This window comes from Ectopseudomonas khazarica (assembly GCF_004521985.1).
GTDB classification, from domain to species: domain Bacteria; phylum Pseudomonadota; class Gammaproteobacteria; order Pseudomonadales; family Pseudomonadaceae; genus Aquipseudomonas; species Aquipseudomonas khazarica.
This window is the reverse complement of sequence record NZ_SBHZ01000025.1, coordinates 1-55,454: the sequence shown is the minus strand read 5'-3', so window position 1 is coordinate 55,454 and position 55,454 is coordinate 1. Positions and strand designations below refer to the sequence as shown.

Sequence of the window (55,454 nt, the reverse complement as noted above, 5' to 3'; positions counted from 1 at the left end):
CGGGTGATGGCCTGTGCCTGACGCACCATGTTGTCCAGCGGACGCAGCTGCGTGCGCAGCAGCCAGCCGCCGAGGATGGCACTGACCAGGCCGCAGAGCAGCAGCCAGAGCAGGCTGCCGATGGCACTGTCCCAGAGCCTGGCCAGGGCGAACTGCGGATGACTGAGCACCTCGACCCGCGCGGCCTGCTCCCAGCCGCGCATGATCAGCGCATCGCCACCCTCGGGTTGCAGGTTCACCAGATCGATGAACCAGCCCGGAACGTTCTCCGGCCGGGCGTCGTTGCTGCGTTCGACCACCACCTTGCCGTCGGCGATGTCGACCACGCGGATGCTGGCGAAATAACCGCTGTCGAAGATCGAACTGACCATCAGTTCGAGCATCGCCGGGTCGTCGACATGCGGTGCCATCGACAGCCCCAGGGCGGTGGCGGCGTCCTGGGCGTGCGAGCGCAGCTGGCTGAGCAGTTGCTCGCGCGAGGTCTCGACGCTGGCCACGAAGCTGCCGGTGAAGGCCACCACGAGGAACAGGCAGATGGCCAGGAACAGTTGCTTGAGTAGAGACATGTCTTTCCTCCTAGCCTTCGCCCACGGCGAAGCCCTCGGCACGCATTTTTTTCAGGACGTCCTGCCAGCGCGAGAGCTTCTTCGAGTCGCTCTTGCGGGCGTTCGAACCCGGCAGGTAGAGCCCTTCGGCGTTGAAGGCGTACACCGGGAGCAGGTCCTTGCGCTGAGACGCGGGACGGATATCGTTGATCAGGTTGTCGAGCACCAGCGGCTCGGCCGTCGGGCTGGCGTAGTAGGTCAGCACCATGTGCGCCTGGTTGTAGTTCAGGGCCTTGACGTAGGTGATGCGCAGCTTCTCGCTGGGAATGCCGAGTCGGCGCAGGGTGAAGTACTTGGCCAGGGAGTAGTCCTCGCAGTCTCCGGCACCCTTGACCAGCGCCTCGACCGGCGTGGCCCAGTAGTCGTTCTCGCGCCACAGCTTGATGTCGTCGACGAAGCGGAACTTGCGGTTGAAGAAGCGATTGACCTCGTTGAGCTTGTCGGCCTCGGTCAGCGCCGCGCTGCTCTTGAGCAACGCCTCCCAGTCGAGAATGCGTTCGCGCGCCGGTCCGAGGTTGCCGTAGCGGCTCTCGGCATTCTTGAGAATCAGCGCGAAATCCCAGTCCGCCAGCGACAGGCCGGCCAGCAACCCGCCGCCGATCGAGAGGATCAGCAGCCGCCACCGCCATCCCTGAACGCGTAGCCGTCGCATGGGGTCGGGTCTCTGGGTCTGATCGAGGAAGTCTAGGCGATGGGCTGGCAATCTGCCGGCCGCAAGACGCCGTCAGCGGGTGCGCAGGGTTTTCTGCTTGAGGATGTACAGGCTGACCAGTACGGCGCTGGTCAGCATGAAGGCGCGCGCCCAGGGCAGCGGCACCAGGTAGCAGGAGAGGGCGATGCTCGCCCACATCAGCAGCAGGGCATAGACCTTGCCCTTGAGCGGGATGCCCTGGCCTTCGAGGTAATCGCGAATCCAGGGCCCGAGGTGCCGATGGGTGACCAGCCAGATGTAGAAGCGTCGCGAGCTGCGCACGAAGCAGGCCGCGGCCAGGAGCAGGAACGGGGTGGTGGGCAGCACCGGCAGGAAGATGCCAATGACGCCCAGGGCCACGCTCAGCCAGCCGATGCCCAGCAACAGGTAACGGACGCTGCGATGGCGACTGGGCTGGATATCACGTGGCATGGGCGGAAACAGCCGGGTTGACCCCGGCCGTGGCCAATCAGTGGCGGGGCTTGAGCAGCGCCGGCTTTTCTTCCGGTGCCTGGCACAGCAGGAACAGGGCGGTGAGCAATTCCGGGATCTGGTCGATCATGCTGTCGACCAGGTCGCGGTCACGGGCGATCTCGGCGAATTCCTGCTGCTCGTCGAACAGTCCGGAGCCGACCATGATCGGCAGCAGCAGCTCGCTGACTTCGTCTTCGGCGTCCTCGAACCATACGGCTTCGCGCAGGAACACACCTTCCATGAAACCGATGCACCAGCCGCGCAGGTCGGAGTCGTCCGGCTCGTCGCCCAGGTCCAGGTCGCAAGGCAGCTCGGGTTCTTCCTCGCCAGCCAGCTGACGGGCGATATGCGCCTTGAGGTGAACCAGGGTGCTTTCGATCTCTTCGCGCTCGGCGTCGCTGCGGTAGTGCGGCGGCTCGGCGAACAGGGCGTCGATCCACTCGCGCTCGGGCACCTGGTCCGGGCAGATCGACAGGGCGGTGAGGTAGCCATGGGCGGCCACGTAGTCCAGCGCTTCTTCGTGCAGCTCGTCGGCATCGAGGAAGGCTTGCAGGCGGGACAGTTGCTCAGCGAAGGACATCGTGGGGCTACCTTGAAGGATTAAACGAGGCTGGATTCTAGTCTACACGGGGCCTTGCGGCCATAGCGGCAAGTCCGAGGGGGCAGAAAAAGAACGGCTTCGGACGGGGTGAGGAACCGTCACCGGCAAGAGTGCGGCATAATAGCCGGCTTCATTCGGAGGCCTTCATGCTCGACCACGCCCAGCGCATTCTCAAAGACGTTTTCGGCTACGACGCCTTTCGCGGCAATCAATCCGCGATCATCGAGCGCGTGGCCGGTGGCGGCGATGCCCTGGTGCTGATGCCCACGGGCGGCGGCAAGTCGCTGTGCTATCAGGTTCCCGCGCTGATGCGCGACGGCCTGGCCGTGGTGGTATCACCGTTGATCGCGCTGATGGACGACCAGGTCGCGACGCTGGATGAGCTGGGTGTGGCGGCCGTGGCGCTGAACTCCACGCTGAGCCCCGATGAGCAGCGCGAAATCGCCGATCGCATTCGCCGTGGCCAGATCAAGATGCTCTACCTGGCTCCGGAACGCCTGGTGCAGGCGCGGATGCTGAATTTCCTGCAGGGCCTCGACATCGCCCTGTTCGCCATCGACGAGGCGCACTGCGTGTCGCAGTGGGGGCATGATTTCCGCCCGGAGTACCTGCAGCTCGGCCAGCTCGCCGAACTGTTCCCGGCGGTGCCGCGCATCGCCCTGACCGCCACGGCGGACAAGCGTACCCGCGAGGAGATCGTCCAGCGCCTGCACCTGGAGCATGCCGAGCGCTTTCTCTCCAGCTTCGACCGGCCCAACATCTTCTATCGCATCCAGCCCAAGGATCAGCCACGCAAGCAGTTGCTGGGCTTTCTGGCGGCGCGCAAGGGCGATGCCGGCATCGTCTACTGCCTGTCGCGCAAGAAGGTCGAGGAGGTCGCCGATTTCCTCAGCAGTCAGGGCTTCCCGGCGCTGCCTTATCACGCGGGCTTGCCCAACGAGCTGCGGGCCTACCACCAGAAGCGCTTCCTCAATGAAGAAGGCCTGATCATGGTGGCCACCATCGCCTTCGGCATGGGCATCGACAAACCCAACGTGCGTTTCGTCTGCCACCTGGATCTGCCCAAGTCGCTGGAGGCCTATTACCAGGAAACCGGTCGTGCCGGGCGTGACGGCCTGCCTGCCGATGCCTGGATGGCCTACGGTCTGCAGGATGTGATCTTCCTCAAGCAGATGCTCAACAACTCCGAGGGCGACGAGCGCCACAAGCGCATCGAGCAGCACAAGCTCGACGCCATGCTGGCCCTCTGCGAGGAAACCCGCTGCCGGCGCCAGGCGCTGCTGGCCTATTTCGACGAGGTGCTGGAACAGCCCTGCGGGCATTGCGACAACTGCATCGACGGCGTCGAAACCTGGGACGCCACCGAGCCGGCGCGGCAGGCGCTGTCGGCCGTCTATCGCAGCGGCCAGCGCTACGGCGTCGGCCACCTGGTGGACATCCTGCTGGGGCGTGACAACGAGAAGATCCGCGCTTCCGGTCATCAGCACCTGGCGGTGTTCGGCGTGGGCAAGGGCTTCTCCGAGGTCGAGTGGCGCACCCTGTTCCGCCAGCTGGTCGCGCGTGGCCTGGCCGATGTCGACCTCGAGGGCTTCGGTGGTCTGCGCCTGGACGAGAGCTGCCGGCCGCTGCTGCGAGGCGAGGTTACCCTGCAACTGCGTCGCGAACCCAAGCCGGCGCAGGCGGTCAAGGCCTCCAGCAGTGCGGCCAGCCAGCTGGTGCAGGGGCACGAGCGGGAGATGTGGGAGGCCCTGCGCAGCCTGCGCCGCAAGCTGGCCGAGGAGCACAGCGTGCCGCCCTATGTGATCTTCCCCGACGCCACTCTGCTGGAGATGCTGCGCAGCCAGCCGGGTTCGCTGAGCGAGATGGCCGAAGTCAGCGGCGTGGGCGCGCGCAAGCTGGAGCGTTATGGTCAGGCCTTCCTCGAAGTGCTGGCTGGCAACGCCCAGGACGAGGCACCGGCGCCGGTCGCGGACCTGCGTCACGAGCTGGTCAGCCTGGCACGCGCCGGCATGACCCCGGCGCAGATCGCCGGCCAGCTCAATTGCAGCGAGAAGAATGTCTACAGCCTGCTCGCCGAAGCCATCGCGCAGCAGCAACTGAGTCTGGAGCAGGCGCTGGACCTGCCGGAAGAGCTGCTGGGCGAGATCCAGGAGAGTTTCCTCGACGGTGAGGGCGAATTGCCGGCGGTCAGTGAGATCGCGCCGCTGTTCGCCGGGCGGGTCGACGAGGCGGTGCTGTACTGCGTGCGCGCGGCCCTGCAGGCCGAGTTCGAACTCTAGCGCTTGGCTGTTTCTGGCGGCATCACGATGACGCGGCTAAGGTGTGGAGCAGGCCGCCTGACGACGAGGTAGCAGTGCCCAACTTTCACGCCTGGCTCGATGAAGTCCGCCCGAGCCCCTACGCAGACCAGCTGAGCCTGGGGTTTCGTGGTCTGCGCTTCGCGCGCGCGCTGGAGCGTGAATACCGCGCCCACCTGCTCGACGACAGCTTCGAACTCAAGCGTTTCGCGCTGAGTGTCGCCATGGTCATCTGGCTGGCACTGGCGGTGCTGGACCTGCTGGTGGTGCCCGCGTCGCACCTCGCCTGGGTGCTCGGCGTGAGGTTCGTGGTGCTGGTCATCCTGCTGGTCTGTGCCGCGCTGATCCTGCAGCGTCGCCACACCCATCTGCTGCTGCCGTTGAGCATGGCGTGCATCCTCACCCTGGGCGTGGGGGCCGCGCTGATCGTCGGTATCGTTCATCAGGTCGATCCCGGCTATCCCTACGAGGGACTGCTGCTGGTGAGCATGGCTGCCTATTTCTTGGTGGGATTGCGCCTGAGCGAGGCGCTCGCCTGTTCGCTGGTCGTGCTGACAGCCTACGTGGTGGCGGAACTGCTCGCCGGCTTGCCGGCGGCGAGGCTGATCAACAATGTGCTGTTCCTCGCGTTCGGCAATCTCACCGGCGCCGTCGGTTGCTACCTGCTGGAATACAAATCGCGCGAGCACTTTCTGGTCAGTCGCCTGATGCGTCTGCTCGCCTATCACGACAGCCTGACCGGCCTGCATAACCGGCGCAGCTTCAACCGCCAGTTCGAGCGCCTGTGGCGCCAGGCGCAACGTGACGGCAAGCCGCTGGCTCTGCTGCTGTGCGACATCGACCATTTCAAGGCCTACAACGACTGCTACGGCCACCAGGCCGGCGATGCGGCCCTGCAACGCGTGGGCATGCTCATCGAGCAGGCGGCACGGCGCCCGCTGGACATGGGCGTGCGCCTGGGTGGCGAGGAGTTCGCCTTGCTGCTGTTCGACATCGCTGCCGACGAGGCCCGGCAGCGTGCCGAGGCCCTGCGCCAGTCGCTGGAAGCGGCGGCCATCGCCCATCGCGGCTCCGACAGCGCCGAGGTGCTGACCATGTCCATCGGCGTCGCGTGCCTGACTCCGGGCGTCCAGGCCGAACTGGAGCAACTCTACGAGCAGGCGGACCGTGCGCTCTACGAGGCCAAGGCGTTCGGGCGCAATCAGGTCGCAGCCTGAGGCGGCGACCGTCTTATTCTGCAACGGAGCGGCGAAATCCGTGCTTGCTCTGCGCCTCGGGTTATGGCTAGCTGGCTAATAATTAGTTTTTTACCTTTGTATGAGTTCGCTTGCCCATGTCTTACCCCGATCAACATCGCTTTGCCATGCAAGTCGCCCAACTGTCACGCGCGTGGCGCTCGGAACTGGACCGCCGCCTGGTCGGCCTGGGACTGTCCCAGGCCCGCTGGCTGGTGCTGCTGCACCTGGCCCGCTTCACTGAGATGCCCACCCAGCGCGAGCTCGCGCAGAGCGTGGGCGTGGAGGGGCCAACCCTGGCGCGCCTGCTCGACAGCCTGGAAAGTCAGGAACTGGTGACCCGCGTGGCGGTACCCGAGGACCGCCGCGCCAAGAAGATCGCGCTGCAACCCAAGGCGCAGCCGCTGATCGAGAAGATCGAAGCGATTTCCACCCAACTGCGCCATGAGGTCTTCGCCGGTATCGACGAAGACGACCTGCGGCGCTGCCAGCAGGTCCACGCGCGGGTGCTGGCCAACCTGGTGAAATGAGACCTGGTTGGCATTTTCATGCCCGCTCGGTCAAGCGCTTTTTGTGCCTTACTTTTGACTGAAGTTGGTTGATGGCACTGTGCTTTCGTCGGCAAACTGACGCCCAATCCGCTACTTTGTGAATTAGTAGCCATAATGCAATTCAGGACGGTCTGGACAGGGACTCTGTTGATCGTCCTTTGCGTTTTTCGAGGGCGCCAGCCTCCCGGCCAAGGGAAGCCCGGACAGGAAGTCGAGGAGGCGGCGTTCGAGCCTGGATAACCCTGGAGGTCACATGGCTCGGGTGCGTCAGTTGATGTTGGGTTTGGCGTCGGGTTCCGCTCTCTATTCGGGAATGGCACCGGCGCTTGGGTTGGGTGATATCACGCTGCATTCGGCGTTGAATCAGCCGTTGGAGGCCGAGATCGAGTTGCTCGAGGTCGGCGACCTGGGTGCGCAGGACGTACGCGTCGGCCTGGCGCCTGCCGAGGTATTCAGTCGCTCGGGTGTCGAGCGCCTGTACTTTCTCAACGACCTGCGCTTCACACCGCTGTTGCGCGGTTCGCGCAGCGTGATCCGGGTGGTGTCCAGTCGCCCGGTCCGTGAACCCTATCTGAACTTCATCGTCGAGGTGGCACGGCCCAACGGCCAGTTGCTGCGTGAATACACCGTGCTGCTCGACCCGCCGGGTTCCTCCGCCTATTCCTCGGTGGCAGCCTCCACTGCGGCGCCCGTTGCCCAGGCGCCTCGCCAGGCCGCACCGGCATCGTCGATACGTAGCGTGACGCCGCCGGCTGCCGTGGCGGGGCATCGTCATCAGGTGGTGCGCGGCGACAGCCTGTGGTCGATCGCGGCGCGTCTGCGCGAGGAGGGCAGCGGGCTGTCTCAGCAGGCGCTGATGGAAGGCATTCTTGCCCTCAATCCGGGAGCCTTCATCGGCGGCGACCCAGGCCTGCTGCAGGCCGGTGCCGATTTGCTGCTGCCCGATGCCGCGCGCGCCGCTGCGGCCAGCGCGCCGACCGCGCCCGTGGCGGAGCAAGCACCGGAGCCCGTTGCCGAGAGCAGCCTCAGTGCCGAGGGGCCGGTGAGTGCGCCGCTGACCGCGCTGGAGCCGACGCCGGAGCAGGCGGACAGCCTGCAACTGCTGGCCGAGAAACAGCGCCAGGTCGATCTGGAACTGGCCAGCCAGGCCGCCGAGAACCTGCAACTGCAGCAGGGCCTGGCCGAGTTGCAGCTGCAGGTTCAGCAACTGCAGGACCAGCTGGCGGCGAAAGACGCGCAACTGGCCGAGCTCGCCGCCGAGCGCACGCCGCAAGCGCCTGTCGTGCAACCCGCAGCCGAGGTGCCGGCCGAGCCGCAGGCACCGGCGACGGAAACCGGTGGCTGGTTCTCCACGCTGCTCGCCGGTGGCGCAGGTCTGTTGCTGCTGCTCGGTGCGCTGTTCTGGGCCGCACGGCGTCGCGAGAAGGCCTCGCCGGTGGTGCAGGTTGCCGCCAAGGCGCAGCCTGTGACTCGCCCCAGGGTCGTCGAGGCGGTGCCTGTCGCCGCCGTGGCGCCGGCCGCCAGGGTAACGCCGGCCCCGCTCGTGCAGCGCCCGCAGGCACCGACCGATCCGCTGGAGGCGGCCAACGTCTACATCGCCTATGGCCGCCTCAGCGAGGCGCGCGGCGAGTTGAACAAGGCGCTGTTGCAGGAGCCGCAACGCAGCGACCTGCGCTTCCGCCTGCTGGAAGTCCTGGCGCAGCAGGGCGATGGCCAGGCCTTCGCCCGCGAAGAAGCGGTTCTGCGCGCCGAGGGCTTCGACGAGGCGCGTCTGGACGCCCTGCAAGCCAGGCATCCCAACCTGCGGACGGCGCAGCCCGAGCCGAGCGAGCCTGTCGTTCAGACAGCGGCGCCAGCACCGGACGAGCCGCTCACCGAGCCCGACTTTCAGCTCAACCTCGATGATCTGTCCCTGGATGCCGACTGGGACCTGGTCAGCCCGTTCTCGACCACCGTCCAGGCCAAGCCCAAGGCGGCCGCCGAGCCTGAGCTCGACGCGTCGTTCTCCAGCAACCTGCAGGAGCTGCCGGAGGTCTTCGAGCTGCCGCACGAGGATGAGCAACTGAGCGCGTTTGGCGAGATGGAGATGGTCCTGCTCGACGACGAGGAACAGCTGGACGACAACTTCCTCGATGCGTTCGCCGGCGATGCCGATGCCACCGCCGCGCTGCAGGGGGATTTCGACCACCTGGCCGGCAACCCCGCGCACATGGCCAAGCTCAATCAGGCCCTGGCGTACATCAAGCAGGGCGATGTCGCCACCGCGTGTGACATCCTCAACGAGGTGATCGATCAGGGCGATGACGAGCAGAAGCGGGCCGCTCGCCAGTTGCTGGCGGAAATCGCCTGAGCCCGTTCACCGTGCTGGCCGACCAGGCCGCGCTCATGCGCGGCCTGGTCGTTGCTGGCCTCAGAAACTCTTGCCGAGGTTGAGGTACAGCGCTTTCTCGCGCTCGTCGTTGAAGCCGTAGCTGAAGTTCAGCGGCCCCAGGGGCGTGTCCAGGCCGAGGAAGACACTGGCGGCGTTGATGTAGCCGCTGTCGAAGGCATTGTCGTTGTTCCAGGCGCGGCCCCGTTCCAGCGAGAAACCCAGGTAGAGCGGCAGGTCCAGTGGCAGCAGCGAACTCTGCGTCAGGCGACGGTAGTAGATCATGCGCGCCAGGGCCATGTTCTGCCCGCTCAGGGAGTCCTGGCGAAAGCCGGAGAGTTCCTGGGCACCACCGAGGATGAAGCCGGATGTCACCACCTCGGCTTCGTCCAGCGTGCGTCCGTAGCGACCCCCCAGGAGCCAGGTGTTGGGGCCATGGGTCAGCGCCTTGTTCAGCTCCAGCTGCCACTGCCTGTACTCGTCGTCCGAGCCCAGGCCCTTGTCGTACTGGCGCAACAGCAGGCCGATGTCTTCGCCCTTGATCGGGAAGTCGAGGTTGTCCAGGGTGTCGAAGGAGTACTTCAGTTCGTAGTAGCCCTCGCTGAAGCTGAAACTGGGCAGGTCACGCTCGCCCACGCGCACGTCGGCCTCGCCCCAGGCCTGGCCGATGCCGAAGCGGATCTCGCCGTTGTTGGCGATCTGTCGGCCGAGATTGAGGCCGTAGCCATAGCGCTCCAGGCGGTATTCGGCGATGGGGTCGTTATCCAGTATCGCCTCGACGTTCTGCGCCTCGCCGAACAGGTAGGGAGCGACGAAGTAGCGTGAGCCGGCGTCGAGCGGCTGGTAGAACTCGCTGTACAGCTCCTGGCGGTCACCCAGCTGCAGGCGGGTGAGCCATTCGGCGCCGAGGGTGTTGATGCCGTTGACACGGTAGCTGGCACCGATGTTGAAGGCGCTGTCGCCGCGCATGTCATCGGACAGGTTCAGCCCCAGGCGCAGGTAGTCGGTGCCGGTACGCCTGCCACGGGCATCGATCACCAGGGCGCTGCCGCGCTGGTCCAGCGCCTCCACGCGGTACTGCACGCGCTCGAAGTAGTCCAGGCCGTACAGCGTCCCCATGTCCTTCTGCAGACGCTCCACGTCGAGGGGTTCGCCCAGGGGCTGACGGATGTGGCTGCGGATGACCTCGTCGCCGACCTTGGAATCGTTCTCCACGTGGATTTCACGGATCACCGGGTTGCGCTGCTCGAGCGAGCGCGCCATGGCCAGTGCCGGGCTGCCGGCGCTGCTGGTGCGCAGGCGGGCGAGGCTTTCGGCCTTGATCTGCGTGGCGCGATAGCCGGCGAGGATCATCTGCTCGCCGCGATTGAAATCGGCGACCCCGAAGCCGGCCAGCGCCGGCTGGATCAGCACGTCGTCATCGACCAGGGTGGCCAGCTGTTCTTCGGAGTTCCTGCGCATCATCAGGTTGATCGACTGGTTCATCACATCGACCACGGTATGCAGTTCGTCGGCCGGCTTCAGCGGCATGCCGAGGTCGACCACGATGACATGGTCCACCCCCATCTGCCGCGCCACGTCGATCGGTACGTTGTTGAGCATGCCGCCATCGACCAGCAGGCGGCCGTCGACTTCCGTCGGCGCGAACACGGCAGGAATCGACATACTGGCGCGCATGACCTGCGGCAGGTGGCCGCTGCGCATGACCACCTGCTCGCCGCTGACCACGTCGGTGGCCACGGCCCGGTAGGGAATCGGCAGTTTGTCGAAGTCGCGGGTGGCGCTGCGGTGCACCAGCAGGCTTTCCAGCAGCAGCGCCAGGTTCTGCCCCTGGATCACGCCCAGCGGCAGGCCGAGGCTGCCGTCGTCGCGGAAGCTGAGCTTCTGCTTGATCAGGAAGTCGCGGTCATCCTGCTTGCGGCGAAAGGGGATGTCCTCGCGTGGCGGCGAATCGGACAGCGCCTGCTGCCAATCCAGCTCCAGGGCCAGGCGTTCCAGCTCCTCCACCGAATAGCCGGCGGCGTACAGCCCGCCAACGACGGCGCCCATGCTGGTGCCGGCGATGGCGTCGATGCGGATGCCTTGCTCCTCGAGCGCCTTGAGCACGCCGATGTGCGCCAGACCTCGAGCCGCGCCACCGGAGAGCACCAGGCCGACGCGTTCGGCAGCGTGGCTGGGCAGGCCGTGAAGGGCGAGAAGACAGAACAGCGAGCAGAGCAGGCGGCGCATGACAGATACCGGGTGAGACGTATTCGAGGGCCGCTATTATAGGCACCGTCCGTCCAGTCCCAGAGCCTCTCCATGTCCGATAACAAGCCAGAAGTCATCATCACCTACTGCACCCAGTGCCAATGGCTGCTGCGCGCCGCCTGGCTGGCCCAGGAGCTGCTCAGCACCTTCTCCGACGAGCTGGGACGAGTCAGCCTGGAGCCGGGCACGGGAGGGGTGTTCCGCATCCTGTGCGATGGCCAGCAGGTCTGGGAGCGCAAGGCCGACGGCGGTTTTCCCGAAGCCAAGGAGCTCAAGCGGCGGGTGCGCGACCTGATCGACCCGGCGCGTGACCTGGGCCACAACGACCGTCCCTGAGAGCCGTGTATCAGGAGTTTTACCCCCTCTTTACACAGGGCTTACCCCGCTGCCACGGCGTCGCGCGAATAATTTGCCTCGGGCCGATCAGGCCGTCACGTGAAGAGGTGAAACATGTCGCTGCAACGTTCAATGATCCTGGCCTTGATGACTCTGGCGCTGTCTACCCAGGCCCTGGCCGGTCCGCCCGGGCCTGGAGGTCCGGGTGGCCCTGGCGGGCCGGGCTGGGGCAGCGCGGGTCCCGGTCCGGCTGGTGGACATCGCCACGGCCTGCCGGACGGTGCCCGTGAACTGTGGATCGGCAGCGCGCTGTATTTCGTCGCCGCTGGTACCTATTACCTGTGGAACGCCAATGCTCAGCGCTACGTCGTGGTCACGCCGCCACCTGCGGTGCAGGGCAACAGCGTCGCCAGCTATGAAGTGATCGCCTACCCGGCCAACGGCCAGAGCACCGAGCTGCAGGGGCGTGATCGCTACGAGTGCCACAGCTGGGCGGTGGGGCAGAGCGGTTTCGACCCCGCCACGGCGACCCGCCCGGTGGGGGCCGACTCCACCGAGCGCTACCGTCGCGCCCTGGGTGCCTGCCTGACGGGGCGTGGCTACAGCGTCAACTGAGCGGCTGACGTCATCGGCGGGGTCGCTGCGCGCTGCAGCCTGATGCCGGCCGGCTCAGCGCGCCATCCGCGCCGAGACGAAGATGGCGCTGATGATCAGCAAGCCACCCGCGAGCATGCGCAGGGTGGGCTGTTCGCTGAACAGCCACCAGGCGAACAGAATCCCGTAGACCGGCTCCAGGGCGAAGATCACCGCCGTGGTACGTGCCTTGAGCACACGCAGGCTGGCGACGAACAGGCTGTGCGCCAGGCCCGTGCAGAAGATCCCCAGCATCGCCAGCCAGAGCCAGTCCAGCGGGCGCAGGCTGGGCACCAGTGGGGCCGCGAGGGGCATGAACACGACGAGCACGGTGACGTTCTGGTACAGGGCCGCCTGTATCGGGTCGAGGCCATGCGTGCTGGCCCGATTGAGCAGCGACAGCAGGGCGAACAGCAGGCCCGACAGGATGGCCCAGAGCAAGCCCACGGTGGCATCGCTGCCCAGGCTGAACTCGGGAGTCACCAGGATCAGCCCCAGGCACACCAGGGCGACCATGAGGAATTCGATGGGGCGTGTGCGCTCGCGGAACAGGGTGCCTTCGAGCAGTACGGTGAACGCCGGGAAGCTGGCGAAGCCCAGGGTGGCGATGGCTACGCCGGAGATTTTCACCGCCTCGAAGAAGGCCAGCCAGTGGGTGCCGAGCAGCAGGCCGCCGAGCACTAGCCGGGCCAGTTGGGGCCAGCTGGGGCGAGACGAGTCGGTGCGGCGCCAGAGCAGGGTCGCGAGGCCGAGGGCAAGCACGGCGAAGAAGGCGCGACCGCCGGCAATCATGTCCGGTGTGGTCGCTGCCAGTTTGCCGAAGATGCCCGACAGGCCGAACAGCAGGGCGCCCAGGTGAATCGCCAGCAGGGCGTTACGTTCCTTCATGCCAGACGCGCACCGTTGTCGAGCGGCTTGTCGAAGCCGGCGAGTACCACGCGGTTTTCGCTGTCGTAGACGCCCGTGACCAGCACTTCGGAGCGCACGCCGGCGATACGCTTGACGGCGAAGTTGCAGACGCACAGCACCTGGCGGCCGATCAGGCCGTCGCAGTCATAGTGCGCAGTGATCTGCGCGCTGGAGGTCCTGATGCCCAACTCGCCAAGATCCACTTCCAGCACGTAGGCGGGTTTCAGCGCTTTTTCGTTGGGACGGGCGCTGCGAATGGTGCCGACGCGCAGCTCCACTTTTTCGAAATCCTGCCATTCGATGGTTTGCATGGGGTACTCCTCGGTGATGCCGCGCAGTCTAGAGGGGCTGGCGATGGCTGTCTGTCGCGGGAGTGACGGCTTTTGTCGCGAGGCTCTCAGCCGTGGCGCAGGGCCTGGCGATCGCGCCGCAGTTGCCGTGGGGTCATGCCCAGGTGGCGGGACAGCGCGGCGGTGAATGCACTTTGCGAGGTGTAGCCGACGCGGGCGGCGATCTCGCCGACGGGCAGTTCGCTGTCGCGCAGCAGCTGTTCGGCCCGTTGCAGGCGCAACTGGCGAATGTGCTCCATGGGCGTGCGCCCGGTATCGGCGAGAAAGCGGGCATGGAAGCGGGCGACCGACAGGCCGGCCAGTCGGGCCAGGTCGGCAACCTGCAAGGGATGGGCGACATGCTGCTCGATATAGTGGTCGAGCGCCGACAGTGGCAAGCGTGCCGCTTCGCCGGCGGGCTGCTGGCACGCCAGGCTGCCGAGCAGCAGGGCGGCGCCCTGGCCGGCGATCACCGCATCGTTGATCGGGCCGTTGGCCAGCCAGTTGAGCAACTGGCCCTGGGCCGGGTCGAGCTGCAGGGCGCCGGGGCGTTCGAGCAGGCGCTGGATGTTGTCCGCGTGATGGCCGAGCTGCCGTGCGAGCCAGTCGTTGGCTGGCAGGTCCAGCACCAGGCACTGGCTGCCACGCGGGCTGCCGCAGGTATGGCGGGCCTCGGCCGGTACCACCGCCAGGTGATGACGCAGCACGCGGCTGCCCAGGCCCTCCACCTCGAACTGCAGCTCACCCGTCAGGCCGAACACCAGCTGGGCGTGGTCATGGCTGTGGCAGAGCACTTCATGGCTGTAGTGGCGCAGGGACAGGGCAGGGAGCATGGCGGTTCCTCGGTGAACGCAGGAGTGTAACGCCTTGGGGCGACGGCGTGCTGCGTCATCGAACGGTCTTTTGCCCGTCACAATCCTTTCACCGCCACGCCTCAAGCTCGTCTAAACCCAGCCGGAGGCAGCCCATGACCAGCGCCCAGCTCGCCAAGCCCACCCGCAAGCAACGTGTCCGCACCCTGTGGATCTCCGACGTGCATCTCGGCACTCGCGACTGTCAGGCCGAGCACCTGGCGGCCTTCCTCAAGCGCTATCACGCCGACCGCATCTACCTGGTGGGCGACATCATCGACGGCTGGAAGCTGCGCGGCGGTATCTACTGGCCGCAGGCGCACACCAACGTCATTCGCCGCCTGCTGACCATGAGCAAGCGGGGCACCGAGGTGATCTACGTCACCGGTAACCACGACGAGTTCCTGCGCCGTTACTCGAGCCTGCTGCTGGGCAACATTCAGCTGGTGGACGAGGCCGTGCATGTCACCGCCGATGGCCGCCAGCTGCTGGTCATCCATGGTGATCAGTTCGACGTGATCACCCGCTACCACCGCTGGCTGGCGTTTCTCGGCGACTCGGCCTACGAATTCACCCTGACCCTCAACCGCTGGCTGAACCACTGGCGCAGCCGCTGGGGTTACGGCTACTGGTCGCTGTCGGCGTACCTCAAGCACAAGGTCAAGACGGCGGTGAACTTCATCAGCGACTTCGAGGAAGCCATCGCACACGAGTGCGTCAAGCGTGGCCTGCAGGGCGTCGTCTGCGGTCATATCCACCACGCCGAGATCCGCCAGGTGAGTGGTGTCGAGTACATGAATTGCGGTGACTGGGTGGAGTCCTGCACGGCACTGATCGAGCACTGGGACGGGCAGATCGAGCTCTACCGCCTGGCCGAGGCGCAGGCGCGCGAAGCCAGCGACGCGCAGGCCGTGGCGCTCGAGACCAGTGCATGAGAATACTGATCGTCTCCGATGCCTGGGCGCCTCAGGTCAATGGCGTGGTCACCAGTCTGGCGGCGCTGATCAGAGAGCTGCGCGGCCTCGGTCATCAGGTCAAGCTGCTGTCGCCCGCCGACTTCCGCTCCGTGCCGTGCCCGACCTACCCGGAGATTCCGCTGGTGTGGAATCTCTGGCGGGTCGGCGCGCTGATTCGCGACTTTCGCCCCGACTGCGTGCACCTGGCGACCGAAGGGCCGCTGGGCTGGGCGGCGCGGCGCTGGCTGGTCAAGCGTGGTCTGGCCTTCTCCACGGCGATCCACACGCGCTTCCCCGAGTATGTCAGCACCCGCTGGCCCTGGATCGCGCCGCGCTGGGGCTATGCTCTGCTGCGCGCCTTCCATCGCCCGAGCCAGGCGGTGCTGGTGACCACCGAACGCCTGCGCGAAGAGTTCGCCGGGTGGGACCTGCAGCGCCTGCAACTGTGGCGCAAGGGCGTGGACACCGGCCTGTTCAGCCCGAACGGGACGCGCCAGCCGAAGGCGCAGCCGGTGTTTCTCTACGTGGGGCGTATCGCGCCGGAAAAGAACCTGCAGGCGTTTCTCGACCTGGCGCTGCCCGGCGAGAAGCGTGTGGTAGGCGATGGCCCGCAGCGTGAAGCGCTGCAGCTGCGCTACCCGCAGGTGAGCTTTCTCGGCTATCGCCGTGGCCAGGCGCTGGCCGAGGCTTATCAGGACGCCTCGGTGCTGGTCTTCCCTTCGCGCACCGATACCTATGGCCTGGTGATGCTGGAGGCACTGGCCTGTGGCACGCCGGTTGCCGCGTTCCCCGTCGCAGGGCCGCTGGACGTGTTGCAGCAGGGGCTCAGTGGTGTGATGGACGAGGACCTGGGAGCGGCCTGCCTGGCGGCCCTGGAACTGGATCGCGGGCGTTGCGCCGAGCTGGCGGCGGCACAGTCCTGGCGTGCCTCGGCGCTGGAGTTCCTGGCGCTGCAGCCGCTGATCGACGGTGAGCCGGTGGTGCTGGACGAGGCCCTGGCGGATACCGCGCTGTAGGCACTGTCCTGGCTACGCCGGAGGGTTCAGCTCAGAGAATGACCTTGTCGCGCAGCTTCTCGGCCGCCTGGTTGAGCGCCTGGATCACACGTTCCTTGTCGAAGTTCTGGATGCCGTTGGTGTCGAGGTACATGGAGAAGCCCGGCAGCTCGTGCTCGACGTAGCTGGAGGTGGCGCCCAGGTCGCGACGGAAATCCACCACCTGGTAGATCTGTACCGGACGGGTGAAGCCCTTGACCGTGATCTGGCCCTTGTCGCGGCACATGATCACGTCCTTGACCAGCGAGTAGGTCTCGTGGGAGATGAGGATCTCGCCGGATTCCGCCGCGCTTTCCAGGCGGCTGGCGAGGTTCACGTCGCGACCGATGATGGTGTAGTCCATGCGCGTGTCGGCGCCGAAGTTGCCTACCGTGCAGTAGCCGGTGTTGAGGCCCATGCGGATTTCCAGCGGCTTGGTGATGCCCTGGGCACGCCACTGCTGGCGCAGCACCTTCATGTGCTTGCGCATGGCGATGGCCATGGAAACCGCCGCTACCGCATCCTTCTTGGCGCCGTTGCTGCTGGGGTCGCCGAAGAACACCATGACGCAGTCGCCGATGAACTTGTCGATGGTGCCGCCGTACTTCAGGCAGATCTTCGACATCTCGTTGAGGTAGGTGTTGAGCAGGTCGGTCAGCGCTTCGGCTTCCAGCTCTTCGGAGAGCTCGGTGAAACCCTTGATGTCGGAGAAGAACACGGTGAGCTTCTTGCGCTGGGTCTCCAGGCGCACGGTCTTCTTGCCGGTGAAGATCGACTCCCACACCTGCGGGGACAGGTACTTGGCCAGGTTGCGGGCCAGGCGTGCGGCCTTTTCCTGCTCGCGCTTGATCTCGCTGCGCACCTGCGCCAGGCGCAACCCCTGCTGGTTGACGAAGTACGCCGTGATGCAGATGTAGAAGGTGGCGAAGAGAATGCTGACCAGGGCCACGGGAGTCGGCGTGCTGGTATTGGGGTGGATCTCCACCAGTGCCGCACACAGCGCCATGCCGCTGCCGGCGACCAGCAGCGCCAGCCCCAGATAGCGCATGCCGCCGATGACCAGGGCGCTGAAGCACAGGGTCAGCATGAACATCAGGCTGGGTACCGTGGAGAACCCCAGCAGCACGCAGGCCGCGCCGGCGTGGATGGCATCGAGGAACAGCAGGGTGAGGTCGGTCTGTTGCGGATAGTCGCGCTTGAAGCGGCGGCTGAGGTTGTGCGCCAGGTGCGGGTAGAGCAGCGCGTAGGGCACCATCCAGAGGACGTCGTAGGTGAAATGCCCGACGTAGGTTCCGGCGGCGATGGCCGCGGCCGTGGCGATATAGGCCAGCACGCGCGAATAGTATTCGCGCAACGGCGGCGTCGGCAGCCCGTTGGCACGGCTGAGGGTGACTGACTTCATCTGCTGGAACTGTCCCTGCTGGAATTCTGGCGTCTCTGCTGGACGCCTGGCTGGTCTGCAAGACCTGAGCCAGAGGCTCTACAGGGCAGGGATCATAACCAAGGGTACGGCGGCCAGCCAAGCATGACCGCCGAACGGTGGCGTAACAGTGGCCGGCGGTCAGGCGTTCGCGTCGTCCATGGCCGCCAGGTAGATGGAGTTCTTCGGCCTGGCGAAGACCCGCTGCAGCATGGGTTCGAAGTAGCTCAGGGGCAGGCTTTCGTAGTCCGGATCGAAGGCGGCGGCATCGTAGCGGGCGCAGAACTCGATGGTCGCCTGGTACTGCGGGTGGTCCTTGAACTGCTCGCGCAGGTGACGATCCATGCCCAGGTGATGGAAGAAGTAGTAGCCCTGGAAGATCCCGTGCTTCTCCACCATCCAGTGGTTCTCGGCGCTGACGAAGGGTTTGAGGATCGCCGCCGCGATATCCGGGTGGTTGTAGCTGCCGAGGGTATCGCCAATGTCGTGGAGCAGGGCGCAGACCACGTACTCCTCGTCACGCCCGTCGCGATGCGCGCGGGTGGCGGTCTGCAGCGAGTGGGTCAGGCGGTCGACGGGGAAGCCGCCGAAGTCGCCATCGAGCAGGCGCAGGTGGTCGAGAATGCGCGCAGGCAGCTGGGCGGCATAGGCGGCGAAATCCTGGGCGATGATGGCCCAGTCCTCGGCCTGGCCGTCTTCCATGTGGGTGAAGCGGGCTCGGCTATTCATGGTCGTTCTCGTTCTTGTTGTTCTGGATTGGCGCCGGGGTCAGAAGCGAATCCGCCCGGTGAAGGCGTCCTTCAGCATCACCCAGTCGCCCATCAGGCTGTAGAGCGGGTACTGGAAGGTGGCGGGGCGGTTCTTCTCGAAGACGAAGTGGCCGACCCAGGCGAAGCCATAGCCGGCCAGCGGCATGGCCAGCAGCCACAGCCATTGCTGGGTGGCCAGGGCGTAGGCGAGGATCGTCAGCACCAGCAGGCTGCCGACATAGTGCAGGCGACGGCACACCGGGTTGCTGTGTTCCTGCAGGTAGTAGGGGTAGAACGCGGCGAAGCTCTGGAAGCGTTCGGTGGTCTGGGCGGTCATGGCGCACCTCCTGTTATTGTCAGTGTCAGTCTAGAGCGGCTGTCTCCATGGGCCACTGACTTAAGGTGCCAGTCTAGTATCCTTGGGCCGCCAACTCTGACCTTGCTGGCCTGATCTACATAAGAACAAGACGATGAGTGAAAGAACCACATCTTCCAACTGGGCCTTGGCCATCGTGCAGGCACTGGAGCTGGGCGGTGTCGACTGTGCCGGGCTGTTCGCCGAACTGGGCATGGACTACGCCGCGCTGAACGACCCGGATGCGCGCTTTCCGCAAGATGGCATGACCCGCCTGTGGCAGCGCGCCGTGGCCCTGTCCGGCAACCCGGCGATCGGTCTGAACATGGCGCAGGTGGTGCGTCCTGCGTCCTTCCATGTGGTGGGTTACGCGCTGATGTCCAGCCGCAACCTGCGCGACGGCTTCACCCGCCTGGTGCGCTACCAGCGCATCATCGGCGAAGGGGCCGACCTGAATTTCCTGGCGCAGCCCGACGGTTACGCACTGACCCTGGCCATCCATGGCGACCGCCTGCCGCCGGCGCGGCAGAGCGCCGAGGCCTCGCTGGCCTACTGCCTGGCATTCTGTCGCTGGATGACCGGCAAGCTCATCCGCCCGCGTGAAATCCGCCTGCAAGGCCCGGCGCCTGCCGACCTGGCCCCCTATCAGCAGGTGTTCCAGGCGCCGCTGCGCTTCAATGCCGAGCACTACGGGCTGATCTTCGAGCGCGCCGACCTGGAGGCCCCGCTGCCCAGCGCCAACGAGGCCCTGGCGCAGTTGCACGACCGCTTTGCCGGGGAGTACCTGGCGCGCTTCTGCAGCAGCCGGGTGACCCATCAGGCGCGCCAGGTGCTGTGTCGCCTGTTGCCGCAGGGGGAGCCGCGACGCGAGGTGGTGGCGCAGGCGCTGCACCTGTCGCAGCGCACCTTGCAGCGACGGCTGCAGGAGGAGGGCACCAGCTACCAGCAGTTGCTCGACGACACTCGCCGCGAGCTGGCCGAGCAGTACCTGGGGCAGGTCGATCTGACGCTGCTGGAGGTCGCCTATCTGCTCGGCTTTGCCGACCCCAGCAACTTCTTCAGGGCGTTTCGCCGCTGGTTCGGCGAGACGCCGGGGGAATACCGCAGCCGGCGTGTGCCTGGCCAGTGAGAGAGGCGCGCTGCCGTCTCAGTGGCGCCAGAAAGCAGGGAACAGCAGCACCAGCACGGTGAGGATCTCCAGGCGCCCGAGGAGCATGCCCAGGGTCAGCAGCCACTTGGCCAGGTCGGGGATGCCGGCGTAGTTGCCTGCCGGGCCGACCATCTCGCCCATCCCCGGGCCCACCCCGGAGACCATGGCGGCGGCGCCGGTGAGCGAGGTGATCCAGTCCACTCCGCACATGGCCACGGCCAGCGCCAGCGTCGCGATGGTGATGGTGTAGAAGAAGGCGAAGGCGAGGATCGAGCGAACGATGTCCTCGTCCAGGCGGTGGCGGTTGTACTGCTGCTTGATCACCGCGCGCGGGTGGATCAGCTGCTTGAGGTTGGCCTTGAGCAGGATGTAGGCCACCTGGAAACGGAACACCTTGAGGCCGCCGGCGGTCGAGCCGGAGCAGCCGCCGACGAAGCCCAGGTAGAAAAAGATCATGCTGGCGAAGGGGCCCCACAGGTGGTAGTCGCCGACGGCGAAGCCGGTGGTGGTCATGATCGAGGTGATGTTCACCGCCACCAGGCGCAGGGCATCGAGCCAGTAGAGGTCGGTGGTCATCCATTTCCAGCAGGCCAGCACCAGCCAGCTGCCCAGCAGCAGGAGCAGGAAGCCGTGCACCTGGGCATCCCGCAGCAGGGGCCGGTAATTGCCGCGCATCGCCGTGACGTAGAGGACGAAGGGCAGGCTGCCGAGAATCATCACCAGCACCGCGACCCAGTGGATGGCGGGCTGCTGCCATTTGCCCAGCGACGAGTCGGAGGTGGAGAAGCCGCCGGTGGCGATGGCCGACATGGCGTGGTTGATCGAATCGAACAGGCCCATCCCGGCCAGCCAGAAGGCCAGTACGGCGATGGCGCTGAGGCCGACGTAGGCCAGCACCATGTATTTGGCGACCATGTGCGAGCGCGGCATGACCTTCTCCGAGCGGTCCGAGGACTCGGTCTGGAACAGGCGCATGCCACCGATGCGCAGCATCGGCAGGATCGCCACGGCCATGGCGATGAAGCCGATGCCGCCGAGCCAGTGCAGCAGCGAGCGCCAGATCAGCGTGCCCGGCGACATGTCGTCCAGGCCGCTGAAGACCGTCGCGCCGGTGGCGGTGATGCCGGACATGCTCTCGAAGTAGGCGTCGGTGATGCTCGCGCGCTCGGCGAAGATGAACGGCAAGGCGGCGAAGATCGACACCATCACCCAGCTCGAAACCGTCAGCATGTACATGTCGCGCGGGCGCAGCTGGGTCTGCTGCGGTCGGCCCTGGGCGATCATGACGATGCCGGTCAGGGCCGTGATCAGGCTGGACCAGAGGAAGGCATTGATGCCCTGTGGCTGTTCGAAGATCAGCAGGGTGATCACCGGCACCAGCATGCTCAGCGCCAGGGTGATGAGGAAAATGCCGTTGATGAAGGCGAGAATGCGCAGGCTGGACAGAGGCATCGATCAGTGTTTCCAGAAGCTGCGGGTGACCAGCACCAGGACGGTAAGGATTTCCAGGCGGCCCAGCAGCATGCCGATGGACAGCAGCCATTTGGCCGAGTCGGGCAGGCTGGCGAAGTTGCCGGCCGGGCCGATGATCGGGCCGAGGCCCGGCCCGACGTTGCACACCGCGGTGGCGGCGCCGGTCAGGGCGGTGACCCAGTCCAGGCCGGTCAGGGTCAGTGCCAGGGCGAGGACGCCGATGGTGATGGTGAAGAAGAAGGAGAAGGTGATCAGCGAGCGCACGATCTCCTCGTCCAGGTTGTGGTTGTTGTACTGCTGCTTGATCACCGCCCGTGGGTGCACCAGTTGCATCAGGTTGGCCTTGAGCAGCACGTAGGCGACCTGGAAGCGGAAGATCTTCAGGCCGCCGGAGGTCGAGCCGGAGCAGCCGCCCATGAAGGTCAGGTAGAAGAACAGCAGGACCGCGAAGCTGCCCCAGGTGGTGTAGTCGCCGAGGGCAAAGCCGGTGGTGGTGACCACCGAGGTGACGTTCACCGCGACGATGCGAATGGCGTCCAGCCAGGCGTATTCCGAGTTGATCCACAGCCAGGTGCCGAACACCAGCCAGGTCAGCAGCAGGAAACCGATGAAGCCGCGCACCTGATGATCCTTGAACAAGGCCTGGCGGTTGCCCCGGACGAAGGCGACGTAGAGCATGAAGGGCATGCCGCCGAGCAGCATCAGGACGACGGCCGTCCAGTGCACGGCCGGTTGTGGCCAGTTGGCCAGCGACGAGTCCGAGGTGGAGTAGCCACCGGTGGAAATCGAGGTCATGGCATGGTTGACCGCGTCGAACAGGTTCATGCCGGCAGCCCAGTAGGCCAGAATGCCCAGCAGGGTGAGGGCCACGTAAACCAGCAGCAGGTACTTGGCGGCCACGTGCGAGCGCGGCATCACCTTCTCGCCCCAGTCCGACGATTCGGTCTGGAACAGGCGCATGCCGCCCACGCGCAGCAGCGGCAGGATCGCCACTGCCATGCCGATGAAGCCGATGCCGCCGAGCCACTGCAGCATGGAGCGCCAGATGAGGATGCCCGGCGACAGGTGATCCAGCCCCGTCAGCACCGTGGAACCGGTGGTGGTGATACCCGACATGGTCTCGAAAACCGCGTCGGTGTAGCTGATGTGCGCGATCAGCATCATGGGCAGCGCGGCGAAGCTGCACACCACGCTCCAACTGCCCGTGGTGAGCAGGTACATGTCGCGTGGGCGCAGCTGGGCATTCTGCGGACGTCCGGGGATGACCAGCGCCAGGCCGGCAATCAGGGTGATCAGGCTGGACCAGAGGAAGGCGTTGAGGTCTTCGGGGTGCTCGAAGATCAGCAGGGTCAGCATGGGGATGGCCATGCTCACCGCCAGGGTAATCAGGAATATGCCGATGATGAATCCGATGATGCGCAGCGTCGGCAAGGCCATGTAGGGGGCTCTGGCGGTTGGAAATGCGCCATTCTACCCACCGACGGGCGGCTGTAAACCGCTGCAACCCGGCTGGGTGAAAACCAGGCGGGCGTGGCGCTGGCAGGCGAGAACGCGCTTTGCGGACAGTGTAAACGAGCCTCTCCAGCGTGCTCGCGCATGCGCCTCTCAGCGCCCGGGCAGGGCCGCTTGCAGCGCTTTTCTCGCGAGCCGTGGGAGGGGGCTTTACAAGCGCATGGCCGCGCATAGAATAGCCGTCCGTTGCCGGCGTCCGTCGGTTTCCGAGTCCTTCCCCAAAATGTCCGAAGCTAATCCCTGCCTCACGTGCGGCGCCTGCTGCGCGTTCTTTCGTGTGTCCTTCTTCTGGGGCGAATGCCAATCCGCTGGCGGCAGCGTCCCCGATGAACAGGTGATCCAGATCAGCCCTCACTATGTCGCGATGCGTGGCACCGAGAGCAAGCCGGCACGTTGTGTCCAGCTGCTCGGCGATGTCGGCGGCGGCGTGCGCTGCACCCTGTACGAGCAGCGTTCGAGCAGTTGCCGCGACTTCCAGGCCTCCTGGGAGAACGGCGTGCACAACCCGCGTTGTGACGAGGCCCGCAAGGCACATGGGCTGCCGCCGTTGACGCCACCGGTGAAACCGGTGATATCGCCCGACCGGGTCGCCTGACCGTCGCCTCCAGCAGCGCCGGTGCCGCATTGCTGGGCTTCAGGCCTCCGCCTGAGCTTGCAGCCTGTAGCGTGCAGCACCGAGAATGCGCGTTCTTCGTTTCAAGGAGGTGGCCGATGGAGGCTCTCGACGCTCTGCTCAACCGTGTTTCCGTTCCCCGTCTGGTCGACCCGGCGCCGGATGCGGCGCAGCGTGAGCTGCTGTTCCGCGCCGCCCTGCGTGCCCCTGATCACGGGCAACTGCGTCCGTGGCGCTTTCTCACCATCGAGGGCGAGGCGCGTGAGCGCATGGGCGAATTGTTCGCCGAGGCGCTGCAGGTGAAGGATTCCCAGGCGACGCCCGAGGCGCTGAGCAAGGCCCGTGGCATGCCGCTGCGTGCGCCGCTGCTGGTGGTGGTGATCGCACGGGTCCAGGCGCATCCCAAGGTTCCCGAGTCCGAGCAGGTGATCGCCGCCGGGTGTGCGGCGCACGGCATGCTGCTGGCCGCTCATGCCCAGGGTATCGGTGCCGTCTGGCGCACCGGCGACATGGCCTACGACGCGCATGTCGGCAAGGGCCTGGGCCTGGCGGCGGACGAGCAGATCATCGCCTATCTCTACCTCGGCACAGCGGAGCGCGAGCTGCGTCGCGCGCCGGAGCTGGCGCTCGAGGATTTCGTCAGCGCCTGGAACGGCTGAGCGCTGCGCTGATCAGCCCGCCTGCTGCTTGAGCGGCAGGCTGAGGGTGGCGATGAAGCCACCCTCCGGGTGATTGGCCAGCAGCAGCTCGCCACTGTGGCGCTGTGCCGCGCGGCGGGCGATGGCCAGCCCCAGGCCATGCCCGGCTGCGCTCTGAGCGGGCGCGCGAAAGAACGGCTTGCCCAGCTGCTGCAGGTGCGCCTCGGCAACGCCCGGGCCATGGTCGCGCACGCTCAGCAGCAGGCGCTGTTGCTGGCGCTGCACCCGGATCAGCACCGGCTGCTCGGGTGGATTGAAGCGCAGGGCATTGCGCAGCAGGTTGTCGAGCGCACGTTCGAGCATGTCCGGCCAGCCCATGAGCTGAATGCCCGGCTCCAGGTCGATCTGCAGTCGCTGTTCGGGAGCGGTCAGGCGCGCGTCCTCCTGCAGCTTGTCGAGCAGGGCGGCGAGGTCGACCGGCTGCGCTGCACCGGTGTCGGCATCCAGGCGGGCGAGGGCCAGGATCTCACTGATCAGCGCTTCCAGGCGATCGCATTCCTGGCTGAGGCGCGGCCACAGCTTGTCCCGTTCCGTAGGGCTGGCCCGTTCCGCCAGGGCCAGGGCGATGCGCAGGCGGGCCAGGGGCGAGCGCAGCTCGTGGGAAACGTCGCGCAATAACTGGCGCTGGCTGCCGATCAGTCCTTGCAGGCGTTCGCCCATGCGGTTGAAGTCCTTGGCCAGCAGGCCCAGTTCGTCGCGGCGCGTGGCCAGACGCGCCAGGCTGTTCTGCTGGTAGGCGGTCTGCCCCAGGTCGTGCACGGCGCCGCGCAGGCGGTCCAGCGGGCGGGTAATCGACAGCGTCAGCAGCAGGCTGAACAGCGTCAGTACCACCAGGGCGATCACCAGCGCGCTGAGCGGCCAGAACAGGCTGCCCCGGTGCCAGGCGGCGAGTTCGGGGTGCGGGATGCGGTAGATGAACAGGTAGCTCTCGCCGCTTTCCGGGCTGGTGTACTCGGCCGTCAGACGGCGCCAGGGCAGGCGTCGTTCATCGCGCTGGCGCGCCTCGAAGGCGGCGGCGCGTGATGGAAAGGTGCCCCTGACCAGCGACTGGCCGCTTTCGCCGAGCACCTGGGTGTCGATGCGGTAGCGGCGTTTGCGCTGTTCGAGGAAGTCCTGGGCGGCTTCCTGCCCATCGTGTTCGTAGCGCCGGACCCACTCGCTGTCGAGGCCGTCCAGGCCCGGGTGCATGCTGAGGACCCAGGCGTCCTGGTTGAGGGCGCGGCCCAGCAGCAGGGACAGGCCGGCCACCAGGGCGATGGCCAGCCAGAATGTCGCCAGGATGCGCCAGAACAATGAACGCACGCGATGTCCTCATGCAGAAGCCGCCGGGCCCGGAGGGCGCGGCGGCGGATCGATGGAGATGGATGTCAGTTGGCGTTCTTGTCCTTGTCGGCCTTCCAGGCCTTGAACTCGGCCATTTCGGCGCGACGTGCCTCCATCTTCTTCTGGTGCTCGTCGAACGCCTTCTGCTGTTCCGGGTTGAGCAGGTCACGCAGGGCCTTGTGCTGGTCGGCGCGGGCCTTGTCCAGCTCTTTCTTCATGGCCTGTTTCTCGGCTTCCGGCAGCTTGTCCAGGTAGCGCTTGGTGATGTCGCGATGGCTCTTCATCTGCTCGCCCATCAGCTTGCGGAACTCCTGGCGCTGCTCCTTGCTCAGGTTCAGCTCCTTGAACATGTCGGGGCCACGGTCGTGATGACGCGGGCCGCCGTCTTCCATGGGCATGGCGAAAGCCAGGGTCGGCAGGGTCGCGGCGAACAGCAGGGCGGTGAGGGTCTTGCGCATGGTGATTCTCCTTGTCTCGAAACCGGTAACGACCGGATGGGCTCAGTATGCGGCGGTCAAGGTCAAGGGCGGTCAGGCGACGGTAAAGCTTGGGTAAAGGCGATGTTGCAGGCTGTTTACGCAGCGCCGGCAGCATGCTCAGGGGGCGTAGTAATAGCCACGGCTGCGCAGGGCGACGATGCGCGGGCGGCCATCCGGGTGCGGGCCGAGCTTCTTGCGCAGGTTGCTGACGTGCATGTCCAGGCTGCGGTCGTAGAGCGTCAGCTTGCGGCCCAGGGCGAGCTGCGCCAGGGCCTGCTTGTCCACCGGCTCGCCGGGCTGGCGCAGCAGAGCCTCCAGCAGGCGACTTTCGGACAGGGTCAGCGGCACGTCATGTTCGGCGATGCTGACCACGCCGCGATTGGGGCTGAAGCTGAGGTCGCCCAGCTCCAGCTGGCTGCTCGCCGGTGCGGGCGCCGTGCGCCGCAGCACGGCGCGCAGGCGGGCGGTCAGCTCGCGTGGGTCGCAGGGTTTGGCCAGGTAGTCGTCGGCGCCCAGCTCCAGGCCGAGAATGCGGTCCAGCGGCTCGCCTCGGGCCGAGAGCATCAGTACCGGCAGCTCTGCATGTTCACCACGCAGCTGCTTGAGCAGCTCCAGGCCGCTGCCGTCCGGCAGCATCACGTCCAGCACCACGGCGTCGGGCGCCTGCGAGGCGAGGGCCTGGCGGGCGCTGCCGGCTTCATGGCAGGCGGTGACCTGGAAGCCTTCCTGGGTCAGCCAGCTGGCGAGCAGCTCGCAGAGTTCCTGGTCATCGTCGATCAGCAGCAGTCGGCTCATGGTTCAGTTGATCCACTCGCGGCGGCTCTTGCGATTGCCGCGCAGCAACGCGCCGACGAAGATCGAGACCAGGCTGAGCCCGGCGCCCAGGGCGAACCAGGTCTGCGTGTCGCTCAGCAGGCTGGGTTGCACCTGCGCCTGGCTTTCCTTGAGCTGCATGCGCAGGCGCTGGTTCTCCTGGCGCAGGCGCTGCAACTGCACGGTGCTGCTCGCTTCCTGCTCGCTGCGCAGTTGTTCGCTTTGCGCCAGGCGCTGTTCGAGCAGCTGGTGGTCGGCGTCGACGCTGACTGGCGCAGGAGCAGGCGGAACGGTTTCCTCTTCTGCCTGTGCCGCAGAGCCGATCAGCACCAGGGCGACCAGCAGGGACAACGGGATCGAGCGCATGGCGATTCCTTGTAGGCGCGAGCAGCGTGGTGGCTGTCCGTTCAGGGCAGCACTTTCTTGAAGGGTTTGACCAGCACGTTGGCATAGACGCCCGCGGCACGGTACGGGTCAGCGTCGGCCCAGCTCTGCGCTGCCTCCAGGGAGTCGAACTCGGCAACGATCAGGCTGCCGCTGAAACCTGCCGGGCCCGGATCGTTGCTGTCGATCGCCGGGTGCGGACCGGCCAGCAGCAGGCGGCCTTCCTGCTTCAGCTGTTCCAGGCGGGCGAGGTGCGCAGGGCGCGCGGCCAGGCGGTTTTCCAGGGAGTTTTCGACGTCGGTGGCGATGATGGCGTAGAGCATCTCAATCCTTAATTCAGGGTCGAAGCGGGGGAGGGATGAAGCATTTGCGCCATACGGCGACAGCGTTGGCGCGGATGTGGGGCATAATAACAAACATCAATCTCAACGAAAGCGCCGCCATGATTGTCGATCTGCACTGCCACAGCACCGCCTCCGATGGCGCCCTGGCCCCCGCCGTACTGGTGGCCCGGGCGCATGAGCGTGGCGTGCGGGTGCTGGCGCTGACCGATCACGACACCCTGGAGGGCCTCGACGAGGCGCGGCGTGCGGCGACTGCCCTGGACATGCGCCTGATCAACGGCATCGAGCTGTCCTGCACCTGGGGTGGTGCGACCATCCACGTGCTCGGCTATGCCTTCGAGCGCGAGGCGCCGGCGCTGCGCGATGCCATCGAGGCCCTGCACCATGGGCGCTGGCAGCGCGCCGAGGAAATCGACCGGCGCCTGGCGGCCAAGGGCATGCCGGGTGCGCTACAGGGTGCCCGGGCCGTGCAGCAGGAACTGGGCGACAGTGGCAACGCGCCGGCGCGGCCGCATTTCGCCGAATTCCTCGTGCGCGCCGGCCATGTGCGTGACCGCGCCGAGGCGTTTCGCAAGTGGCTGGGCTCGGGCAAGCTGGGCGATGTCAAACAGCATTGGCCAACGCTGGAGGAAACCCTCGCCACCTTGCGTTCGGCCAGGGCCTGGATCAGCCTGGCGCATCCGTGGCAGTACGACTTTACTCGCAGTAAGCGTCGACGCCTGGTGGCCGACTTCGCGGCATTGGGTGGGCATGCCCTGGAAGTGGTGAATGGCATGCAACCGGCCGAGCAGGTCGGTGGCCTGGCGATCCTGGCGCGTGAATTTGGCTTGATGGCCAGTGTCGGCAGCGATTTCCATGCGCCGGGCGACTGGTCCGAACTGGGCATGTACCGCCCGTTGCCCGATGACCTGACGGCGCTCTGGGAGCGCTTCGAACATGCACAGCCATCCGCTGTCACTCAATGAGCAGGGAGCAAGCGTGAGTCAATTTTTCCAGGTGCACCCGGAAAACCCCCAGGCACGCCTGATCAAACAGGCCGTGGAGATCATTCGTGGCGGCGGCGTGGTGGTCTATCCGACCGACTCGTCCTATGCCCTGGGTTGTGCCATCGGCGACAAGAATGCGGTCGAGCGCATTCGTCGCCTGCGCCAGCTCGACGACAAGCACAACTTCACCCTGGTCTGCCGCGACCTGTCGCAGATCGGCCTGTTCGCCAAGGTCGATACCGCCGCCTTCCGCCTGCTGAAGAATCACACCCCCGGCCCCTATACCTTCATCCTCAATGCCACGCGCGAAGTGCCGCGCATGCTCCTGCACCCCAAGCGCCGCACCATCGGTATCCGGGTGCCCAGCCATCCCATCGCCCTGGCGCTGCTGGAACAGCTCGGCGAACCGCTGATGAGCGTCAGCCTGATCATGCCGGGCGACGAGCTGCCGATGTCCGACCCGTACGAGATGCGCCAGGTGCTCGAGCATCATGTCGACCTGATCATCGACGGCGGCTTCGGCGGGCTGGAGGCCTCCACCGTGGTCAATCTGGCGGACGACAGCCCCGAGGTCGTGCGGGTCGGCTGCGGCGATCCCGCGCCGTTTCACGATCTCTGAGACGGCCTGTCACGCGCCTTTTCCGTTGTGACCGCTGCTGCCCTATACTCCGTGGCCTTGTCTGGAATTTGGGTAGAACGGTTTGAGCCTTAACGACTCCGAACGTCGGGTGCTTTCTGGAATGCGTCCGAGCGGTCGTCTGCACCTCGGGCACTATCACGGCGTGCTGAAGAACTGGGTCAGGTTGCAGCACGAGTACGACTGCTTCTTCTGCATCGTCGACTGGCATGCGCTGACCACCGAGTACGCGGAGGTCGGTCAGCTGTCCCAGCATGTCATGGACATGGCGGTCGACTGGTTGTCGGCCGGCGTCAGCCCCAGTTCGGCGACGCTGTTCGTGCAGTCGCAGGTGCCCGAGCACGCCGAGCTGCACCTGCTGCTGTCGATGATCTGCCCGCTGAGCTGGCTGGAACGCGTGCCGTCCTACAAGGAACAGCAGGACGGTCAGTCCGGCAAGGACCTTTCCACCTACGGCTTCCTCGGTTATCCGCTGCTGCAGGCCGCCGACATCCTGCTGTACCGCGCCGGGCAGGTCCCGGTCGGCGCTGATCAGCTGCCGCACATCGAGTTCGCCCGCGAAGTGGCGCGGCGTTTCAACCATCTGTACGGCAGCGAGCCGGACTTCGAGGTGAAGGCCGAAGCCGCCGTCGGCAAACTCGGCAAGAAGCTCGGCAAGCTCTACAGCAATCTGCGCAAGGCCTACCAGGAGCAGGGCGATGCGCAGGCGCTGGAAACCGCCCGCGCCCTGCTCAAGGAGCAGAGCACCCTCACCCTGGGGGACCAGGAGCGCCTGTTCGGCTATCTGGAGGGTGGCGGCAAGGTGATCCTGGCCGAGCCGCAGCCGATTCTCGCCGAGTTCTCGCGGGTGCCGGGCCTGGACGGGCAGAAAATGGCCAAGTCCAGCGGCAATGCGATATTCCTGCGCGACAGTGATGCCGAGCTGGAGGAAAAACTGCGGCGCATGCCTACCGACCCGGCGCGCGTGCACCGCGACGATCCGGGCGAACCGCAGCGATGCCCGGTGTGGTCGCTGCACCAGCTGTACTCCAGCGACGAGCAGTTGCACTGGGTCATCGAAGGCTGCCGCAGCGCTGCGATCGGCTGCCTCGACTGCAAGAGCCGCCTGTGCTCCTCGCTGCAGAGCGAGCTGGCGCCCTTGCAGCGGCGTGCGATCGACTACGAGGACAGCCCGGACCTGGTCCGCAGCATCCTCGCCGAAGGGGCCGAGCGCGCACGTGACGAGGCACGCGACACCCTGGCCGAGGTGCGCATGGCCATGGGCCTGAACTACCGCTGAAGGAGCGCTCGCCGTGAGTGAACCCGTCACGCCGTCGATGGACAACCAGGCTGGTGCCCAGCAGGAGCTGCCGTTCGCCCTGGTGTATGGCGAAGCGGTCACCGAACTGCCGCTGGACCTGTACATCCCCCCGGACGCCCTGGAGGTGTTTCTCGAAGCGTTCGAGGGGCCGCTGGACCTGCTGCTCTATCTGATCCGCAAGCAGAACATCGACATCCTCGACATCCCCGTCGCGGAAATCACCAAGCAGTACATGGGCTATGTCGAGCTGATGAAGTCGGTGCGCCTGGAGCTGGCCGCCGAGTACCTGGTGATGGCCGCCATGCTCGCCGAGATCAAGTCGCGCATGCTGCTGCCGCGCTCGACCGAGACCGAGGACGAAGAGGATGACCCGCGCGCGGAGCTGATCCGCCGCCTGCAGGAGTACGAGCGCTTCAAGGCCGCCGCCGAAGACCTCGACGAGCTGCCGCGAGTCGGTCGCGACGTCATCGTGCCCAGGCTGGATGCCCCCGAGGCCAGGGCGCGCAAGCTGCTGCCGGATGTCAGCCTGGAAGAGGTGCTGCTGTCGATGGCCGAGGTGTTGCGCCGCGCCGACATGTTCGAAAGCCATCAGGTCACCCGTGAGGCGCTGTCTACCCGCGAGCGCATGAGCGAGGTGCTGGAGCGTCTCAAGGGCGGCGCGTTCGTGCCCTTCGTCGAGCTGTTCGCTGCAGAAGAAGGGCGGCTCGGCGTGGTTGTGACCTTCATGGCAATTCTCGAGTTGATCAAGGAATCGCTGGTCGAACTGGTGCAGAATGCGCCGTTTGCCGCCATCCATGTACGAGCCCGCATCGAGCAGGATGTGGAGGCGTAACGCGCGAGTCGTCCTGGGAAGCGTTGAACAAAGGGAGTTTCAGGTGAGTATCTTTTCGCGTTTCTTCGGTCGCCGCGACGACGCTGCCGCAGAGCCGGCCCGTCTGGTCGCCAATCCCGCCAGCGAAGGGCGAGTCAGCCTGCAGGTGCTGTTCCCGGCCGCGCTGCAGCTGGATCAGGACGAGCTGACCCGCGTCTTGCGTGCCTATCACCCGGAAATGGCCGCAGCGAGCTGCGAGGTGTCCGACGAAGTCGAACAGTTCTTCGCCCTGGCCGGCTGGGGAGAGCACGTGGTGCGGCTGCTCGGCTTCGATGCGCCGTTCCCTGCGCAATCGCTGGAGTCCTGCGTGGCCCCCGCGCATTACCCGCAGGCGCTCAAGGATGAGGTGCGCGCCCATGCCAGCCATGTCCTGCTGTACTACGCCGGGCATGACGACGACCCCCTGGAGCAATACGTGGTGCTGGCCGCGGTCGCCGGTGCGCTGGCGCATTTCGGTGCCATCGCGGTGCTCAACGAGAGTGGCAGGACCTCCTTGCCCGCAGCGATCTTCAATGACCAGGGACTGGGACGCGAGAGCCTGGACGTGCTGCGCGGCATGCCGCTGACCGCGCTCTACTGCGGCTTCGTCAAATACGACGTCGAAGGCGTGCAGGGCACCTGGATGCGTACCTACGGCGGTGGCGTGTTCGGTATCGCCGACTTCGCCGTGCTGGCCGAGGGGCATCATGAGGGCGAACGCTACTCGGAGCTGTTCGACAACGTGATGAGCTACCTGCTGAGCAGCGGCGCGCAGATGGCCCCCGGGCACACCCTGCAGGTCGGCGAGGACGCCTTCATGCGCCTGCGGGCGCCGCTGGCCGAGGAATACTTTCTCGACGGGCCGGACCCGCTGCTGGTCGCCGAGATCATCGCGGCGCACGAGGCCAATCCGGCCTGAAGCGCCCCTCGGCATTTGCTAGACTGCCGGGCCGCATTTAATGTGGCCCCTTTCACTTCTTGCCCCCAGGTTTACCTGATCATGACGCTGTCCGATCCGCACCAGCTTGCCACCGTGCTCGAAGGCCTGCTCCTGGCGGCGGGCAAGCCCATGTCCCTGGAGCGCCTGTTCGAGCTGTTCGAGGAGCACGAGCGTCCGGACAGCGGCGTCTTTCGCGAGGCCCTGGGCATCCTGGCGCGCAGCTGCGAGGGGCGTGCATTCGAACTGAAGGAAGTCGCCTCGGGCTACCGCCTGCAAGTGCGTGAGCGCTTCGCCCCCTGGGTCGGACGGCTGTGGGAGGAGCGGCCGCAGCGCTACTCGCGCGCGCTGCTGGAAACCCTGGCGCTGATCGCCTATCGGCAGCCGATCACCCGTGGCGAGATCGAGGATGTACGCGGCGTGGCGGTCAACAGCAACATCACCAAGACCCTGCTCGAGCGCGAGTGGATTCGCGTGGTGGGCTATCGCGACGTCCCGGGGCGGCCGGCGATGTTCGCCACCACCAAGGGCTTTCTCGATCACTTCAACCTCAGGAGCCTCGACGAACTGCCGCCGCTGGCCGCGCTGCGGGAGCTGGAGCCCGAGCCGCAACTGGCGCTGGATGACGAGGCGGAAGTGCCGGAAGGGCTGCAGGCGCGCGCCGATCTGGCGCTGCAGGAGGAGGGCGAGGCCGCCGAGCCACGGGAGGAAACCAGTTTCCGCAGCCTGCTGGCCGAACTCGACACCATGGAGCTGGGGCTCAAGACCGATTTCGACGACTTGCCCGAGCCGGAGTCCGAGCCCGAACCCGAGGCGCTGGAAGCGGACGAGCCCGAGCCACGGCCGGCGGCGGACGACTGAGGTCCGCCGCCCGCTGTATCAACCGGCGAAGGCGTTGATGAACCAGGTGATCGCCGGCAGCGCGACGATATCGATCAGCACGGCGCCGCACAGCGGCACGATGATGAACGCCTTGTAGGAAAACACCTTGTAGTGTTCGCAGACCGCGCCCATGTTCGCCACCGCGTTGGGCGTGGCGCCCAGGCCGTGGCCCATGAACCCGGCGCAGAGCACGGCGGCGTCGTAGTCGCGGCCGAGCAGGCGGAACAGCACGAACAGGGTCAGCAGCAGCATGATCACCACCTGGATCAACAGCACGCCCAGCAGCGGCAGGCCGAGCTGTTCCAGCTCCCAGAACTTCAGGCTCATCATCGCCATGGTCAGGAACAGCCCGAGGCTGACGTCACCCAGGGTGCTGATGGCGCTGTCGGGCAGTTCCAGCAGGCGCATGCGGTCATTCAGGTTGCGCACGATGATGGCCACGAACATGGCGCCGACGTAGCTCGGCAGGACCACGCCCAGGTGCGCGTCGAGCGCGCCGCCGAGCCAGAAACCCAGCACCATGATCACCAGGATGCAGGTCAGCAGGCGCAGCAGGGTGGCGCTGTCGAGCGTGCCCACGCTGCCCTGGCTGGCGCGTTCGAGCTGGCTCAGCTCGGCGCTGTTGTGGCTGTCCAGGCGCAGCTGGTGGCGGCTGATCAGCCAGCGCGCCACCGGTGTGCCGAGCAGGCCGCCAGCGACCATGCCGAAGGTGGCCGCGGCCAGCGCCGCCGTGGCCGCGCCCTGGGCGCCGAGCCCTTCGGCCACCGGGCCGAATGCCGCCGCCGCGCCGAAGCCGCCTTCGAGCGACACCGCGCCGGCCATCAGGCCCAGCAGCGGGTCGAGGTTGAACAGCCCGGCGGCGCCGACGCCGACCAGGTTCTGCAGGATGGCCAGCGCCCAGCAGGCGCCGAGGTAGATGAACAGCGTCTTGCCGCCGTGGCGCAGCAGGCCGAGGCTGCCGCCGAGGCCGACGGTGGTGAAGAAGGCCACCATCAGCGGACCTTGCAGGGCGGTGTCGAGGGTCAGCTCGAGCACGTCGAGCTTGCGCAGCAGCCAGATCACCAGGGCGAAGCCGAAACCGGCGACTACCGGTGCCGGTACGCAGAGGAAGGTCAGCACGCGGCTGTGGCGCTTGAGCAGCACGCCGCCGCCGAGCAGCAGCAAGGCGAGCGCCGTGGTGGTCAGGGCGTCGAGGTTCAGAGTCATCATTGTCATTGTTCTCTAGGGGTGGGCGGTGGCAGGGGTCACTCGAGCAGGCAGGCGGCCAGGCGTGCGGCGCAGCGAGCGGTATGGGCGTCGATGTCCAGACGCGGGTTGAGTTCGGCGATGTCGGCCAGGCGCAGCTTGCCGCTGGCCTTGACCAGGCGCAGCAGGCGTTCCACCAGCGCCAGCTCCACGCCATGCGCGGACGGGGCGCTGACGCCGGGCGCCTGGGCGGCGGGCAGCACGTCCAGGCACAGGGTCAGGTAGAGCTGGTCGATCTCGCCGAGAAAACGCTCCAGGGTCTGCTCGATCTGCGCCTGGTTGCCGGCGTGCATCTGGTGGTCGAGCAGGTAGCGCACCTCGAGGCGTTCGGCCTCGGCGAACAGCGCGGCGGTGTTGTTGGGCCGGCTGACACCCAGGCAGCAGTAGTGGAAAGGCTGGCCCTGGCGCGCGCAGCGCTCGGCGATCTGGCGAAACGGCGTGCCCGAGGAGGCCCGCTCGGCGTGGCGCAGGTCGAAATGGGCATCGAAGTTGAGGATGCCGATGCGTGCCTCGGGGGCGTGTTCTGCCAGGTGATCGGCCAGGCCGCTGTAGCTGGCGAAGGCGATCTCATGGCCGCCGCCGAGGCCCAGCGGCAGGTGGCCGGCGTCGAGCAGGTGGCGGATATCGGCGGCAAAGCGCTGCTGGGCCTGCTCCAGGTCGGCATCCTCGCAGCGCACGTCACCGGCATCGTAGAGGGCATGGGGTGCGTGCCAGGCGAGATTGGCCAGGGCCCGGCGCAGGGCCAGCGGGCCTTCGCAGGCACCGGGGCGCCCCTGGTTGCGCTGCACGCCCTCGTCGCAGGCGAAGCCCAGCAGGGCTACGCCTGGGGGCTGCGGCGCGTGGTCCAGTGGCTGTACCCACTGGTGCCAGCGCCGGGCGTCGCTGCCTTCGCCGGCGTCGATGCGGCCTTGCCAGGGGGTCATGTCCAGGTGTGCGTGCATGGGGTTCGTTCTCTCTCGTCTCAGTCCAGGCGCGCGCTGACTCGCGCGGCGCTCTCCAGGGTCCAGCGTTGCAGCTGCTCTGCGCGCGCCTGCACGCGGCTGGCCGGGCCCATCAGGCTCAGCGCGCCGTGCAGGCGGCCACGGCTGTCGAGCAGGGCGGCGCTCACGCCCCACACGCCCTCGTCGATTTCGCCCAGGCTGGTGCTGTAGCCGCAGGCGCGAATCTGCTCCAGCTCTTCGCGCAGCGCTGCGTGTTGACTGGCGCCCAGCCCCTGCTGGGTCAGCAGCGCCTCGAGCTCGCTGGGCTCCAGGTGAGCCAGCAGGGTCTTGGCCGAGGCGCCGTGCAGCAGCGGCTGGGCCAGGCCTTTCTGGTAGCAGCAGCGCAGCGGCTGCGGGCTGTCGATCAGCTCCACGCAGATCACCTGGCCGTTGCTCGGCAGCATCAGCCCTACGCTTTCCTTGCTCAGCTCGGCCAGGCGCCGCAGCTCGGGCTTGGCCAGGCTGACCAGGGTCGAGTCGCGGTCGAAGCGCTTGGCCAGCAGCAGGCAGGCCGGTCCCGGCAGGTAGCGGCCGTGGCCCTGGTCTTCGGCCAGGCCCCAGCGCAGCAGGGTGTTGAGGTGCCGGTAGGTGCTGCTCAGCGGCTGGCCCAGGCTGGCCGACAGTTCCTTGGCCGACAGCGCCTGTGGCGAGCGGCCCAGGGTGACGAGAATCTGCAGCAGGCGGTCGGTGGGGTTCGAATAGTTCATGCTCGGCATCCTTGATGATTTTTTTCGTCTAGTGAAATCGGGTTCCCGCTGGGTGGGAATTTTTAGCGATTTTCCCCGCTTGCGCCTGGCCTGCTAGGCTTCAGGAGCCCACACGCGTATGATTCGCGCCCGTTTCTACCCTTGTCACACCGGGAGGTGCCCAGATGAACGAACACGAACAACCACGCCCTGCAGGCGAGAAACTGCAGAAAGTCCTGGCCCGCATGGGGCTGGCCTCACGTCGTGAGATCGAGACCTGGATCGGCGAAGGCCGCGTCAAGGTCAATGGCGTTGCCGCGACCCTCGGTCAGCGCGTCGACAGTCACGACGCCATCGCGCTCGATGGGCGCCTGCTCAAGCGCGAAGAGATCGCCGGCTCGGTACGCCGCGTGCTGATCTACAACAAGCCCGATGGCGAGATCTGCACCCGCGACGATCCGGAAGGCCGTCCGACCGTCTTCGACCGCTTGCCGCGACCGAAGGAAGGCCGCTGGATCAACATCGGCCGCCTCGACATCAACACCACCGGCCTGCTGCTGTTCACCACCGACGGTGAGCTGGCCAACCGCCTGATGCACCCGTCCTACCAGATGGACCGCGAATACGCGGTGCGGGTACGCGGCGAGGTGACCGAGGAAATGCTCGAGAACCTGAAGAAGGGCGTCATGCTCGAGGACGGTCCGGCCAAGTTCACCGACATCAAGGAAGCGCCTGGCGGTGAAGGCTTCAACCACTGGTACCACTGCGTGGTGATGGAAGGCCGCAACCGCGAGGTGCGCCGTCTGTGGGAATCCCAGGGGCTGGTGGTCAGCCGTCTGAAGCGCGTGCGCTTCGGCCCGGTGTTCCTGACCTCCAACCTGACCATGGGGCGCTGGCGCGAGATGGATCAGCGCGAGGTCGACATCCTCAGCGCCGAAGTCGGGCTCACCCCGCAGGCGTTGCCGGCGATGAAGGAAAAGACCCGCGAGAAGCTCGACCGCCTGCAGCGCAAGTCGGCCAAGCCGGTGGACGTGCGCGGCAAGCGCGTGCTGCGTCCGGCCAAGGACGAAGCCGCTGGCGAGGCCCGTCCGGGGCGTGCGCCGCGCAAGGGTGCCGATGAACGCCGTGAGGGTGGGCGTGGTACGCCGGTCGCCGAGCGTCCGAGCGATACCAAGAAGCGCCAGCCGCGCCCGGCGGTCGAACTCGCCGATCGCCCCGCCCGCAAGCCGCGTCCGGCAGGGCCGGACAAGCGTTCGCCCACTGGCGATGGTCAGCGCCCAGGCTTTGGCCGCAAGCGCTGAGTGATGAAAAAAGGGACTCCATGGAGTCCCTTTTTCATTGCCGGCGTGGTGCGCTTTCAGCCTGCCATCGACAGGCGGTTGCGTCCTTCGCGCTTGGCCACGTAGAGGGCGTTGTCGGCGCGGCGCAACAGGCTGTCACTCGACTCGCCGGGCAGCAGGCAGGCGCAGCCAAGGCTGATCGACACGTCGATGGGGCGGCCGGCGTCCAGGCATTGCAGCTCCATCACCGCGAAGCGCAGGCGTTCGCCGACCAGGGCTGCGCCCTCACGACTGGTGCCCGAGAGCACGACCAGGAATTCCTCGCCGCCGAAGCGGAACACCATGTCGATGTTGCGCAGCTGATTCTTCAGGGTCTGGGCCACGGCCTTGAGCACTTCGTCGCCCAGTGCGTGGCCATGGTTGTCGTTGATCGACTTGAAGTGGTCGATGTCCAGCATCAGCAGGGACAGCGGCTGCAGGTTGCGGCGGGCCAGATCCACCTCGCGCTGCAGCACCTGGTCCATGGCGATGCGGTTGCCGGTGTCGGTCAGCGGGTCGCGCAGCGCGCTCTGCAGGGCCGTGCGGTAGAGCAGCGCATTGCGCAGCGGGAACAGCAGGCAAGCCAGCAGCGCCTCCAGTTGCACCAGTTCCTCTTCGGAGAAGCGCTGCTTGCGCCTGAAGATCAGTTCGCCCAGGTATTCCCCCTCATGGCTCAGGCGATAGCCGGCCGAGTGCGGCGCGCGTTCCCCCAGTTCCAGGCGCAGGTCCTGCGACGGGTGCTGGAAGGCCAGGGCGTCGAGTGGCACCAGGCGCTGCACTTCGCGGAAGAACAGGTTGAGGATGCGCTCGGCATCCAGGCTGGTCTGCAGTTGCAGGCTCAGCTGATGGTACAGCTCCACAAGGCTGGCGGGCTTGAGCGGCAGGTTGCGATTGCCGGCGAAGCCGAGACGCTGCAGCTTGGCCGCGTCGAAATCGATGGTGTTGGAACGGCTGGGGGGGACCATGGAGCAGAACCTCTGGCGCGATGGTGCGACGAGAGGGTTAGAGCGAATATCATGCCAAGTGGTTCAAGTGAGCTGAAAATCCTGTGAAGTCAGTCACTTAGCCGGTTGAAAAAATGTCACGTGGCAAGCGTTTGCCGGTTGTCTGACGCCAATGCTGGCAATGTGCTGCCGCCAGGGCAGGGTGGTGGCATATTTCTGTCATGCTGCGGGCCGCAGCTGCCTGCGGCCCGCAGTGGGCGGGTCACTGGGCGTCGAAGGCCTGACCGTTGACCCCTTTGCTGTCCGGCCCCATCAGGTAGAGGTACAGCGGCATGATGTCTTCGGGCAGCGGGCGGGTGGCCGGGTTTTCCCCCGGATAGGCCTGGGCACGCATGGCGGTGCGCGTAGCGCCGGGGTTGATGCTGTTGGCGCGCACGTTGCTGATACCGTCCAGTTCGTCGGCCATCACCTGCATCAGCCCTTCGGTGGCGAACTTGGAGACCGCGTAGGCGCCCCAGTAGGCGCGCCCCTTGCGGCCGACGCTGCTGGAGGTGAAGGCGACGGAGGCGTCCTGCGACAGCTTGAGCAGAGGCAGCAGGGTGCTGCTGAGCATGAACATGGCGTTGACGTTGATGTGCATCACGCGCATGAAGTTGTCGCCGGAGAGTTGTTCCAGCGGCGTGCGCGGGCCAAGGACCGAGGCATTGTGCAGCAGGCCGTCGAGGCGCCCGAACTCGTTCTCGATCATCACCGCCAGCTCGTCGTACTGGTGCGGCAGGGCGGTTTCCAGGTTGAAGGGGATCACCACCGGCTGCGGGTGACCGGCCGCCTCGATCTCGTCATAGACCTGGCTCAGGTTGGCCTCGGTCTTGCCCAGCAGCAGCACGGTCGCGCCGTGGGCCGCGAAGCTCTTGGCAGCGGCGGCACCGATACCCCGGCCGGCGCCGGTGATCAGGATGACGCGATCCTTGAGCAGGTCTGGGCGGGCGCTGTAATCGAACATGAACAATCTCCTTCGGCGAGCTGCAAGCCTCGGGCTGCAAGTCTCAAGATAAAGCGAAAGACGGGGGCAGGCAGCATGCCTGGTGTGGCGCGTGCGGCTGCTGCGTCAGCAGCCGCACAGGGCGCGGTCGAGCACCGCGCGCAGTTCCTGCGGGTGGTCGACCACGACGTCGGCCCCCCAGTTGCGCGGGTTGTCTTCGGGGTGGATATAGCCGTAGGTCACGGCGGCGGTACGGCAGCCGGCGGCGCGACCCGATTCGATGTCGCGGGCGTCATCGCCGATGAACAGCACTTCCTCGGGCTTGACGTTCATCTGCTGGCAGGCGAGCAGCAGCATGTCCGGGGCCGGCTTGCTCTGCTTGACGTGATCCGGGCAGACCAGCACCGCCGAACGCTCGGCGAGATTGAGGCGCTGCATGATCGGCTCGGCGTAGCGCACCGGCTTGTTGGTGGCGACGCCCCACTGCAGGCGGGCCAGCTCGATGTCGCCGAGCAGTGCCTCGATGCCGTCGAACGGGCGCGTCAGGACCGCGCAGTGTTCCTGGTAGCGCTCGAGAAACTCCTGGCGCAGGGTCTCGAAGGCCGCGGAATCCGGGTCCTCGTCGAAGGCGCAGGCGACCATGGCGCGAGCACCGCCGGAAACCTGGTCACGAATGGCCTTGTCCGCCAGCGGCGGCAGGCCACGAGCGGCGCGCATGGCCTGGGTGATGGCGATGAAGTCCGGCGCCGAATCGAGGAGGGTGCCGTCCATGTCGAACAGAACTGCGCGCAAACGCATCAGTCTTTCCTCAGCGTCTGGATCATGTAGTTGACGTCGACATCCGCTTCCAGCTTGTAGTGCTTGGTCAGCGGGTTGTAGGTCAGGCCGATGATGTCCTTGACCTCGAGGCCCGCCGCGCGGCTCCAGGCGCCGAGCTCGGAGGGGCGGATGAACTTCTTGAAGTCGTGGGTGCCGCGTGGCAGCAGGCGCAGGATGTACTCGGCGCCGATGACGGCGAACAGGTAGGCCTTGGGGTTGCGGTTGATGGTGGAGAAGAACACCTGGCCGCCCGGCTTGACCAGCTTGTGGCAGGCGCGGATCACCGAGGAGGGGTCCGGCACGTGCTCGAGCATCTCCAGGCAGGTGACCACGTCGAACTGGCCGGGCATCTCCTTGGCCATGGCTTCGGCGGTGATCTGCCGGTATTCGACCTCGACGCCAGACTCCAGCTGGTGCAGCTGGGCGACGGAGAGCGGGGCTTCGCCCATGTCGATGCCGGTGACCGTCGCGCCGCGCTGGGCCATGGCCTCGCTGAGGATGCCACCGCCGCAACCGACGTCCAGCACGCGCTTGCCGGCCAGGCTGACGCGTTCATCGATCCAGTTGACCCGCAGCGGGTTGATGTCGTGCAGGGGTTTGAACTCGCTCTCGCGGTCCCACCAGCGGTGTGCCAGGGCCTCGAATTTGGCGATTTCGGCGCGGTCGACGTTGCTCATAAGCATCTCTTTCAAAGCATGGAAAGCGTATCGCCGTCATGTTGCCAGTTTAAGTCCTGGCGTGGGGCGGCGCGGGTTCGTTCAATGTATGTCAGTTTGTCGCAGGTTCGGGCGAGCCTCTGCCGATTTTCCTGCCCCAGTCCCTGGCCCTGGCGATCAGTTCGCGCTCGTCCATGCGGGTCAGGCGGCCCTCGTCCAGCAATTGCTTGCCGCCCACCCAGAGGTGTTTCACGCAGTCGCGAGCGCTGGCGTAGACAAGCTGCGATACCGGGTCGTAGACCGGTTGCTGGGCCAGGCCGGAGAGGTCGAAGGCGACGAGGTCGGCCAGCTTGCCGGTTTCCAGCGAGCCGACCTGGGCGTCCAGGCCGAGGGCGCGAGCACCGTTGAGCGTGGCCATGCGCAGCGCGCTGTGGGCGTTCAGGGCCGTGGCCGAGCCCGATACGGCCTTGGCCAGCAGGGCGGCGGTGCGCGTTTCACCGAGCAGGTCCAGGTCGTTGTTGCTGGCGGCGCCGTCGGTGCCGATGGCGACGTTGACGCCGGCCTGCCACAGGCGCTCGACCGGGCAGAAGCCGCTGGCCAGCTTGAGGTTGGACTCCGGGCAATGGACGATGCTGCAGTTGTGCTCGACCAGCAGGGCCAGGTCGTCGTCGTCGATCTGGGTCATGTGCACGGCCTGGAAGCGCGGGCCGAGCAGGCCCAGGCGGGCCAGGCGGGCCAGGGGGCGCTCGCCGTGCTTGGCGACGGCCTCGGCCACTTCCTGGGCGGTTTCATGCACGTGCATGTGAATGCCGGCATCCAGCTCGTCGGCCAGCATGCGCACCTGTTCGAGCTTGTCGTCACTGACCGTGTAGGGTGCGTGCGGGCCGAAGGCGATGCGGATGCGCGGGTGCTGCTTGAGGTCGTCGAACAGTTGCAGGCCCTTGCGCAGCGCCTCGGCGGCGTTGAGCGCGCCGGGGACGGGGAAGTCCAGCACGGGTACGGTGATCTGCGCGCGTACGCCCGCCTTGTGCACGCACTCGACGGCCGTCTGCGGGTAGAAGTACATGTCGGAGAAGCAGCTGATGCCGCCCTTGATCTGTTCGGCGATGGCCAGGTCGGTGCCGTCGCGGACGAAAGCCTCGTCGACCCATTTGCCCTCGGCCGGCCAGATGTGCTCGTGCAGCCAGGTCATCAGCGGCAGGTCGTCGGCGATGCCGCGCAGCAGGGTCATCGCCGCATGGCCGTGGGCGTTGATCAGGCCGGGGGCGAGCAGGCAGTCCGGCAGTTCGCGCACCTCGCTGGCGGGATGGCGCAGGGCTTCGGCGCGCGGGGCGATCAGCACGATGTGCCCGTCGCGAATGCCCAGGCCATGCTCGCGCAGCACCACGCCAGCCGGCTCCACGGGCACCAGCCAGGTCGGCAGGAGCAGAAGGTCGAGAGGGGCTTGGGGCATGGGAGCGTGTCCGTCTGGCTTGAAGGCTGCATGGAAGGCCGCCAGTGTATAGATGAACGCGCGTTGCTTGAAGTCGCCGGGGCTGCTGGATTGTTCGGTTGGCGCCTGCTTCTCTGCGTATAATCCGCGATTTTTTGATGGTTAAGGGTGGGGTGCGCGATGCGCGAGCAATTGCTGGCGGTGGAGAAGGTCCAGGCGATCGAGTGGCGCGATGGTGCGCTTTATCTGCTCGACCAGCGCCTGTTGCCGCATCGGCAGACCTGGTTGCGCTACGACTCCGCGGCGGCGGTGGCGGATGCGATTCGCGACATGGTGGTGCGCGGTGCGCCGGCGATCGGGATCGCGGCGGCCTATGGCCTGGTGCTGGCGGCGCGCTCCAGGCTGCAGGCGGGCGGTGACTGGCGCGCTGCGCTGGAGGTCGACTTCGCTCGCCTGGAACAGTCGCGTCCTACCGCAGTGAACCTGTCCTGGGCCCTGCAGCGTATGCGCGAGCGCCTGGCGCGGCTCAAGGATGACGAGCAGGCGCTGCAGCAGCTGGAGGCCGAAGCGATCGGCATTCACGCCAGTGACCGTGAGGCCAACCTGACCATGGCGCAGCTCGGCATGGAGCTGATTCGCAAGCACCAGGGCAATCCGCAGGTGCTGCTGACCCATTGCAATGCCGGGGCGCTGGCCACCGGCGGTTTTGGCACCGCGCTCGGGGTGATCCGCGCTGCGCACCTGGAGGGGCTGGTCGAGCATGTCTACGTCGACGAGACCCGTCCCTGGCTGCAGGGCGCGCGCCTGACCGCCTGGGAGCTGGCCGGCGACGGCGTGCCGGTCAGCCTCAACGCCGATGCGGCGGCCGCGCACCTGATGAAGACCAAGGGCATCACCTGGGTGATAGTCGGCGCCGATCGCATCACTGCCAACGGCGACGTGGCCAACAAGATCGGGACCTATCAGCTGGCGGTCAACGCCATGCACCATGGCGTGCGGCTGATGGTGGTGGCGCCCAGCTCGACCATCGACATGAACCTGGAAAGTGGCGAGGACATCCTGCTCGAGGAGCGCGATGGGCGTGAGCTGCTGGACGTTGCCGGGCACCGGATGGCGGCGGATGTGCATGCGGTCAATCCGGTGTTCGACGTGACGCCGGCTGACCTGGTCGACTACATCGTGACCGAAAAGGGCGTGGTCGAGCGCCCGGACAGCGCGAAGATGACGCAACTGATGTGCCGCAAGCGCCTGCACTGAGTGCGCCGCGCACTCCCTGTCGCGGGGTAGGTGTGCGGCACGCTTTGTGGTAATCTCCGGCAGTTTTCAGGGGGGCTGGTCACAGCCGCCTTCACTGCATCGAATCGTGACATAACTCGTTGATTTGTCGTGAGTCGCTGATGGCTCGAAGCTATCGCGACGTGCTCCATGGCGTTCAGGAAGAATGACGCGGAGTTTCACCAGAAAAAGGAACCAGGCTTCTCATGGGCGAACTGGCCAAAGAAATCCTCCCGGTCAATATCGAAGACGAGCTGAAACAGTCCTACCTCGACTACGCGATGAGCGTGATCGTCGGGCGTGCGCTGCCGGATGCGCGCGATGGCTTGAAGCCCGTCCACCGTCGTGTGCTGTACGCCATGAGCGAACTGGGCAACGACTGGAACAAGCCCTACAAGAAATCCGCCCGTGTGGTCGGTGACGTGATCGGTAAATACCACCCGCACGGCGACACTGCGGTGTACGACACCATCGTGCGGATGGCGCAGGACTTCTCCCTGCGTTACCTGCTGGTCGACGGTCAGGGCAACTTCGGTTCGGTGGACGGCGACAACGCCGCCGCCATGCGTTACACCGAAGTGCGCATGACCAAGCTGGCCCACGAGCTGCTGGCCGACCTGGACAAGGAAACCGTGGACTGGGTGCCGAACTACGACGGCACCGAGCAGATTCCGGCGGTGATGCCGACCAAGGTGCCGAACCTGCTGGTCAACGGCTCGTCGGGTATCGCCGTGGGCATGGCCACCAACATCCCGCCGCACAACCTCACCGAGGTGATCGATGGCTGCCTGGCGCTGATCGACAACGCCGAGCTGAGCGTCGATGACCTGATGCAGTACATCCCGGGCCCGGACTTCCCCACTGCCGGCATCATCAACGGCCGTGCCGGGATCATCGAGGCCTACCGTACCGGTCGCGGGCGCATCTACATCCGTGCCCGCGTCGAGGTCGAGGACATCGACAAGTCCGGCAATCGCCAGCAGCTGGTGGTCACCGAGCTGCCGTACCAGCTGAACAAGGCGCGTCTGATCGAGAAGATCGCCGAGCTGGTCAAGGAGAAGAAGATCGAAGGCATCACCGAGCTGCGTGACGAGTCCGACAAGGACGGCATGCGCGTGGTGATCGAGCTGCGTCGTGGCGAAGTGCCGGACGTGGTGCTGAACAACCTCTACGCCCAGACCCAGATGCAGAGCGTGTTCGGCATCAACGTGGTGGCGCTGGTCGACGGTCAGCCGAAGACCATGAACCTCAAGGACATGCTCGAGGTGTTCGTCCGTCACCGCCGTGAAGTGGTGACCCGCCGGACCGTCTACGAGCTGCGCAAGGCCCGCGAGCGTGGCCACATCCTCGAAGGCCAGGCCGTGGCGCTGTCCAACATCGACCCGGTGATCGAGCTGATCAAGGCCTCGCCGACGCCAGCCGAGGCCAAGGAGCGCCTGCTTGCCACGGCCTGGGAATCCAGTGCGGTGGAAGCCATGGTCGAGCGCGCCGGCGCCGACTCCTGCCGCCCGGAAGGGCTGGACGAGCAATACGGTCTGCGTGACGGCAAGTACTACCTGTCGCCGGAACAGGCGCAAGCCATTCTGGAGCTGCGTCTGCACCGCCTGACCGGTCTGGAGCACGAGAAGCTGCTGGCCGAGTACCAGGAAATCCTCGCCCTGATCGGTGAGCTGATCCGTATCCTGACCAGCCCCGAGCGCCTGATGGAAGTCATCCGCGAGGAGCTGGAGAAGGTCAAGGCCGAGTTCGGCGATGCCCGTCGTACCGAGATCATCGCCTCGCGTCAGGACCTGACCATCGCCGACCTGATCACCGAGGAAGAGCGCGTCGTCACCATCTCCCACGGCGGTTATGCCAAGAGCCAGCCGCTGGCGGCCTACGAGGCCCAGCGCCGTGGCGGCAAGGGCAAGTCGGCCACCGGGGTGAAGGACGAGGACTACGTCGAGCACCTGCTGGTCGCCAACAGCCATGCCACCCTGCTGCTGTTCTCCAGCAAGGGCAAGGTGTACTGGCTGCGCACGTTCGAGATCCCCGAGGCGTCGCGCACTGCGCGCGGCCGCCCGCTGGTCAACCTGCTGCCGCTGGACGAGGGTGAGCGCATCACCGCCATGCTGCAGATCGACCTCGAGGCCCTGCAGCAGAGTGCCGGTGCCGACGAGGACCTGGACGAAGAAGGCGTGGTGATCGAAGGCGAAGCCGTCGAAGTCGCCGAGGTCGAGGAAGTCGAGGAAGTCGAGGGCGAAACCCCCGAGCTGGTCGCCGAGCCGACGGGCGCCTACATCTTCATGGCCACCGCCTTCGGTACTGTGAAGAAGACGCCGCTGGTGCAGTTCAGCCGTCCGCGCAGCGCCGGCCTGATCGCACTGCGCCTGGAAGAGGGTGACACCCTGATCGCCGCCGCGATCACCGATGGCGCCAAGGAAGTCATGCTGTTCTCCGACGCTGGCAAGGTGCTGCGTTTCGCCGAAAGCAAGGTGCGCACCATGGGTCGTACTGCGCGCGGTGTGCGTGGCATGCGCCTGGGCAAGGATCAGGAACTGATCTCCATGCTCATTCCCGAGTCCGGTGCGCAGATCCTCACGGCATCCGAGCGCGGCTTCGGCAAGCGCACCGGCCTGGGCAAGTTCCCGCGTCGCGGTCGTGGTGGTCAGGGCGTCATCGGCATGGTGACCAGCGAGCGCAACGGCAAGCTGGTCGGTGCCATCCAGGTGCAGGACGGCGAGGAAATCATGCTCATCTCCGACCAGGGCACGCTGGTGCGTACCCGCGTCGACGAAGTCTCCAGCTCGGGTCGTAACACCCAGGGCGTGACGCTGATCAAGCTGGCCAAGGATGAAACCCTGGTCGGTCTGGAGCGTGTGCAGGAGCCGACGCCGGTCGAGGACGACGAACTGCTCGACGGTGAGGAGGGCGTCGAGGTCGCCGAAGAAGGCGCCGAGGTACCGGTCGCCGACGCCGAGGAAGGCAGCGAGGAATAAATGCGCGCCTCGTGGGAGGGGCTTCAGCCGCGACTGTCGCCGCTGAGGCCCGTCCCACAGATCGCGGGTTCAGGTCGTAGGATGGGGTGAACCCATCGAAATGAATTGAGAGAAGAGAAGTGAGCAAGCGAGCTTTTAACTTCTGCGCTGGCCCGGCCGCGCTGCCGACCGCTGTACTGCAACGTGCCCAGGCCGAAATGCTCGACTGGCAGGGCAAGGGCCTGTCGGTCATGGAGATGAGTCACCGTAGCGACGAGTACGTGGCCATCGCCAGCCAGGCCGAACAGGACCTGCGCGATCTGCTCGCTGTGCCCAGTGATTACAAGGTGCTGTTCCTGCAGGGCGGTGCCAGCCAGCAGTTCGCCGAGATCCCGCTGAACCTGCTGCCGGAAGACGGCGTGGCGGATTACGTCGAGACCGGTATCTGGTCGAAGAAGGCCATCGAAGAAGCGCGTCGCTATGGCGCCATCAATGTCGCCGCCAGCGCCAAGGCGCACGACTATTTCGCCATTCCCGGGCAGAACGACTGGCAGCTGTCGAAAGATGCCGCCTACGTGCATTACTGCAGCAACGAAACCATCGGCGGCCTGCAGTTCGACTGGATTCCGCAGGTGGGCGACACGCCCCTGGTGGCGGACATGTCCTCGGACATCCTCTCGCGTCCGCTGGATGTCTCGCAGTTCGGCCTGATCTACGCCGGTGCGCAGAAGAACATCGGCCCCAGCGGCCTGGTGGTGGTGATCGTTCGTGAAGACCTGCTCGGCCGCGCTCGTTCGAGCTGCCCGACCATGCTCGACTACAAGGTCTCGGCGGACAACGGCTCGATGTACAACACCCCGGCGACCTATTCCTGGTACCTCTCCGGCCTGGTGTTCCAGTGGCTGAAGGAGCAGGGCGGCGTCGAGGCCATGGAGCGCATCAACCGCGCCAAGAAAGACCTGCTGTACAAGACCATCGACGACAGCGACTTCTACAGCAACCCGGTTGCGCACAATGCGCGCTCCTGGATGAACGTGCCATTCCGTCTGGCCGACGAGAAGCTGGACAAGGTGTTCCTGGCCGGCGCCGACGAGCGTGGCCTGCTCAACCTCAAGGGGCACCGCTCGGTGGGGGGCATGCGCGCCTCCATCTACAATGCCGTCGGCCTGGATGCGGTCGAGGCGCTGGTGGCCTACATGGTCGAGTTCGAGAAGGAGCATGGCTGACATGTCCGAGCAGGAACTGCAGGCGCTGCGGGTTCGCATCGACAACCTCGACGAGCGCATCCTCGAGCTGATCAGCGACCGTGCGCGCTGCGCCGAAGAAGTCGCGCGGGTGAAGATGAAGGAACTGAAGGAGGGCGAGTCGCCCGTCTTCTACCGTCCCGAGCGTGAAGCCCAGGTGCTCAAGCGCGTGATGGAGCGCAACCAGGGGCCGTTGGGCAACGAGGAGATGGCGCGGCTGTTCCGCGAAATCATGTCCTCCTGCCTGGCCCTGGAGAACCCGCTGAAAGTCGCCTACCTCGGCCCGGAAGGCACCTTCAGCCAGGCAGCGGCGATGAAGCACTTCGGCCATGCGGTGGTCAGCGTGCCGATGGCCGCCATCGACGAGGTGTTCCGCGAGGTCGCCGCCGGCGCGGTGAACTTCGGCGTGGTGCCGGTGGAGAACTCCACCGAAGGGGCGATCAACCACACGCTGGACAGCTTCCTCGAGCACGACATGGTTATCTGCGGTGAGGTGGAGCTGCGCATTCACCATCACCTGCTGGTGGGCGAGACCACCAAGACCGACAAGATCACCCGTATCTATTCCCATGCCCAGTCGCTGGCGCAGTGCCGCAAGTGGCTGGATGCGCATTACCCCAACGTCGAGCGCGTGGCGGTTTCCAGCAATGCCGATGCGGCCAAGCGCGTGAAGAGCGAGTGGAACAGCGCGGCCATCGCCGGTGACATGGCCGCCAACCTGTATGGCCTGACCAAGCTGGCCGAGAAGATCGAGGATCGCCCGGACAACTCCACGCGCTTCCTCATCATCGGCAGCCAGGAAGTGCCGCCGACCGGCGACGACAAGACGTCGATCATCGTCTCCATGCGCAACAAGCCGGGTGCCTTGCACGAGCTGCTGGTGCCGTTCCACAACAACGGCATCGATCTGACCCGCATCGAGACCCGTCCGTCGCGCAGCGGCAAGTGGACCTATGTGTTCTTCATCGACTTCATCGGCCACCACCGCGATCCGCTGATCAAGGACGTGCTGGAAAAACTGGCTCAGGAAGCCGTGGCGCTGAAGGTGCTGGGTTCCTATCCGAAGGCGGTACTTTAAACTGCAGCCACAAGCTGCGAGCCACAGGCTGCAAGTGAGCGGCGCTCTGGCTCCTGGCTTGCGGCTTAGAGCTTGAGGCTTGCAGCTATGACTTGTGATTTCCTGACCCTGGCCCAGCCAGGCGTGCAGAAGCTTTCCCCCTACGTTCCAGGCAAGCCGGTCGATGAGCTGGCTCGCGAGCTGGGGCTCGATCCGGCCGGTATCGTCAAGCTGGCCAGCAACGAGAACCCGCTGGGCCCCAGCGACAAGGTGCTGGCGGCGATTCGTGCCGAACTGGATGAGCTGACCCGCTATCCGGATGGCAACGGTTTCACCCTCAAGGCTGCCCTGGCCAGCCGCTATGCTGTCGATGCAGCGCAGGTCACCCTGGGCAATGGTTCCAACGACATCCTCGAGCTGGTCGCTCGCGCCTACCTGGCGCCGGGCCTCAATGCCGTGTTCAGCGACTACGCCTTCGCCGTGTACCCCATCGCCACTCAGGCTGTCGGTGCCCAGGGCAAGATCGTGCCGGCCCGGGACTATGGTCACGATCTGGACGCAATGCTCGCCGCGATCGACGACGACACCCGCGTCGTGTTCATCGCCAACCCCAACAACCCGACCGGTACCTGGTTCGGTCCCGAGGCGCTGGAAGCCTTCCTGGCCAAGGTGCCGGAGTCGGTGCTGGTGGTGCTGGACGAGGCCTATATCGAGTACGCCGAGGGTGATGAGCTGCCGGATGGTCTGGACTACCTGGCGCGTTATCCCAATCTGCTGGTCTCGCGTACCTTCTCCAAGGCTTATGGCCTGGCGTCGCTGCGGGTCGGCTACGCGATCAGCTCGCCGGCCATCGCCGACGTGCTCAACCGGGTGCGGCAGCCGTTCAACGTCAACAGCCTGGCGCTGGCCGCCGCCTGCGCGGCCCTGGCCGACAGCGACTACCTGGCCGAGAGCCGTCGTCTCAATGACGCCGGCATGCAGCAGCTGGAAGACGGCTTGCGTGCCCTGGGGCTCGGCTGGATTCCGTCCAAGGGCAACTTCATTGCCGTCGACTTCGGGCGTGACACCGCCGCGATCAACCAGGCGCTGCTGCGCGAAGGGGTGATCGTGCGGCCGATGGCGGGCTACCGCATGCCGAACTTCCTGCGCGTTTCCATCGGTTTGCCGAGGGAGAACGCACGCTTCCTCGAGGCGCTGGCCAAGGTGCTCTCGGCGTGACTGTAACGGCCGTGCAATCGAATGCTCCTAAGATCGGCCGCCTCGTGGTGGTGGGCCTCGGGTTGATCGGTGGCTCCTTCGCCAAGGGGCTGCGTGAGCGTGGCCTGTGTCGCGAAGTGGTGGGGGTCGACCTGGATGCCGAGTCACGGCGACTGGCCGTGCAGCTGGGGGTGGTCGATCGCTGCGAGTCTGACCTGGCCACCGCCTGTCAGGGTGCCGATGTCATCCAGCTGGCAGTGCCTATCCTGGCCATGGAGAAGCTGCTCGCCGAGCTGGCGAAGCTCGATCTCGGCACGGCGGTGCTGACCGATGTCGGCAGTGCCAAGGGCAATGTCGTGCGCGCCGCGCGCCTGGCCTTCGCCGGCAAGCACGTGCGCCTGGTGCCCGGGCACCCGATCGCCGGTTCCGAGCAGAGCGGTGTGGAGGCTGCCAACGCCGGCTTGTTCCGCCGGCACAAGGTCATCCTCACGCCTTGCGAGCACAGCGATGAGTCAGCCGTGGCGCTGGTCGAGAGCCTGTGGCGCGAGCTGGGGGCGGCTGTGGAGGTGATGGAGGTGGAGCATCATGACCAGGTGCTCGCCGCGACCAGTCATCTCCCGCATCTGCTGGCTTTCACCCTGGTCGACTCGCTGGCCAAGCGCAGCGAGAACCTGGAGATTTTCCGTTACGCCGCTGGTGGTTTCCGCGATTTCACGCGGATCGCCGGCAGTGATCCGGTGATGTGGCACGATATCTTCCTCGCCAATCGCGAGGCCGTGCTGCGTACGCTGGACACGTTTCGCGACGACCTCGACGCCCTGCGCGACGCGGTCGACGCTGGGGATGGGCATCAACTGCTGGGCGTGTTCACCCGCGCCCGTGTGGCCCGCGAACATTTCAGCAAAATTCTGGCCCGCAGGGCCTATGTGGACGCTATGCACTCGACCGATCTGATTTTCCTGGCAAAACCCGGTAGCTCGCTGGCCGGCCGTATTCGCGTACCCGGTGACAAATCCATCTCGCATCGTTCGATCATGCTGGGTTCGCTGGCCGAAGGCACGACCGAGGTCGAGGGTTTCCTCGAGGGTGAAGATGCCCTGGCTACCCTGCAGGCGTTTCGCGACATGGGCGTGGTCATCGAAGGCCCGCATCATGGCCGCGTGACCATCCATGGTGTCGGGCTCAATGGCCTGAAGGCGCCGGCCGGCCCGCTGTACATGGGTAACTCCGGTACCTCCATGCGCCTGCTCTCGGGGCTGCTGGCCGCGCAGCCGTTCGATACCACCCTGACCGGTGATGCCTCGCTGTCCAAGCGCCCGATGAATCGCGTGGCCAAGCCGCTGCGGGAAATGGGCGCGGTGATCGAGACCGCTCCGGAAGGTCGTCCGCCGCTGACCATCAAGGGTGGCCAGCGCCTGACCGGCATGGCTTACGAGATGCCGATGGCCAGTGCCCAGGTCAAATCCTGCCTGTTGCTGGCCGGCCTGTACGCCGCTGGCAGCACCTCGGTGACCGAGCCGGCGCCGACTCGCGACCACACCGAGCGCATGCTGCGCGGCTTCGGCTATCCCGTCAGCGTCGAGGGTGCCACGGCGTGCGTCGAGTCCGGGCACAAACTCAGCGCGACCCGTATCGAGGTGCCGGCCGACATTTCCTCGGCGGCCTTCTTTCTGGTCGCTGCCAGCATCGCCGAGGGTTCCGAGTTGGTGCTCGAGCATGTGGGCATCAACCCGACCCGTACCGGTGTGATCGACATCCTCAAACTGATGGGCGGCGACATCACCCTGGAGAACCAGCGTGAAGTCGGCGGCGAGCCGGTTGCGGACATCCGTGTGCGCGCGGCCAGGCTCAAGGGCATCGATATCCCGGAAGATCTGGTGCCGCTGGCCATCGACGAGTTCCCCGTGCTGTTCGTGGCTGCTGCCTGCGCCGAAGGCCGCACCGTGCTGCGCGGCGCCGAAGAGCTGCGGGTCAAGGAGTCCGATCGTATCCAGGTCATGGCCGATGGTCTGGTCGCGCTGGGCGTCAAGGCCGAGCCGACCCCGGACGGTATCGTCATCGAAGGCGGCGCCATCGGTGGTGGTGAGGTCTGGGCGCACGGCGATCACCGCATCGCCATGTCCTTCAGCGTCGCCTCGCTGCGTGCCAGCGCGCCGATCCGCATTCACGACTGTGCCAATGTCGCCACGTCCTTCCCCAACTTCCTCGCCCTGGCGGCCGAAGTGGGCATCAACGTGGCAGAAGAGGGCAAGGCATGAGCGCCCCGGTCATCACCGTCGACGGGCCGAGCGGCTCGGGCAAGGGCACGCTCTGCGCGCTGCTGGCCAAGCAGCTGGGCTGGAACCTGCTCGACTCCGGCGCCCTGTATCGCCTGCTGGCCTTCGCCGCCGGTAATCACGGCATCGACCTGACCAACGAGGAAGCGCTCAAGCAACTGGCGGCGCATCTGGATGTGCAGTTCATCGACAAGCGCATCATCCTCGAAGGCGAGGAGGTCACCGACGCCATCCGCAACGAGCAGGTGGGGGCGGGCGCTTCCATGGTCGCCTCGCTGCCGGCGGTGCGTGAAGCGCTGCTGCAGCGTCAGCGCGCGTTCCAGGAAATGCCGGGCCTGGTCGCCGATGGCCGCGACATGGGAACGGTGGTGTTCACCGAGGCGCCGCTGAAGGTTTTCCTTACGGCCAGCGCCGAGGAACGTGCTCGCCGCCGCTACCTGCAGTTGAAGGCCAAGGGCGATGATGTTAATCTCGCGAGTCTTCTCGATGAGATTCGGGCGCGCGATGAGCGCGATACCCAGCGCGCAGTGGCACCGCTGAAGCCTGCCGCAGACGCAATCCTGCTGGATTCGACCGAGCTTTCCATCGAGCAAGTGCTAGAACGAATTCTGCGTGAGGTCGCCGAGCGCGATCTCGCCGGGTAAGAGCTCCGGCTGTCCTAAGTCGGAAAGCTCGCAAGGAGGCATGCGGGAGACCAGTCCTTGTCCCGCAGGCCTCTTTTTACATGAACGAACCCACATGGTCTGGAATGTGGTTTGGGCGAATCCCCGCCCTTGATCAACAGGAATCAACATGAGCGAAAGCTTTGCAGAACTATTTGAAGAAAGCCTGAAATCCCTCGACATGCAGCCGGGTGCCATCATCACCGGTATCGTGGTCGACATCGACGGTGACTGGGTTACCGTACACGCCGGCCTGAAGTCCGAGGGCGTCATCCCGCTCGACCAGTTCTTCAACGAACAAGGCGAGCTGACCATCAAGGTCGGTGACGAAGTCCACGTTGCGCTGGACGCGGTTGAAGATGGCTTCGGTGAAACCAAGCTGTCCCGCGAGAAAGCCAAGCGCGCTGAATCCTGGCTGGTTCTGGAAGCTGCGTTCAACGCTGAAGAAGTGGTCAAGGGCGTTATCAACGGTAAGGTCAAAGGCGGCTTCACCGTTGACGTCAACGGCATCCGCGCGTTCCTGCCGGGTTCCCTGGTCGACGTCCGTCCGGTGCGTGATACCACTCACCTGGAAGGCAAAGAGCTGGAATTCAAGGTCATCAAGCTGGACCAGAAGCGCAACAACGTTGTCGTTTCCCGTCGCAGTGTCCTGGAAGCCGAGAACAGCGCCGAGCGCGAAGCTCTGCTGGAATCCCTGCAGGAAGGCCAGCAGGTCAAAGGTATCGTCAAGAACCTCACCGACTACGGTGCGTTCGTTGACCTGGGCGGCGTAGATGGTCTGCTGCACATCACCGACATGGCCTGGAAGCGCATCAAGCACCCGTCCGAAATCGTCAACGTTGGCGACGAGATCGACGTCAAGGTTCTGAAGTACGACCGCGAGCGCAACCGCGTATCCCTGGGCCTGAAGCAACTGGGCGAAGACCCATGGGTTGCCATCAAAGCCCGTTACCCGGAAAACACCCGCGTCATGGCGCGCGTCACCAACCTGACCGACTACGGCTGCTTCGCTGAGCTGGAAGAAGGCGTTGAAGGTCTGGTGCACGTTTCCGAAATGGACTGGACCAACAAGAACATCCACCCGTCGAAAGTCGTCAACGTCGGCGACGAAGTGGAAGTCATGGTTCTGGACATCGACGAAGAGCGTCGTCGTATCTCCCTGGGTATCAAGCAGTGCAAGACCAACCCGTGGGAAGACTTCTCCGGTCAGTTCAACAAGGGTGACAAGATCTCCGGCACCATCAAGTCGATCACCGATTTCGGTATCTTCATTGGTCTGGACGGCGGCATCGACGGCCTGGTTCACCTGTCCGACATCTCCTGGAACGAAGCCGGCGAAGAAGCCGTGCGTCGCTTCAAGAAGGGCGACGAGCTGGAAACCGTCATCCTGTCGGTCGACCCGGAGCGCGAGCGCATCTCCCTGGGCATCAAGCAGCTGGAAGACGATCCGTTCAGCAACTACGTCTCCCTCAACGACAAGGGCACCATCGTCCGCGGCGTTGTGAAGGAAGTGGATGCCAAGGGCGCCATCATCGACCTGGGCAACGAGATCGAAGCCACTCTGAAAGCTTCCGAAATCAGCCGTGACCGCGTTGAAGACGCGCGCAACGTCCTGAAGGAAGGCGACGAAGTAGAAGCCAAGATCATCAGCGTTGACCGCAAGTCCCGCGTTATCAGCCTGTCCATCAAGTCGAAAGACGTCGAGGACGAGAAGGACGCGATGAAGGAACTGCGTAACAAGCAAGACGTTGAAAGCACCGGCCCGACCACCATTGGTGATCTGATCCGTGCTCAGATGGAAAACCAGAACTAAGTTCAGGTAATTCATCGAAGAAAAGGGCGGCCCTCGGGCCGCCCTTTTTCGTTTCTGCAGCGCTCATCGGTCCGCTGGCATGCGGCGACGGTGGCACTCGCTGCGCCCGCTGAATGTGTGCCTGATGCGGCGCTTATGCCTGAGTCATCAACTCTCAATCCGGATATTGCGCTAACACCTTGTTTTTTGGGCTGTTCAAAAGCTGACCAGCGTGCTAAAACCGATCCATCGAGTCTTCTAGCCGCTTGAAAAAGAAGGGAAAACCATGACCAAGTCGGAGTTGATCGAACGAATCGTCACTCACCAGGGTCAGCTCTCCTCCAAGGATGTCGAGCTGGCCATCAAGACCATGCTGGAGCAGATGTCCCAGGCGCTGGCGACAGGGGATCGCATCGAGATCCGTGGCTTCGGCAGCTTCTCCCTGCACTACCGCGCCCCGCGCGTAGGGCGCAACCCGAAAACCGGCCAGTCGGTGCGCCTGGACGGCAAGTTCGTGCCGCATTTCAAGCCAGGCAAGGAGCTGCGGGATCGGGTCAATGAAGACGAGTGACCTGATCCGCAGGGCCTGCTGAACCGCTTTCCGGCGTCATCCCTTTGTCATGCTTGCGAAATAACAGAAAACCGGGAAAATGTGCGGGTTTTCATATCGCTGCCTAGTTGGCCAGTCTTACTGACCACATTGCTTCCGCAAAGGCTGAATCTAACCTGTACTACTGGGCTGAGTCCCTTTAGGCTTCTGTCGTTAAGGGATTGACCTTTGCGGTACCCCCAACCAGCTATCGCCGTGCTGCTGTTTGCATTGCGGGTCCATACCGCCCGCGAATGGATGGCGGGCATCCTCCTCGGAGCGGTCTCGACCATTTGCGGGGGCGCGTTTTGCAGGGG

53 protein-coding genes (1 of these 53 running past the window's edge) are annotated in these 55,454 nt (G+C 65.8%); 27 read left to right on the top strand and 26 right to left on the bottom strand.

The window, feature by feature from the left end; translation table 11 throughout:
- The 4 genes from lapD to EPK82_RS23390 form a co-directional block, all read right to left on the bottom strand.
- Positions 1 to 566 carry the 5' end (the start) of a cyclic di-GMP receptor LapD gene (gene lapD / locus EPK82_RS23405; protein ID WP_134678204.1) on the bottom strand. Its footprint begins 1,381 nt before the window's first position, so 566 of the gene's 1,947 nt are visible here — the first part of the coding sequence; its start codon is at positions 564 to 566; its stop codon lies beyond the left edge, outside the window.
- Between the two features lie 10 nt (positions 567 to 576).
- A complete protein-coding gene (gene lapG / locus EPK82_RS23400; RefSeq protein ID WP_134678203.1) occupies positions 577 to 1,257 on the bottom strand; it encodes a cysteine protease LapG in 681 nt (226 codons plus the stop codon).
- A 72-nt stretch (positions 1,258 to 1,329) separates the two neighbouring features.
- Complete coding sequence (locus EPK82_RS23395; RefSeq protein WP_037054230.1) at positions 1,330 to 1,728, bottom strand: YbaN family protein; 399 nt, start codon at positions 1,726 to 1,728, stop codon at positions 1,330 to 1,332.
- A gap of 37 nt (positions 1,729 to 1,765) precedes the next feature.
- Positions 1,766 to 2,350 carry a UPF0149 family protein gene (locus EPK82_RS23390; protein ID WP_037054229.1) on the bottom strand — a complete coding sequence of 195 codons (585 nt, stop codon included), beginning with the start codon at positions 2,348 to 2,350 and terminating at the stop codon, positions 1,766 to 1,768.
- A 167-nt stretch (positions 2,351 to 2,517) separates the two neighbouring features.
- On the opposite strand from EPK82_RS23390, the gene recQ reads away from it, so the two are divergent.
- From recQ to EPK82_RS23370, 4 genes are all read left to right on the top strand, one after another.
- Positions 2,518 to 4,650: a DNA helicase RecQ gene (gene recQ, locus EPK82_RS23385; RefSeq protein WP_134678202.1), complete on the top strand. Its 2,133-nt coding sequence runs from the start codon at positions 2,518 to 2,520 to the stop codon at positions 4,648 to 4,650.
- 74 nt (positions 4,651 to 4,724) lie between these two features.
- Positions 4,725 to 5,885, top strand: coding sequence for a GGDEF domain-containing protein (locus EPK82_RS23380; protein WP_134678201.1), 1,161 nt, complete (start codon positions 4,725 to 4,727; stop codon positions 5,883 to 5,885).
- Positions 5,886 to 6,001: 116 nt separating this feature from the next.
- Positions 6,002 to 6,433 carry a MarR family transcriptional regulator gene (locus EPK82_RS23375; RefSeq protein WP_037054223.1) on the top strand — a complete coding sequence of 144 codons (432 nt, stop codon included), beginning with the start codon at positions 6,002 to 6,004 and terminating at the stop codon, positions 6,431 to 6,433.
- A gap of 274 nt (positions 6,434 to 6,707) precedes the next feature.
- A complete protein-coding gene (locus tag EPK82_RS23370; protein WP_455708955.1) occupies positions 6,708 to 8,804 on the top strand; it encodes a FimV/HubP family polar landmark protein in 2,097 nt (698 codons plus the stop codon).
- A 60-nt stretch (positions 8,805 to 8,864) separates the two neighbouring features.
- Here EPK82_RS23370 and EPK82_RS23365 read toward each other — a convergent pair whose 3' ends face one another.
- On the bottom strand, positions 8,865 to 11,051 hold the full coding sequence (locus tag EPK82_RS23365) for a patatin-like phospholipase family protein (RefSeq protein ID WP_134678200.1): 2,187 nt from the start codon (positions 11,049 to 11,051) through the stop codon (positions 8,865 to 8,867).
- A gap of 72 nt (positions 11,052 to 11,123) precedes the next feature.
- Here EPK82_RS23365 and EPK82_RS23360 point away from each other — a divergent pair, with 72 nt between their 5' ends.
- Both EPK82_RS23360 and EPK82_RS23355 read left to right on the top strand, forming a co-directional pair.
- Positions 11,124 to 11,408 (top strand): SelT/SelW/SelH family protein, encoded by a 285-nt coding sequence (locus EPK82_RS23360; RefSeq protein ID WP_134678199.1) that lies wholly within the window; start codon positions 11,124 to 11,126, stop codon positions 11,406 to 11,408.
- A gap of 114 nt (positions 11,409 to 11,522) precedes the next feature.
- The gene (locus EPK82_RS23355; RefSeq protein WP_134678198.1) at positions 11,523 to 12,023 is read left to right on the top strand and encodes a hypothetical protein; all 501 of its coding nucleotides are present in this window, start codon (positions 11,523 to 11,525) and stop codon (positions 12,021 to 12,023) included.
- Between the two features lie 54 nt (positions 12,024 to 12,077).
- Here EPK82_RS23355 and EPK82_RS23350 read toward each other — a convergent pair whose 3' ends face one another.
- From EPK82_RS23350 to EPK82_RS23340, 3 genes are all read right to left on the bottom strand, one after another.
- Positions 12,078 to 12,929 (bottom strand): DMT family transporter, encoded by an 852-nt coding sequence (locus tag EPK82_RS23350; protein ID WP_134678197.1) that lies wholly within the window; start codon positions 12,927 to 12,929, stop codon positions 12,078 to 12,080.
- Complete coding sequence (locus EPK82_RS23345; RefSeq protein ID WP_134678196.1) at positions 12,926 to 13,261, bottom strand: tRNA-binding protein; 336 nt, start codon at positions 13,259 to 13,261, stop codon at positions 12,926 to 12,928. Before EPK82_RS23345 ends, EPK82_RS23350 begins: the two co-directional genes overlap by 4 nt.
- A gap of 86 nt (positions 13,262 to 13,347) precedes the next feature.
- Entirely contained in the window at positions 13,348 to 14,112 is a 765-nt protein-coding gene (locus tag EPK82_RS23340; protein ID WP_134678195.1) for an AraC family transcriptional regulator, read from the bottom strand.
- A 134-nt stretch (positions 14,113 to 14,246) separates the two neighbouring features.
- On the opposite strand from EPK82_RS23340, the gene EPK82_RS23335 reads away from it, so the two are divergent.
- Complete coding sequence (locus EPK82_RS23335) at positions 14,247 to 15,065, top strand: UDP-2,3-diacylglucosamine diphosphatase (protein ID WP_037054210.1); 819 nt, start codon at positions 14,247 to 14,249, stop codon at positions 15,063 to 15,065.
- Positions 15,062 to 16,102 (top strand): glycosyltransferase family 4 protein, encoded by a 1,041-nt coding sequence (locus tag EPK82_RS23330; protein ID WP_134678194.1) that lies wholly within the window; start codon positions 15,062 to 15,064, stop codon positions 16,100 to 16,102. Before EPK82_RS23335 ends, EPK82_RS23330 begins: the two co-directional genes overlap by 4 nt.
- 31 nt (positions 16,103 to 16,133) lie before the next feature.
- Here the strand turns inward: EPK82_RS23330 and EPK82_RS23325 are convergent, their stop codons facing one another.
- The 3 genes from EPK82_RS23325 to EPK82_RS23315 form a co-directional block, all read right to left on the bottom strand.
- The gene (locus EPK82_RS23325; protein ID WP_037054206.1) at positions 16,134 to 17,522 is read right to left on the bottom strand and encodes an adenylate/guanylate cyclase domain-containing protein; all 1,389 of its coding nucleotides are present in this window, start codon (positions 17,520 to 17,522) and stop codon (positions 16,134 to 16,136) included.
- A gap of 159 nt (positions 17,523 to 17,681) precedes the next feature.
- Complete coding sequence (locus EPK82_RS23320) at positions 17,682 to 18,269, bottom strand: HD domain-containing protein (RefSeq protein WP_037054203.1); 588 nt, start codon at positions 18,267 to 18,269, stop codon at positions 17,682 to 17,684.
- A 39-nt stretch (positions 18,270 to 18,308) separates the two neighbouring features.
- Positions 18,309 to 18,626: an Mpo1-like protein gene (locus tag EPK82_RS23315; RefSeq protein ID WP_037054201.1), complete on the bottom strand. Its 318-nt coding sequence runs from the start codon at positions 18,624 to 18,626 to the stop codon at positions 18,309 to 18,311.
- Between the two features lie 133 nt (positions 18,627 to 18,759).
- Here EPK82_RS23315 and EPK82_RS23310 point away from each other — a divergent pair, with 133 nt between their 5' ends.
- Positions 18,760 to 19,773: an AraC family transcriptional regulator gene (locus EPK82_RS23310; RefSeq protein ID WP_037054198.1), complete on the top strand. Its 1,014-nt coding sequence runs from the start codon at positions 18,760 to 18,762 to the stop codon at positions 19,771 to 19,773.
- 18 nt (positions 19,774 to 19,791) lie between these two features.
- On the opposite strand, the gene EPK82_RS23305 is transcribed toward EPK82_RS23310, so the two are convergent.
- Positions 19,792 to 21,246 (bottom strand): TrkH family potassium uptake protein, encoded by a 1,455-nt coding sequence (locus EPK82_RS23305; protein WP_037054195.1) that lies wholly within the window; start codon positions 21,244 to 21,246, stop codon positions 19,792 to 19,794.
- A 3-nt stretch (positions 21,247 to 21,249) separates the two neighbouring features.
- Positions 21,250 to 22,704, bottom strand: a complete 1,455-nt coding sequence (locus EPK82_RS23300) for a TrkH family potassium uptake protein (protein ID WP_037054192.1) — start codon at positions 22,702 to 22,704, stop codon at positions 21,250 to 21,252.
- Between the two features lie 298 nt (positions 22,705 to 23,002).
- Between EPK82_RS23300 and EPK82_RS23295 the strand changes: the two genes are divergently transcribed.
- Positions 23,003 to 23,374 (top strand): YkgJ family cysteine cluster protein, encoded by a 372-nt coding sequence (locus EPK82_RS23295; RefSeq protein WP_037054189.1) that lies wholly within the window; start codon positions 23,003 to 23,005, stop codon positions 23,372 to 23,374.
- 116 nt (positions 23,375 to 23,490) lie between these two features.
- Positions 23,491 to 24,051 carry a nitroreductase family protein gene (locus EPK82_RS23290; protein ID WP_037054187.1) on the top strand — a complete coding sequence of 187 codons (561 nt, stop codon included), beginning with the start codon at positions 23,491 to 23,493 and terminating at the stop codon, positions 24,049 to 24,051.
- Between the two features lie 12 nt (positions 24,052 to 24,063).
- On the opposite strand, the gene EPK82_RS23285 is transcribed toward EPK82_RS23290, so the two are convergent.
- The 5 genes from EPK82_RS23285 to EPK82_RS23265 form a co-directional block, all read right to left on the bottom strand.
- On the bottom strand, positions 24,064 to 25,392 hold the full coding sequence (locus tag EPK82_RS23285) for a sensor histidine kinase (RefSeq protein ID WP_134678193.1): 1,329 nt from the start codon (positions 25,390 to 25,392) through the stop codon (positions 24,064 to 24,066).
- A gap of 65 nt (positions 25,393 to 25,457) precedes the next feature.
- Positions 25,458 to 25,871, bottom strand: coding sequence for a Spy/CpxP family protein refolding chaperone (locus EPK82_RS23280; RefSeq protein ID WP_134678192.1), 414 nt, complete (start codon positions 25,869 to 25,871; stop codon positions 25,458 to 25,460).
- 138 nt (positions 25,872 to 26,009) lie between these two features.
- On the bottom strand, positions 26,010 to 26,687 hold the full coding sequence (locus EPK82_RS23275; protein ID WP_037054180.1) for a response regulator transcription factor: 678 nt from the start codon (positions 26,685 to 26,687) through the stop codon (positions 26,010 to 26,012).
- A gap of 3 nt (positions 26,688 to 26,690) precedes the next feature.
- Positions 26,691 to 27,071: a translation initiation factor 2 (IF-2, GTPase) gene (locus tag EPK82_RS23270; RefSeq protein ID WP_134678191.1), complete on the bottom strand. Its 381-nt coding sequence runs from the start codon at positions 27,069 to 27,071 to the stop codon at positions 26,691 to 26,693.
- Positions 27,072 to 27,112: 41 nt separating this feature from the next.
- On the bottom strand, positions 27,113 to 27,412 hold the full coding sequence (locus EPK82_RS23265) for a YciI family protein (protein ID WP_037054175.1): 300 nt from the start codon (positions 27,410 to 27,412) through the stop codon (positions 27,113 to 27,115).
- Between the two features lie 119 nt (positions 27,413 to 27,531).
- Here EPK82_RS23265 and EPK82_RS23260 point away from each other — a divergent pair, with 119 nt between their 5' ends.
- The 6 genes from EPK82_RS23260 (at position 27,532) to scpB (ending at position 33,004) form a co-directional block, all read left to right on the top strand.
- A complete protein-coding gene (locus tag EPK82_RS23260; RefSeq protein ID WP_037054174.1) occupies positions 27,532 to 28,398 on the top strand; it encodes a PHP domain-containing protein in 867 nt (288 codons plus the stop codon).
- A gap of 13 nt (positions 28,399 to 28,411) precedes the next feature.
- Complete coding sequence (locus EPK82_RS23255; protein ID WP_037054172.1) at positions 28,412 to 29,038, top strand: L-threonylcarbamoyladenylate synthase; 627 nt, start codon at positions 28,412 to 28,414, stop codon at positions 29,036 to 29,038.
- Between the two features lie 82 nt (positions 29,039 to 29,120).
- A complete protein-coding gene (locus EPK82_RS23250; protein WP_134678190.1) occupies positions 29,121 to 30,335 on the top strand; it encodes a tryptophan--tRNA ligase in 1,215 nt (404 codons plus the stop codon).
- 37 nt (positions 30,336 to 30,372) lie between these two features.
- Entirely contained in the window at positions 30,373 to 31,188 is an 816-nt protein-coding gene (locus EPK82_RS23245; RefSeq protein WP_037054168.1) for a segregation and condensation protein A, read from the top strand.
- Between the two features lie 43 nt (positions 31,189 to 31,231).
- Entirely contained in the window at positions 31,232 to 32,125 is an 894-nt protein-coding gene (locus tag EPK82_RS23240) for a DUF4261 domain-containing protein (protein WP_037054166.1), read from the top strand.
- Between the two features lie 81 nt (positions 32,126 to 32,206).
- Positions 32,207 to 33,004 (top strand): SMC-Scp complex subunit ScpB, encoded by a 798-nt coding sequence (gene scpB / locus EPK82_RS23235; protein ID WP_134678189.1) that lies wholly within the window; start codon positions 32,207 to 32,209, stop codon positions 33,002 to 33,004.
- A gap of 18 nt (positions 33,005 to 33,022) precedes the next feature.
- On the opposite strand, the gene gltS is transcribed toward scpB, so the two are convergent.
- From gltS to EPK82_RS23220, 3 genes are read right to left on the bottom strand one after another with little or no spacing between them, the layout of a single operon-like run.
- A complete protein-coding gene (gltS, locus tag EPK82_RS23230; RefSeq protein WP_134678188.1) occupies positions 33,023 to 34,234 on the bottom strand; it encodes a sodium/glutamate symporter in 1,212 nt (403 codons plus the stop codon).
- Between the two features lie 35 nt (positions 34,235 to 34,269).
- Positions 34,270 to 35,211 (bottom strand): formimidoylglutamase, encoded by a 942-nt coding sequence (gene hutG / locus EPK82_RS23225; protein WP_134678187.1) that lies wholly within the window; start codon positions 35,209 to 35,211, stop codon positions 34,270 to 34,272.
- A gap of 20 nt (positions 35,212 to 35,231) precedes the next feature.
- The gene (locus EPK82_RS23220; protein WP_134678186.1) at positions 35,232 to 35,957 is read right to left on the bottom strand and encodes an IclR family transcriptional regulator; all 726 of its coding nucleotides are present in this window, start codon (positions 35,955 to 35,957) and stop codon (positions 35,232 to 35,234) included.
- Positions 35,958 to 36,121: 164 nt separating this feature from the next.
- Between EPK82_RS23220 and rluB the strand changes: the two genes are divergently transcribed.
- Positions 36,122 to 37,237, top strand: a complete 1,116-nt coding sequence (gene rluB, locus EPK82_RS23215) for a 23S rRNA pseudouridine(2605) synthase RluB (RefSeq protein WP_037054151.1) — start codon at positions 36,122 to 36,124, stop codon at positions 37,235 to 37,237.
- A 56-nt stretch (positions 37,238 to 37,293) separates the two neighbouring features.
- On the opposite strand, the gene EPK82_RS23210 is transcribed toward rluB, so the two are convergent.
- From EPK82_RS23210 to EPK82_RS23190, 5 genes are all read right to left on the bottom strand, one after another.
- Positions 37,294 to 38,220 carry a GGDEF domain-containing protein gene (locus EPK82_RS23210; protein ID WP_037054148.1) on the bottom strand — a complete coding sequence of 309 codons (927 nt, stop codon included), beginning with the start codon at positions 38,218 to 38,220 and terminating at the stop codon, positions 37,294 to 37,296.
- A gap of 241 nt (positions 38,221 to 38,461) precedes the next feature.
- The gene (locus tag EPK82_RS23205; RefSeq protein WP_037054145.1) at positions 38,462 to 39,202 is read right to left on the bottom strand and encodes a YciK family oxidoreductase; all 741 of its coding nucleotides are present in this window, start codon (positions 39,200 to 39,202) and stop codon (positions 38,462 to 38,464) included.
- Positions 39,203 to 39,307: 105 nt separating this feature from the next.
- Positions 39,308 to 39,979, bottom strand: a complete 672-nt coding sequence (gene mupP, locus EPK82_RS23200) for an N-acetylmuramic acid 6-phosphate phosphatase MupP (protein ID WP_037054143.1) — start codon at positions 39,977 to 39,979, stop codon at positions 39,308 to 39,310.
- A complete protein-coding gene (gene ubiG, locus EPK82_RS23195) occupies positions 39,979 to 40,677 on the bottom strand; it encodes a bifunctional 2-polyprenyl-6-hydroxyphenol methylase/3-demethylubiquinol 3-O-methyltransferase UbiG (RefSeq protein ID WP_134678185.1) in 699 nt (232 codons plus the stop codon). The genes mupP and ubiG overlap by 1 nt, the downstream gene beginning before the upstream one ends.
- Positions 40,678 to 40,768: 91 nt before the next feature.
- Complete coding sequence (locus EPK82_RS23190; RefSeq protein ID WP_134678184.1) at positions 40,769 to 42,109, bottom strand: TRZ/ATZ family hydrolase; 1,341 nt, start codon at positions 42,107 to 42,109, stop codon at positions 40,769 to 40,771.
- Positions 42,110 to 42,268: 159 nt separating this feature from the next.
- Here EPK82_RS23190 and mtnA point away from each other — a divergent pair, with 159 nt between their 5' ends.
- From mtnA to ihfB, 9 genes are all read left to right on the top strand, one after another.
- Positions 42,269 to 43,345 (top strand): S-methyl-5-thioribose-1-phosphate isomerase, encoded by a 1,077-nt coding sequence (gene mtnA, locus EPK82_RS23185; RefSeq protein WP_134678183.1) that lies wholly within the window; start codon positions 42,269 to 42,271, stop codon positions 43,343 to 43,345.
- Between the two features lie 224 nt (positions 43,346 to 43,569).
- Positions 43,570 to 46,341, top strand: coding sequence for a DNA gyrase subunit A (gyrA, locus tag EPK82_RS23180; protein WP_134678182.1), 2,772 nt, complete (start codon positions 43,570 to 43,572; stop codon positions 46,339 to 46,341).
- A 119-nt stretch (positions 46,342 to 46,460) separates the two neighbouring features.
- A complete protein-coding gene (gene serC, locus EPK82_RS23175) occupies positions 46,461 to 47,546 on the top strand; it encodes a 3-phosphoserine/phosphohydroxythreonine transaminase (protein WP_037054129.1) in 1,086 nt (361 codons plus the stop codon).
- A 1-nt stretch (position 47,547) separates the two neighbouring features.
- The gene (pheA, locus tag EPK82_RS23170) at positions 47,548 to 48,642 is read left to right on the top strand and encodes a prephenate dehydratase (protein ID WP_037054127.1); all 1,095 of its coding nucleotides are present in this window, start codon (positions 47,548 to 47,550) and stop codon (positions 48,640 to 48,642) included.
- Positions 48,643 to 48,729: 87 nt separating this feature from the next.
- A complete protein-coding gene (gene hisC, locus EPK82_RS23165; protein WP_134678181.1) occupies positions 48,730 to 49,839 on the top strand; it encodes a histidinol-phosphate transaminase in 1,110 nt (369 codons plus the stop codon).
- A complete protein-coding gene (locus EPK82_RS23160) occupies positions 49,836 to 52,076 on the top strand; it encodes a bifunctional prephenate dehydrogenase/3-phosphoshikimate 1-carboxyvinyltransferase (RefSeq protein WP_134678180.1) in 2,241 nt (746 codons plus the stop codon). The genes hisC and EPK82_RS23160 overlap by 4 nt, the downstream gene beginning before the upstream one ends.
- A complete protein-coding gene (gene cmk / locus EPK82_RS23155) occupies positions 52,073 to 52,738 on the top strand; it encodes a (d)CMP kinase (protein WP_037054123.1) in 666 nt (221 codons plus the stop codon). Before EPK82_RS23160 ends, cmk begins: the two co-directional genes overlap by 4 nt.
- Before the next feature lie 148 nt (positions 52,739 to 52,886).
- Positions 52,887 to 54,569, top strand: a complete 1,683-nt coding sequence (rpsA, locus tag EPK82_RS23150) for a 30S ribosomal protein S1 (RefSeq protein WP_012018329.1) — start codon at positions 52,887 to 52,889, stop codon at positions 54,567 to 54,569.
- Positions 54,570 to 54,834: 265 nt separating this feature from the next.
- Entirely contained in the window at positions 54,835 to 55,119 is a 285-nt protein-coding gene (gene ihfB / locus EPK82_RS23145; protein ID WP_003243558.1) for an integration host factor subunit beta, read from the top strand.
- Positions 55,120 to 55,454 lie beyond the last annotated feature (335 nt).

Bases quoted from the DNA above. Each gene is read 5' to 3' on its own strand.
- lapG (WP_134678203.1), bottom strand. From the start codon at position 1,257: ATGCGACGGCTACGCGTTCAGGGATGGCGGTGGCGGCTGCTGATCCTC.
- EPK82_RS23395 (WP_037054230.1), bottom strand. From the start codon at position 1,728: ATGCCACGTGATATCCAGCCCAGTCGCCATCGCAGCGTCCGTTACCTG.
- EPK82_RS23390 (WP_037054229.1), bottom strand. From the start codon at position 2,350: ATGTCCTTCGCTGAGCAACTGTCCCGCCTGCAAGCCTTCCTCGATGCC.
- recQ (WP_134678202.1), top strand. From the start codon at position 2,518: ATGCTCGACCACGCCCAGCGCATTCTCAAAGACGTTTTCGGCTACGAC.
- EPK82_RS23375 (WP_037054223.1), top strand. From the start codon at position 6,002: ATGTCTTACCCCGATCAACATCGCTTTGCCATGCAAGTCGCCCAACTG.
- EPK82_RS23370 (WP_455708955.1), top strand. From the start codon at position 6,708: ATGGCTCGGGTGCGTCAGTTGATGTTGGGTTTGGCGTCGGGTTCCGCT.
- EPK82_RS23365 (WP_134678200.1), bottom strand. From the start codon at position 11,051: ATGCGCCGCCTGCTCTGCTCGCTGTTCTGTCTTCTCGCCCTTCACGGC.
- EPK82_RS23360 (WP_134678199.1), top strand. From the start codon at position 11,124: ATGTCCGATAACAAGCCAGAAGTCATCATCACCTACTGCACCCAGTGC.
- EPK82_RS23355 (WP_134678198.1), top strand. From the start codon at position 11,523: ATGTCGCTGCAACGTTCAATGATCCTGGCCTTGATGACTCTGGCGCTG.
- EPK82_RS23350 (WP_134678197.1), bottom strand. From the start codon at position 12,929: ATGAAGGAACGTAACGCCCTGCTGGCGATTCACCTGGGCGCCCTGCTG.
- EPK82_RS23345 (WP_134678196.1), bottom strand. From the start codon at position 13,261: ATGCAAACCATCGAATGGCAGGATTTCGAAAAAGTGGAGCTGCGCGTC.
- EPK82_RS23340 (WP_134678195.1), bottom strand. From the start codon at position 14,112: ATGCTCCCTGCCCTGTCCCTGCGCCACTACAGCCATGAAGTGCTCTGC.
- EPK82_RS23335 (WP_037054210.1), top strand. From the start codon at position 14,247: ATGACCAGCGCCCAGCTCGCCAAGCCCACCCGCAAGCAACGTGTCCGC.
- EPK82_RS23330 (WP_134678194.1), top strand. From the start codon at position 15,062: ATGAGAATACTGATCGTCTCCGATGCCTGGGCGCCTCAGGTCAATGGC.
- EPK82_RS23325 (WP_037054206.1), bottom strand. From the start codon at position 17,522: ATGAAGTCAGTCACCCTCAGCCGTGCCAACGGGCTGCCGACGCCGCCG.
- EPK82_RS23320 (WP_037054203.1), bottom strand. From the start codon at position 18,269: ATGAATAGCCGAGCCCGCTTCACCCACATGGAAGACGGCCAGGCCGAG.
- EPK82_RS23315 (WP_037054201.1), bottom strand. From the start codon at position 18,626: ATGACCGCCCAGACCACCGAACGCTTCCAGAGCTTCGCCGCGTTCTAC.
- EPK82_RS23310 (WP_037054198.1), top strand. From the start codon at position 18,760: ATGAGTGAAAGAACCACATCTTCCAACTGGGCCTTGGCCATCGTGCAG.
- EPK82_RS23305 (WP_037054195.1), bottom strand. From the start codon at position 21,246: ATGCCTCTGTCCAGCCTGCGCATTCTCGCCTTCATCAACGGCATTTTC.
- EPK82_RS23300 (WP_037054192.1), bottom strand. From the start codon at position 22,704: ATGGCCTTGCCGACGCTGCGCATCATCGGATTCATCATCGGCATATTC.
- EPK82_RS23295 (WP_037054189.1), top strand. From the start codon at position 23,003: ATGTCCGAAGCTAATCCCTGCCTCACGTGCGGCGCCTGCTGCGCGTTC.
- EPK82_RS23290 (WP_037054187.1), top strand. From the start codon at position 23,491: ATGGAGGCTCTCGACGCTCTGCTCAACCGTGTTTCCGTTCCCCGTCTG.
- EPK82_RS23280 (WP_134678192.1), bottom strand. From the start codon at position 25,871: ATGCGCAAGACCCTCACCGCCCTGCTGTTCGCCGCGACCCTGCCGACC.
- EPK82_RS23275 (WP_037054180.1), bottom strand. From the start codon at position 26,687: ATGAGCCGACTGCTGCTGATCGACGATGACCAGGAACTCTGCGAGCTG.
- EPK82_RS23270 (WP_134678191.1), bottom strand. From the start codon at position 27,071: ATGCGCTCGATCCCGTTGTCCCTGCTGGTCGCCCTGGTGCTGATCGGC.
- EPK82_RS23265 (WP_037054175.1), bottom strand. From the start codon at position 27,412: ATGCTCTACGCCATCATCGCCACCGACGTCGAAAACTCCCTGGAAAAC.
- EPK82_RS23260 (WP_037054174.1), top strand. From the start codon at position 27,532: ATGATTGTCGATCTGCACTGCCACAGCACCGCCTCCGATGGCGCCCTG.
- EPK82_RS23245 (WP_037054168.1), top strand. From the start codon at position 30,373: ATGGACAACCAGGCTGGTGCCCAGCAGGAGCTGCCGTTCGCCCTGGTG.
- scpB (WP_134678189.1), top strand. From the start codon at position 32,207: ATGACGCTGTCCGATCCGCACCAGCTTGCCACCGTGCTCGAAGGCCTG.
- gltS (WP_134678188.1), bottom strand. From the start codon at position 34,234: ATGATGACTCTGAACCTCGACGCCCTGACCACCACGGCGCTCGCCTTG.
- hutG (WP_134678187.1), bottom strand. From the start codon at position 35,211: ATGCACGCACACCTGGACATGACCCCCTGGCAAGGCCGCATCGACGCC.
- EPK82_RS23220 (WP_134678186.1), bottom strand. From the start codon at position 35,957: ATGAACTATTCGAACCCCACCGACCGCCTGCTGCAGATTCTCGTCACC.
- rluB (WP_037054151.1), top strand. From the start codon at position 36,122: ATGAACGAACACGAACAACCACGCCCTGCAGGCGAGAAACTGCAGAAA.
- EPK82_RS23210 (WP_037054148.1), bottom strand. From the start codon at position 38,220: ATGGTCCCCCCCAGCCGTTCCAACACCATCGATTTCGACGCGGCCAAG.
- EPK82_RS23205 (WP_037054145.1), bottom strand. From the start codon at position 39,202: ATGTTCGATTACAGCGCCCGCCCAGACCTGCTCAAGGATCGCGTCATC.
- mupP (WP_037054143.1), bottom strand. From the start codon at position 39,979: ATGCGTTTGCGCGCAGTTCTGTTCGACATGGACGGCACCCTCCTCGAT.
- ubiG (WP_134678185.1), bottom strand. From the start codon at position 40,677: ATGAGCAACGTCGACCGCGCCGAAATCGCCAAATTCGAGGCCCTGGCA.
- EPK82_RS23190 (WP_134678184.1), bottom strand. From the start codon at position 42,109: ATGCCCCAAGCCCCTCTCGACCTTCTGCTCCTGCCGACCTGGCTGGTG.
- mtnA (WP_134678183.1), top strand. From the start codon at position 42,269: ATGCGCGAGCAATTGCTGGCGGTGGAGAAGGTCCAGGCGATCGAGTGG.
- gyrA (WP_134678182.1), top strand. From the start codon at position 43,570: ATGGGCGAACTGGCCAAAGAAATCCTCCCGGTCAATATCGAAGACGAG.
- pheA (WP_037054127.1), top strand. From the start codon at position 47,548: ATGTCCGAGCAGGAACTGCAGGCGCTGCGGGTTCGCATCGACAACCTC.
- hisC (WP_134678181.1), top strand. From the start codon at position 48,730: ATGACTTGTGATTTCCTGACCCTGGCCCAGCCAGGCGTGCAGAAGCTT.
- cmk (WP_037054123.1), top strand. From the start codon at position 52,073: ATGAGCGCCCCGGTCATCACCGTCGACGGGCCGAGCGGCTCGGGCAAG.
- rpsA (WP_012018329.1), top strand. From the start codon at position 52,887: ATGAGCGAAAGCTTTGCAGAACTATTTGAAGAAAGCCTGAAATCCCTC.
- ihfB (WP_003243558.1), top strand. From the start codon at position 54,835: ATGACCAAGTCGGAGTTGATCGAACGAATCGTCACTCACCAGGGTCAG.